The organism is Massilia sp. S19_KUP03_FR1, from assembly GCF_036688685.1.
Lineage (GTDB): Bacteria > Pseudomonadota > Gammaproteobacteria > Burkholderiales > Burkholderiaceae_D > JALYUM01.
On the sequence record NZ_JAQQPS010000003.1, the window covers coordinates 227,738 to 284,013 of the forward strand.

Here is a 56,276-nt window from a genome sequence, read left to right on the forward strand (position 1 = left end):
GCCAAGGTGGACGCCATCCGCATCGAGCTCGACGCACAGGTCGAGGTAATCGTTGACGACCAGCGGCACCCGATGGCGTCGGCACAGCGCCAGCAGCGCGCCGGCCTGCTCGCGGCGCAAGGCAGCATCGGCCGTTTTGTGGCGGTACTGCACCAGCGCCGCACCGCCGCGCAAGCCGGCCTCGGTGACGGCGAGCAGGCGTTGCGTGTCATCCCAGTTGGGCGTGACGAGATATAAACCGCGCATGTTTTACTCCTTTCAGGTCGATATCAGAAACCGGCGCGGGATGCGCTGGCCGGGAGCAAGGGCAAACGACTGCGCCAGCGCCGCGTGACAATAAGCTTGGGCGCGCTCGAGCGCGTCGGCGATGGCGTCGCCCTGCGCCAGGCGCGCCGCAATCGCCGCCGCCAGCGTGCAGCCGCTGCCGTGAAATTCACCGGGCAGGCGTGGCCAGCGCCACGCGCGCTCGCCGCCGTCGTGCAGCCAGCGGTTGACGATGACGTCGCCCTCGCCATGGCCGCCGGTGAGCAGCACGTGCGCACACGGCACCGGCCCCAGCGCCGCGGCTTCGGGCAGGTTCGGCACCAGCAGCGTGGCGACGTCCAGCAAGGCGGCGAGTGCCTCCTGCTGCCCGAGCGCGTCGCCGCGCCCGCTGGCCAGAACGGGGTCGAGTACCACCGGCAGCCTTGGCGCGCGCTCGCGCAGGCGCTTGACCAGCGCCGCAATCGCGACGGCATTCGCGCGGTTGCCGGGAATGCCGAGCTTGACCGCGTCAATCGCGAAGCGCGCGATCAAGGTCTCGGCCTGGCGCACGATGAGGCCAGTGTCGACCGGCGCCAATTCCAGCACGCGCTCGTTGTCCTGCACCGTGAGCGCGGTGGCAATCGGCAGCGCATGCGCACCCATCGCGCCGATGGCGGCAATATCGGCGGACAGGCCGGCGCCGCCGCCCGGGTCCAGGCCCGAGAACACGAGCACCGTGTTCATGCGCCCAGCCGTCCCTGCATCGGCGACGAGGGCGAGGCGCCAAAGCGACGCGGCATGCGGCCGGCAAGGTAGGCCGCGCGCCCGGCCCGCACCGCCAGCTTCATCGCGTGCGCCATGCCGACCGGGTCGCGCGCCAGCGCAATGGCGCTGTTCATCAGCACGCCGTCGCAGCCCAGCTCCATGGCGATGGCCGCATCCGACGCGGTGCCGACGCCGGCGTCGACCAGCACCGGCACCGTGGCCTGCTCGATAATCAACGATAAATTCCACGGATTGACGATGCCCATGCCGGAGCCGATCAGGGACGCCAGCGGCATCACGGCCACGCAGCCGATCTCCTGCAGCAGGCGCGTCTGGATCGGGTCGTCGCTGCAGTAGACCATGACGTCGAAGCCATCCTTGACCAGTTGTTCGGCCGCGATCAGGGTTTCCGGCATGTGCGGAAACAGCGTCTTCTCGTCGCCCAGCACTTCCAGCTTGACCAGCTTCTGGCCATTTAACAGTTCACGCGCCATCTGCAGCGTGTAGACCGCGTCCCTGGCATTGAAGCAGCCGGCGGTATTGGGCAGGATGGTGAACTGGCCTGGCGGCAGCACGTCGAGCAGGCTGGGGGCGTGCGGGTCCTGGCCGATGTTCACGCGCCGGATGGCGACTGTGACGATTTGCGCTTCGGCGGCATCGGTAGCCTCGCGCGTCTGCGCCAGGTCGCGGTATTTGCCGCTGCCGACCAGCAGGCGCGATTGGTAAGTGGTTCCTGCGATGGTAAGTAGATCGTGCATGTCAGCCTCCTCCGATGGCGCGCACAATGTCGACCCGGTCGCGCGCTAACAGTGTGTAAGTTGCCCATTGCGGGCGCGGAACGACCTGGCGGTTCACTGCCACAGCCAGCTTTTGTCCGGTCAGCGCCAACTGCGCGACCAGGTCTTCCAGCAGCGGCGGCGCCGCATACGGCGCGCCATTGAGTTCGATGTCGATCATCAGACCTCCTGATACAACTTGGCGCCGCCGCGCACGAATTCGATGGCCTTTTCCTGCATGCCCCTGGCGGCATACGCACGTACTTCCTGGGTGATCTTCATCGAGCAGAAATGGGGCCCGCACATCGAGCAGAAGTGGGCGACTTTGCTCGATTCCTTGGGCAGCGTCTCGTCGTGGAATTCGCGCGCCTTGTCGGGATCGAGGCCGAGGTTGAACTGGTCGTCCCAGCGAAATTCGAAGCGCGCCTTCGACAAGGCGTTGTCGCGCATCTGGGCGCCGGGATGGCCCTTGGCCAGGTCGGCCGCGTGGGCGGCAATTTTATAGGTGATGATGCCGGTCTTGACGTCATCCTTGCCCGGCAAACCCAGGTGTTCCTTGGGCGTCACGTAGCACAGCATGGCCGTGCCGTACCAGCCGATGGTGGCTGCGCCTATGCCGGACGTGATGTGGTCGTAGCCGGGCGCGATATCGGTCGTCAGTGGGCCCAGGGTGTAGAACGGCGCCTCGTGGCACTGGTCCAGCTGCAGGTCCATGTTCTCCTTGATGAGGTGCAACGGCACGTGGCCGGGGCCCTCGATCATCACCTGCACATCGTGGCGCCAGGCGATCTGCGTCAGCTCACCCAGCGTTTTCAGTTCGGCCAGCTGGGCTTCATCGTTGGCGTCGTAGATGGAGCCGGGGCGCAGGCCGTCGCCCAGGCTAAACGACACGTCGTACTGCTTCATGATGGCGCAGATGTCCTCGAAGTGCGTGTAGAGGAACGATTCTTCATGGTGCGCCAGGCACCACTTGGCCATGATCGAGCCGCCGCGCGAGACAATGCCAGTCAGGCGGTTCGCGGTCATCGGGACATACGCCAGGCGCACGCCGGCGTGGATGGTGAAATAGTCGACGCCCTGTTCGGCCTGTTCGATCAGCGTGTCGCGGTAGATTTCCCAGGTCAGGTCTTCGGCCTTGCCGTTGACCTTTTCCAGCGCCTGGTAGATCGGCACGGTGCCGATCGGGACCGGGCTATTCCGGATGATCCATTCGCGCGTTTCGTGGATATGCTTGCCGGTCGACAGATCCATCACATTGTCGGCGCCCCAGCGGATGGCCCAGGTCATCTTCTCGACTTCTTCGCCGATCGACGAGGTGACGGCCGAGTTGCCGATGTTGGCGTTAATCTTGACGAGGAAATTCCTGCCGATGATCATCGGTTCGATTTCCGGGTGGTTGATATTGGCCGGGATGATGGCGCGGCCACGGGCGATTTCATCGCGCACGAAGGCCGGCGTGATCTCGTCCGGTATCGCTGCGCCGAACGACTGGCCGGGATGCTGGCGGCCGATCAGCTGCGCCGTGCGCCGGCCCATCTCGCCGCTAGCCTCGAGTTCAGCCAGGTATTCGCGGCGGCGCAGGTTTTCGCGGATGGCGACGAATTCCATCTCCGGCGTGATGATGCCTTGCCGGGCGTAATGCATCTGGGTGACGTTCGCACCAGCGACGGCGCGGCGCGGCTGGCGCGTCAGCTTGAAACGCAGGCCGTCCAGGCTGGCGTCGTGCAAACGTTCGACGCCATACTGCGAGCTGGGGCCGGGCAGCTGTTCGGTATCGCCCCGTTCCACGATCCACGGCAGGCGCGGGGTCGGCAAGCCGGCGCGGATGTCGATGGTGAGCGCCGGATCGGTGTAGGCGCCGGAGGTGTCGTACACCGGCAGCGGGGGATTCGGCTCGCCGCCGAAGCTGGCCGAGGTGGCGGACTGGCTGACGGAGCGCATCGGCACGCGAATGTCGGGCCGGCTGCCCTGCACGTAGATCTTGGTCGAGCCGGGAAACGGATGGATGGCTGCCTGGTCCGCGGTGGCGGTGGCAGAGTCGAACGGTACGGTTTTCATGTGGCTCCTTTGGTGGCAGGAGCCAGCAAAGGAACGTGAAGCACGCAAGGTTAAAAAAACGGCGTGGTGGCTTCACAGGCTTCCCTTCGCTGGCATTATCCAGATCAGGTTCAGAGGGTATTTCTCACCCGTGCAATGCACAGGACCCCTAGCGTGTGCTGCCAAGTATGACCGGCAGCGAGCGAATTATACGACAGTTTATAATTGGTGTTTTCGCCAAATGCACACGCCACCATCATGGAATTAGCCAAGTCTTTCGAGCCAGCCGACATTGAACAGTTCTGGCGCAACGAGTGGGAACAGCGCGGCTACTTCGCCGCCTCCATGGACGCCGACAAGCCCTCGTTCAGCATCCAGCTGCCGCCGCCGAACGTGACCGGCACCCTGCACATGGGGCACGCCTTCAACCAGACCATCATGGATGGCCTGACCCGCTACTACCGCATGCGCGGCTACAACACCGCCTGGATTCCGGGCACCGACCACGCCGGCATCGCCACCCAGATCGTCGTGGAGCGCCAGCTCGACGCGCAGAAAATCTCGCGCCACGACCTGGGCCGCGACGCTTTCACGGCCAAGGTCTGGGAGTGGAAAGAAAAATCCGGTAACACCATCACCGGCCAGATGCGCCGCATGGGTTCGTCGGCCGACTGGGCGCGTGAATACTTCACGATGGATGAGCCGCGCTCGCAATCGGTCACCGAAGTGTTCGTGCGCCTGTTCGAACAAGGCCTGATCTACCGCGGCAAGCGCCTGGTCAACTGGGATCCGGTGCTGGGTACGGCCGTCTCCGAGCTCGAAGTGGAACAGACCGAAGAAGACGGTTTCATGTGGTACATCCGCTACCCGTTTGCGGACGGCAGCGGCCATGTGACGGTCGCCACCACGCGTCCTGAAACGCTGCTGGGCGACGTCGCCGTGGCAGTCGACCCGACTGACGAGCGCTACACCGCGCTGGTCGGCAAGATGATCAAGCTGCCGCTGACCGACCGCGAAATCCCGCTGATCGCCGACGACTACGCCGATAAAGAATTCGGCACCGGCTGCGTGAAAATCACGCCGGCGCACGACTTCAACGATTACCAGGTGGGCCAGCGCCACAAGCTGCCGCAGATTATCGTGCTCACGTTAGATGCGAAAATGACCGATGACATGCCGGCGGCCTACCGCGGCCTGGACCGGTTTGCCGCGCGCAAGCAGATTGTTGCCGACCTCGATGCGCTGGGTTTCCTGGTTGAGGTCAAGCCACACAAGCTGCAAGTGCCGCGCGGCGACCGCACCGGCGTCGTCATCGAGCCGATGCTGACAGACCAGTGGTTCGTCGCCATGAGCAAACCGGCGCCGGAGGGGACCTTCTACCCTGGCAAATCGATCGCCGAAGTGGCGCTCGAAAAAGTCGCCGACGGCGAAATCAAGTTCGTGCCGGAGAACTGGTCGACCACCTACAACCGTTGGCTCGGCAACATCCAGGACTGGTGCATTTCACGCCAGCTGTGGTGGGGCCACCGCATCCCGGCGTGGTACGACGAAGCCGGCCAGTATTTCGTCGCCCGCACCGAAGCAGAAGCGCAAGCGAAAGCCGCCGCGGCTGGATCGACGGGCGTTCTGCGCCGCGACGACGACGTGCTCGACACGTGGTTCTCGTCCGCACTGGTGCCCTTCTCCACCATGGGCTGGCCGGAACAAACGCCTGACATGAAAATGTTCCTGCCGTCGTCGGTGCTGGTCACCGGCTTCGACATCATCTTCTTCTGGGTCGCGCGCATGGTCATGATGACTTGCCACTTCACCGGCCAGGTGCCGTTTGAAACCGTGTACGTGCATGGTCTGGTGCGCGACTCAAACGGCCAGAAGATGTCTAAATCGAAGGGCAACACGCTCGACCCGATCGACCTGATCGATGGCATCGGACTCGAGGAACTGGTCGCCAAGCGCACCACCGGCCTGATGGACATGCGTCCTTCCTCGCTCGAAAAAATCGCCAAGGCCACGCGCAAGGAGTTCCCGGACGGGATTGCTGCTTACGGCACCGATGCCGTGCGCTTCACCATGGCCAGCTACGCTTCGCTGGGCCGCAACATCAATTTCGACCTGGGCCGCGCCGAGGGTTATCGCAACTTCTGCAACAAGATGTGGAATGCGACCAAGTTCGTCTTGATGAACACGGAAAACCAGGATTGCAGCGCGCCGGATGCGGCCGACCTGTCGCCGGCCGACCGCTGGATCATCTCGCTGATGCAGCGCGTGGAACTGGACGTGGCGCAGGGCTTTGCCGACTACCGCTTCGACCTGATTGCCGCCGCCATCTACAAATTCGTCTGGGACGAGTTCTGCGACTGGTACCTGGAGCTGTCCAAGGTGCAGGTTCAGCAGGGCACCGAGGCGCAGCAACGCGCCACGCGCCACACCTTGTTGCGTGTGCTGGAAGTGATCATGCGCCTGGCGCACCCGATCATTCCGTTCGTGACCGAAGCGCTGTGGCAAGTGGTGGCCCCATTGGCTGGCAAAGCCAAGGCCGACGGCAGCGATTCGATCATGGTGCAGCCGTACCCGATCGCCAATGAAGCGCTGATCGACGCCGACGCCGAAGCCTGGATGGTGCAGCTGAAAGCGCTGACCGACGCGACCCGCAACCTGCGCGGTGAAATGAAGCTGGCGCCCAAGCTGCCGGTGCCGCTGATTGTCGAACCGGGCGACGCCTTCGAAAAAGCCGCGCTGGCCGGCTTTGCGCCGTATATCAAGTCGCTGGGCAGGCTGTCCGAAGTGCAGATCGTCGATGCGCTGCCGGATTCGCCAGCGGCCGTGTCGATTGTCGGCAAAACCAAGCTGATGCTCAAAGTCGAGATCGACGTCGCTGCCGAGCGCGAGCGCCTGTCGAAGGAAATCGTCCGCATCGAAGGCGAAATTGCCAAGATCAATGGCAAGCTGGGGAACGAGAGTTTCGTGGCCCGTGCACCGGCCGCCGTGGTGGCGCAGGAACACGAACGCCTGGTCAATTTCTCGGCAACGATCGCGAAGTTGAACGAGCAGTTCGCGAAACTGGCAACTGCATAAGTTATGCGCCGTCCGCCGCCAGCCCGAGTTCGCTGACGACGGCGGCAATAAAACTTTTCAGCTTGGGCGTCTGGCGGCGGTCGCGGTGGTACAGCAGGTGCATGGGACGCTTCAACGTTTCATACTCGGGCAACACATTCACGAGCCGTCCGGCGCGCAAATCCTCGCGCGCCAGGTCTTCGGAAATGAACGCGATGCCGATGCCTTCCAGGGCTGCCACCAGCAAGCCCTTGGCATCGTTCAGGCGCAGGCGGTGTCGTATGTCGACCTTGTAGTGCTCGCCATCGCGCGTGAACTGCCAGTTGCCATGCACCGCCCCCGCGCCCCAGGCATACGCCAGGCAGGCATGCCGGTCGAGGTCGGCCGGCGTGGCGGGTACACCGCGTTCCTGCAAATAGGCCGGTGAGGCGCACGCCACAAGCCGGAACGGCGCCAGCGCGCGCGTCACGAAACTGGAATCGGCCAGCGGGCCGATGCGAAACACCGCCTCGAATTCTTCTTCCACCAGGTCGACAAAGCGGTCATTGAGGACCAGGTCGATTTCCACCTCGGGATAAGCGCGTAAATAGCGACCGATCACCGGCACCAGCGTATGGGTGCCGAACGACACCGGCGCATTCACGCGCAGGCGCCCGCGCGGCGCACCCTTCGCATCGTCGGCGATGGCGTCAGCCCAGTCGGCGTCGGCCAGTACCGTCCGGCAGCGCTCGCAATATTCCTTGCCGATTTCCGTCAGGCTCTGGCGGCGCGTGGTCCGATGGATCAGGCGCGCACCCAGGCGGCTCTCGAGCCAGCCCACATGCTTGGCCACCATCTGCGGCGAGATGCCGAGCGCGCCGGCAGCCGCGGCAAATGAGCCAACCTCCGCCGTTTTCACAAACGCGGCCATGCTGGCAAGACGATCCATTCGACACTCCTGGTTGTGACAGACAGCTTCAGATCAGCATTTATGCCTGATTCGAAACGCAATATTATCGTTCACTCAGGCGTTTAGCCACTACCAGGGAATAAAAAATCATGGCAAATATCGGCATTATCGGATCGGGCAATATCGGCGCAGCGTTAACGCGCCTGTTCACCAAGGCGGGCCACCAGGTCACCGTGGCCAATTCGCGCGGTCCTGCTTCGCTCGCCAGTCTGGCACAGGAAACCGGCGCGCGCGCCGCGACTGCCGCCGAGGTGGTCAAGGCCAGCGCCATCGTGGTGCTGGCCATCCCGCTGGTCAACGTCCCTGACCTGCCAGCCGACCTGTTCAGCCAGGGCCCGGCCGGTCAAATCGTGATCGACACCAGCAATTATTATCCGCAGCACCGGGATGGCCTGATCCCTGCCATCGAAGCGGGCCTGCCGGAAAGCGCCTGGGTGGAACAGCACCTGGGCCGTCCGGTCATCAAGGTATTCAATTCGATCCTGGCCGGCCACCTGCCGCTGGAAAACCGGCCCGGCCAGGTCGCCCTGGCCGTGGCCGGCGACGATGCCGGCGCCAAGGCGAGCGTGATGCAACTACTTGCCGATATCGGCTTGGAAGGTGTTGATGCCGGCCCGATCGCCGCGTCCTGGCGCCAGCAGCCCGGCACGCCCGGCTATCTGCAAGACTTCGATGCTGCCGGCGTACGCCGTGCGCTGGCCGAGGCGACGCCGGAACGCACGGCAGAATGGAAGGCCACGCAGCACAGCCCCGGCACCTTCGACGCGCCGGTGTAAGCCTTCGACCGGCCCGCTACGCGCTCAGCGCGGCGCGGCGTCGTCGATGCGCCCACCGCCGGCCAGCAAGGCGTTCAGTTCATCGGCAGCACCCAGCTGCATGGCCAGGTCAACCGGACTCGGGTTGCCGCCGCTGCGCAAATTCGGGTCATAGCCCAGCTCCAGCAGCTTCGGCAACAGGTCGGCGCGGCGCCATGCCACGGCCGTCAGCAGGATCTTGGCAGTCGGGGCCGAGCGCGCCTGCGCCGGGCCCATGCGCAGCATGCCGCGATCGAGCAGCTCGCTGGCCAGCCCCTTGTCGGGAATGGCCAGCGCGGCGGCAGCGGCCGCTTCGCTCAGGCTGCGGGCACTGAAACCGGCCGCCACCAGCAAGCGTACGCGCGCAACATTGTCTGCTTCCCCTTCCACATCGGCATCGTCATCCGATTCGGCCGCGTCCTGCAAGGCCAGTTCGAGCGGCTTCCAGCGGATCGACGCCAGCGCCACCTTCTGCACCTTGACGATGTGGTTGAGCAACAGCGGCACCATGACGCCAGACTGCGGCGGCAACCGGCTGCCGCGCTTGTAACTGGATCCGGATGCGGTGACGTAAAGCGCCCGTTCCAGTGCACTCGGCAGGCCGGCCAGCGGATTGGCGCCCTGGCTGAGCAGCAGCTTGACCTGTTCGGCGTTGCCTGTGGAAACAGCGATGCCGAGCGCCCGGGTTTCGGTCGCGTGCGCCTGCTGTGCCAGACCGGGCGCAGCAAAAGCGCCCTGCGCAGGAACGGCCAGCGCCAGTATGGCAAGCAATTGCATCATTTTTCTCATGGGACAGCCTTCAGCCCGGCACGCACACGCCGATGAATTGTGGGTATTTTATTGAATTTCGGCAATTATGGCGTACATTCGCGTCGTGACCAAGCTGTGTGCCATTGTCGCAACAGCTGGCTGGGCCGCATTACGGTCCGGCGTGGCGGGCCAGGTGGCGGTCGAGGGCATTGGCAAATTGCTGGCGGTCGGCCTGGCCGAACGGCGCCGGGCCACCGGTGTCGACACCGCCGCTGCGCAACTCTTCCATGAAAGCGCGCATCGTCAATTGCTGGGCAATATTGTCTTTGGTATAAAACTCACCGCGCGGGTTCAGTGCAAAACCGTGCATCTCCAGCACCAAGGCCGCCAACGGAATATCGCCGGTGACAACCAGGTCACCAGCGGCCATCTGACGCAAGATTTCGGCATCGGCCACGTCCGCGCCGGACGGCACCTGGACTGCCGTGATGAAACGCGAGCCGGGCACGCGCAGCAACTGGTTGGCGACCAGCGTCACCTGCAGGGCGCGTCGCTGCGCGACCCGAAACAAGATCTCCTTGATCACGCCGGGACAGGCATCCGCATCGACCCAAATCTTCATCGTCGTTCCAATTCAATATTATGCACACGGGAACTTAGTTGCATTTAAACAACGGTTCGTGCCGGGATTCCCACGCGGTCCAAGTAGTGTGCAATTTCAGCGTTTTTTCAGTTAATCTAGGATATTGTGCGCAAGCATTTTTTCGGCTGTCACATTCCTGGAGTACTCCATGTTTTTTTTACGCCTGTTGGCGATCCTCATTGGCGGCGTGATCCTGATCGCCGCGCCATTGTACTTGCGCACCCAGGGTACGCTGCGCGGCGAAGACATGGAGACGGTGGTCATGGGTTGCACACTGCTGGCCGTGATTGCGGCGAGCTTTTTCTTCGTTGGCCTGGCTGGCCACCGCATGCGCAAATCCACCATCCTGCGCACGATCGGCGGCCTGTTGCTGGCGGTGCCGCTCATCACTGGCGTGGCGATGGTCGCTGAAACCAGCTACGAGCAAGCCGTCTACCTGTGCGTGACCATGTTCTGCATGGCAGCCGTGCTGTTTGTCAGCTTCGTCTATCCCGGCAGCCAAGTCCGCAAGCACCGCCCGATGCGGCCGCGCGACACGATCGTCGACCCTTACCGCGACATACCCAGCCGCCTCTGAAGCTGGCGCTAACCTTGCAGGCTATCCCACAAATCGCCCGTCGGACTGAGCCGCGGCGCGGCGACCCCGAAGTGGGTATAGGCGGCCGGTGTGGCTACCCTGCCCCGCGGCGTGCGCTGTAAATATCCCTGTTGAATCAAGTACGGTTCCAGCACGTCTTCGATGGTGTCGGCTGCTTCGCCGATGGCGGCCGCCAGGTTGCCGATGCCCACCGGCCCACCGCCAAATTTGAACAGCACGGCTTCCAGCAGTTTGCGGTCCATCACGTCGAAGCCGACCGAATCCACGTCCAGCATGACCAACGCCGCGTCCGCAATCGGCTTGGTGATGTCGCCATTGCCTTTGACTTCGGCGTAATCGCGCACGCGCCGCAAGAGTCGGTTGGCAATGCGCGGTGTGCCGCGTGCGCGCATGGCCACTTCGCGCGCGCCGTCTTCCGTGATCGGCGCGTTGAGCAAGGCCGCACTGCGGGTGACGATGCGGGTGAGTTCTGCCGTATTGTAAAACTCCAGCCGGGCGACGATGCCGAAGCGGTCGCGCAGCGGGTTGGTCAGCATGCCGGCGCGGGTGGTGGCGCCGACCAGCGTAAACGGCTGCAAATCGAGTTTCACGGAACGCGCCGCCGGTCCCTCGCCGATCATGATGTCGATTTGATAATCTTCCAGCGCCGGATACAGTATCTCTTCGACAACTGGCGAGAGGCGGTGAATCTCGTCGATGAACAGGACGTCGTTCGCTTCCAGGTTGGTCAATATGGCCGCCAGATCGCCCGGGCGCTCCAGCACCGGACCGGAGGTCTGGCGCAAATTGACGCCCATCTCGCGCGCAATAATGTGCGCCAGCGTGGTTTTACCCAGGCCCGGCGGACCAAACAGCAAGGTGTGATCGAGCGCTTCGCGGCGCTTGCGCGCAGCCGTGATGAAAATTTCCAGCTGGTCGCGGATTTTTTCCTGGCCAACGTATTCGTCCAGGTGCTTGGGGCGCAAGGCGCGTTCGATCGCCTCCTCGTTGGGGGATGCCGGCGCCGCGTCGATCACGCGCGCTTCGCTGAAATTGTCGGTCTGGATGCTCATGTGCGTCGATTATCCACGAGACAGCCCTTTGAGCGCCAGCTTGATGCCGTCCGAGACGGTGCTGCCAGGCGGCAGTTTCTTCAGTGCGGCCACGGCTTCCTTGTCCGAGTAGCCCAGCGCCAGCAGCGCATTCAGGATATCGGACTCGGCATCGTGCATCGGGACAGCCCCCGGCACATGGCCCAGGTCGGCGCCCAGTTTGCCCTTCAGTTCCAGCAGCAGGCGCTCGGCCGTCTTTTTGCCGATGCCGGGCACTTTCATCAGGCGGCCGGATTCCTGCATCGTGACGGCCTGGGCCAGGTCGGGCACGGTCATGCCGGACAGGATCGACAGCGCGGTGCGGGCGCCCACGCCGGTAATTTTAATCAGCTGGCGAAACACGGCGCGCTCGGCGGCATTGTCGAAACCGAACAGCAGATGGGCATCTTCGCGAATCGCCTGGTGGGTGAACAGCGTGACCTTCTCGCCCAGCTGGGGCAAGTTGTAATAGGTGCTCATCGGCACATCGACTTCGTAGCCGACGCCCTGGCAATCCACCAGTATTTGCGGCGGGTTCTTTTCCAGCAAAACTCCCGAGATGCGACCGATCATATGTGTTCCCTCTAATAGTATGTGTCAGACCAGGCGGCCGCGCTTCATCGACAGGCCGACCATGCCCGGCGTCAAGGCTTTCAACAACGCCAGCGTGTCGACGCTGTGGGCATGGCAAATTGCCACGCCCAGCGCATCGGCGGCGTCGGTGCCGGGCAAGCCCGGCAGCACCAGCAGGCGCGCCACCATGTCCTGCACCTGCTCTTTGGCGGCGCGGCCGCTGCCGACCACGGCTTGCTTGACCTGCAGCGCGGTGTATTCGGCCACGTCGAGCTCGGAATGAACCAGCGCGCAGATGGCCGCACCGCGCGCCTGGCCCAGCAGCAGGGTCGATTGCGGATTGACGTTGACGAACACTTTTTCGATGGCGGCGCAATCGGGGCGATAGGTCGCCACGATTTCGCTGACGCCGCGCAGGATCACTTTCAGGCGCGGCGGCAAGGCGCCTTCGCTGCCGGTTTTGATGGTGCCCGACGCGATGTAGCGCAGCTTGCTGCCGAGCTTCTCGATTACGCCGAAACCGGTGGTGCGCAGGCCAGGGTCAATGCCAAGAATTATCATGGACGAATGATATAGCGGCTGGCGCTGGAGGTGGGGAAATACTGTGTAAAAACACAGTTATCGCAAGAGCGAGGGTCCATATCAGGCATGCATTTGTGGTGCTGCACGCATGGTATGGGCCCCGGCCTGCGCCGGGGTGACGGTTTTAAGGCCAACACATTGAAGACCGTCATACCGGCGCAAGCCGGTACCCATACCGAGATTGCCTTAGTGACGGAAGTGGCGCACACCCGTGTACAACATCACCACGCCGCGCTCGTCGGCGGCATCGATGACTTCCTGGTCGCGCATCGATCCACCCGGATGAATCACGCAGGTCGCGCCCGCATCGACGACAACATCGAGGCCGTCACGGAACGGGAAGAACGCATCCGACGCCACGGCCGAGCCGGCCAGCGACAGACCGGCATTGGCCGCTTTGATCGACGCGATGCGCGCCGAATCGATGCGGCTCATCTGGCCGGCCCCCACGCCGAGGGTCATGCCGCCCGCACAGAACACGATCGCGTTCGACTTGACGAACTTGGCCACGCGCCACGCAAACATCAGATCCTGCAATTGTTCCTGTGTAGGCTGCTTCTTCGATACCACGCGCAGTTCGCCGAGACCGACGTTTTTCGCGTCCGGCGACTGCACCAGCAGCCCGCCGCCGACGCGCTTGACGTCGTACGGGTTATGCGCGTCGCCCAAGGCGATTTCCAGCACGCGCACGTTTTGCTTGGCAGCCATCAACTGGCGCGCTTCCGGCGTGAACGACGGCGCAATCAGCACTTCCACGAAGAGTTTGGCAACTTGCTCGGCGGTACGCGCATCGACTTCCACATTGAAGGCGATGATGCCGCCGAACGCCGAGGTCGGATCGGTTTTGAGGGCACGCGTGTAGGCGTCGAGCGCATCGGTGCCGATTGCCACGCCGCACGGATTGGCGTGCTTGACGATCACGCAGCCGGCAGGTTGGCCCAGGCCGCCCAGCGACTTGACGCATTCCCACGCGGCATCGGCGTCGGCGATGTTGTTGTACGACAGTTCCTTGCCCTGCAATTGCTTGTAGTTCGCCAGCGCGCCCACGGCCGGGGCGATGTCGCGGTAGAACGCCGCCGACTGGTGCGGGTTCTCGCCGTAGCGCATGTCCTGGACTTTTTCGAACGCCATGTTCAAGGTCTGCGGATAGGCGGCGCGGGTGGCGTGGGCCTTGTCGTCGCCCAGGCTGGTCAGGTAATTCGTGATGGCGCCGTCGTATTGCGCGGTGTGTGCGAACACTTTTTTGGCCAGCATGAAGCGGGTGTCATACGGCACCGTACCGCCCGCCTTGATTTCGGCCAGTACGCCGGCGTAATCGGATGGATCGCACAGCACCACCACATCGCGGTGGTTCTTGGCAGCCGAGCGCAGCATGGTCGGGCCGCCGATGTCGATGTTTTCGATCGCGTCTTCCAGCGAGCAATCTTCTTTGGCAACGGTTTGCTGGAACGGGTACAGGTTCACCACCACCATGTCGATGGTTGGGATGTCATGTTCAGCCAGCTTGGCGACGTGCTCCGGAAAATCGCGGCGCGCCAGGATGCCGCCGTGCACTTTCGGGTGCAAGGTCTTGACGCGGCCGTCGAGCATTTCCGGAAAACCGGTGTAGTCGGCCACTTCGGTGACTGGAACGCCATTGTCCTGCAGCAGTTTGGCGGTGCCGCCGGTGGACAGCAGCTTGACGCCGAGGTTCGACAGTTCGCGCGCAAATTCGAGGACGCCGGTCTTGTCGGACACGGAAAGGAGGGCTTGTTTGATCATGACAGTGCTTTCGAGAGGGGTATTCGGTCGTTCATTTCCGGCGTGCGCAGCCGGTCCAAATACCCGGCGCTGCATCCAGCCGGTATTACAGCAGCCCGTGCTCCTGCAGCTTCTTGCGCAGGGTATTGCGGTTGATGCCCAGCATCTGGGCGGCATGCGACTGGTTGCCGTCAGCGCGCTGCATCACGACTTCCAGGATCGGCTTCTCGACGGTCAGGACCATCATGTCGTAGATGTTCGACGGTTGCTGCTCGCCCAGGTCATTGAAATAGTCCTCGAGACTTTTCTGGACGACTTCCTGGATACTTTCTTTGCTCATATACGTACTTCATCCTGATGTGGTGCCGCGGCGTGCGTAGCGGGGTGTCTCGGGGGCTGCTGTTTTTAATTCTTGTCACGCCGCCAGGACGGGGTCCTGAACAGAGGCGGGCCGGTATTGTAACCGGTCGCCGTGGCGTTGTTGCGAATCGAAGAACTGGTCGACGGCGGCCAGCTGGTCGACGGTCGACTCCAGCAAGTTCATGCGGCGGCGAAATTCTTCGCCGCCTTCCAGCTCGCGCACATACCAGCCGATATGCTTGCGCGCCGTGCGCACGCCCAGGTATTCGCCATAAAAGGCGTAGTGTGCTTCCAGGTGTTCGTGCATCAGCGCGCGTACTTCGGCCACGAACGGCGGCGACAGACACGTGCCGGTTTGCAGATAATGGTCGATCTCGCGGCAAATCCACGGCCGGCCCTGCGCCGCGCGCCCGATCATGACCGCATCGGCATTGGTATATTCCAGCACCAGGCGGGCTTTCTCGGGCGTCGTGATGTCGCCATTGGCAACCACGGGAATGCGCACAGCCCCTTTCACCGCAGCAATGGTGTCGTATTCTGCTTCGCCGCTGTAACCATCGGCGCGCGTGCGCCCGTGCAGGGTCAGCATCTGGATACCGGCCTGCTCTGCCAGCGCGGCAATGCGCAGCGCATTTTTGTTTTCACGGTCCCAGCCGGTACGAAATTTCAGCGTCACCGGCACGTCGACCGCCGCCACCACCGTATTTAATATGCGCTCGACCAGGGCTTCGTTCTGCAGCAAGGCCGAACCGCACCAGCTGTTGCAGACCTTTTTGACCGGGCAACCCATATTGATGTCGATGATCTGGGCGCCCCGCGCCACGTTGAACTTTGCACAATCGGCCAGGTCCTGCGGGTCGGCGCCGGCAATTTGCACGGCTTTCGGCTCCATCTCGCCCGCATGGTCGGTGCGCCGGGCACTCTTTTCGCTGGCCCACAGGCGCGGGTTCGACGCCGCCATTTCGGATACGGCGTAGCCTGCCCCCAGCTGCTTGCACAGCTGGCGGAATGGACGGTCGGTCACACCCGCCATGGGTGCGACGAAGACATTGTTACGCAGGAGATAAGGGCCGATTTGCACAGGAGCAGGATCAAAGTAACAACGGGAACCTGCTATTTTAACCGATGCGCTGCTCAAATTATCAGCACTATTTTGACGGGCGCGGCAATGGTGTAGCAAATGCGACAAGGTTGCCTGACGGGATCAGTTCAGCTCATCCATGGCGACCTGCTGCAAATGCTCGATCTCGCCCCAGCTGATCAGGGTCAGCTTGCCGTCTTGAAAGGTAAAGCGGTTGATGCTGGCGTTGGGAATGGTAAAGGTGCGTGGCGTTTCCAGCGCCATGCCGAGGGCGCAACGGTACGCGCACTCGAGTACGCCACCGTGGGCCACCAGCACGATGGTCTGGCCCGGGCAGCGCGTGGCCACGGCGATGATGGCATTCGTGCAGCGCGCATAAAACTGGCGGAAGCTTTCGCCCAGGTTGGCGCCGGCGGGCAACACGGCATCGACTTCGCGCGCCTGCCATTGGGCGAATTCGTGCGGGAAGCGTTGCTCGATCTCGCTGTACAGCAGCCCTTCGAAGCCGCCGTAGCAGCGCTCGCGCAGCGCCCGCTCCACTTGCACCGGCAATGCATGGCTGGCGGCAATGGCCTGCGCCGTCTGGCTGGCGCGCTGCAAGTCGCTGGAAACGATGGTGTCGATGTGCGTGCCGGCCAGCGCGCGGGCCACCGCCGCCGCCTGGCGCTCGCCTTCCGCATTCAGGGCAATGTCGAGGTGGCCCTGCAGGCGTCGCTCGGCATTCCAGGCGGTTTCGCCATGGCGTACTAACAAGATGGTGGTAACAGGCGTGGCAATCGGGTCCAGGGGAAATCCAGTTCAGGTAGGAACAACAGGTTCAGGCCAGCGTCGCCGCGACCTCGGGATTGAGCGAGTAGACACCAAACACACGCGCTTCGTCGAGGATGTGGCCGACGATGGCCAGCCGCGCTTCGGCGCCCGTAAACCGCCCTTCCAGGGGAAAGCGCGGGATATCGAGCGCATACAGGGTAAATATATAGGTGTGCACCCGCTCATCGTTCCACGGCGGGCATGGGCCATCATAGCCGTAATACTCGCCGGCCATGGCGGGGTCGCTGGCAAACCAGCCGGTGTAGTCGTTGACGCCCTGGCGCAACTGGTGCTCAGTGCCATTCTTAACCATGAACGGCAGCAGCGGGCCAGTTTTGCCTTGCGGCGTGACACCCTCCGACAAGCCACCTTCCGCCAGCGTTTTTAATGCCACCGGAATGTCGACCAGGGTCCAGTGATAAAAGTCCACACGCGGCAGGTGCAGCGGCACGACGCGGTCCGGCTGGTTGACATCGTTACCGACCGAAGGCACATCCGGGTCGTGGCACAGCAGCACCAGCGACTGGGTGCCATGCGGGACATCATCCCAGGCCAGGTGCGGATTGCGGTTGCGCGAAAAACGGACATGATTGCCGGGATCGATCACACACAAGGCGCACTCGGGCGGCACGACGCCGCCATCGATAAAACTGTCGCTCCAGATATTCATCGCCTTTCCCTCCCTACCCATATTGTATAGACCTCCATACAAGATGCAGGTTTCACGCGATAGGTTTGGGTGGATCAATGCGCAGCCAGAAAGTGACCGGTCCGTCGTTGGTCAGCGCCACTTGCATGTCGGCGCCAAACTGGCCAGTGGCAACGTCAGGGTGGCGCAGGTGGGCCTGCGCCACCACGTGGTCGAACAGGCGCCGTGCATCCGCCGGCGCCGCGGCCGGGGTGAACGAGGGCCGCGTGCCGGAGCGCGTATCGGCCGCGAGCGTGAATTGCGGCACCAGCAGCAAGCCGCCGGCCACATCCACGACGCTGCGGTTCATCTTGCCGGCTTCGTCGGCGAACACGCGGTAGCCGAGCAGCTTGGCCAGCAGTGCATCGCCTTCGCGCGCCGTGTCGCCCTTCTCCGCGCACAGAAACACCAGCAAGCCGGCGTCGATGGCGCCGATGCGGGCGCCATCGACCGTCACGCTGGCGTGGCGCACGCGTTGTAACAGCGCAATCATGCCGTCAGCGTGACCCTGGCGAACTTGCGCTTGCCAACTTGCAGCACAACTGTGCCGGCCTCGACCTTGATGGCCTTGTCGGTGACCACGGCGCCATCAATGCGCACGCCGCCCTGGTCGACCATGCGCATCGCTTCCGAGGTCGACGCGCACAGGCCGGCTGCCTTGAGCAAGTGCGAAACGCCCATTGGTGCGCCAGCCAGGGTGATTTCCGGCACGTCGTCCGGAATGCCGCCTTTCGAGCGATTCACGAAATCGGCCAGCGCCTCGGTGGCTGCCTGGGCCGAGTGAAAGCGCGTGACGATTTCCTGGGCCAGTGCGACTTTCGCGTCGCGCGGGTTGGCGCCGCCGGCAACTGTTACCTTCAACGCGGCGATGTCTTCCAGCGAGCGGAACGACAGCAATTCGAAATAGCGCCACATCATGGTGTCGGAAATGCTCATCAGCTTGCCGAACATCATGGCCGGCGCTTCCGTGATCCCGATGTAATTGTTTTTCGACTTGGACATCTTGTCGACGCCGTCCAGGCCTTCGAGCAGCGGCATGGTCAGGATGCACTGGGGCTCCTGGCCGTAATCTTTTTGCAGTTCGCGTCCGACCAGCAAGTTAAATTTCTGGTCTGTTCCACCCAGCTCAAGGTCCGATTTCAAAGCCACTGAATCGTAGCCCTGCATCAAGGGATAAAGGAACTCATGGACAGAGATGGGAGTCCCACTCTTGTAGCGCTTGGTGAAATCGTCGCGTTCCATCATCCGCGCCACGGTGTAACGCGACGCCAGCTCGATCATGCCGCGCGCCCCCAGCGGATCGGACCATTCCGAGTTGTACCGGATTTCCGTACGGGCAGCGTCGAGCACCAGCGAGGCCTGGCCAAAATAGGTCATGGCGTTGGCTTCGATTTGTTCTTTGGTCAGCGGCGGGCGCGTGATGTTGCGGCCCGACGGGTCGCCAATCATGGAGGTGAAGTCGCCGATGAGAAAAATCACCTGGTGGCCCAGGTTTTGCAACTGGCGCAGCTTGTTCAGTACAACCGTGTGGCCAAGGTGCAGGTCAGGTGCGGTAGGATCCAGTCCCAGCTTGATGCGCAGCGGTGTGCCCGTTTTTTCGGCACGCGCCAGCTTCTGCGCAAACTCGCTCTCGATCAGCAGTTCGTCGACGCCACGCTTCGTAATCGCCAGCGATTCGAGGACGAGATCGGTCAGCGGCAGAGGCTGGGTTGCGGTAGATAAAGCATTTTTACCGATAGTACTAACAGATACGGCGGGTGCGGTCATATAAAATTCTTGTAGGAAAATGGCTAAAACAGTTGTAGGACGCAAGAGTGCGCTATAATTCCCGATCCCATCAATCTTGCCCCGCGAAAACTTTTAAGAACGATAACAAGAATAAAAAGTGCGTCTGACAGGCGTTCAAGCGGCAAATTTTAACTGATTGCATGAATCTCATACATAAAATCACTAGCAAGCTGGCAGGAACGTCTCGCAAAACCCGCATCGTCGGTGCGGGTGCCGTTGCCCTGACCGTCGTTGCGTTTGGTGCAGTCGCGACCGCCCCCGTCAGTTCAAACGACGATGCGAACAGCAAATCGATCGCCCAGGATCTGGCCCTGCCCAACCTGAGCGAACAAATCGCTTCCATGCAGCAAGACCAGCAATTCGTCCACGAAGAACGTGTTCGTGCCGGCGACTCGCTTGGCGCCATGCTCAACCGCCTCGGCGTCGAAGACCAGCAAGCGCTGGCCTTCATCCGCTCCGACAAGGTCGCCCGCGCTGTCATGCAGCTCAAAACGGGCAAGCGCATCCAGGCAGAAACCGACGAAAACGGTGAACTGATTTCGCTGCAAGCCACCCTGGCCGACAAGTCCGACCTGCCAACCAACACCATCACGATCACCCGCAAGGATGGCAAGCTGGTGGCGGCGCAAGCCCCGGTCAAGCTGGAACGCCGCGTCGAAATGCGTGCGCGCACCATCAATAACTCCCTGTATTCGGCCACCGACTCGGCCACCGACGGCAGCAAGATGCCGGACGGCGTGGTCAGCCAGATCATCCAGATGTTCTCGACCAACATCGATTTCCGTTCCGACCTGAAGCGCGGCGACCATTTCAATGTGGTCTACGAAACCTTCTGGCTGGACGGCGAAATGGTCAAAGTCGGCAAAGTACTGGCCGGCGAGTTCACCAACCGCGGCGCCACCTACCAGTCGGTCTGGTTCGAAGATCCAATCACGAAACAGGGCGGTTATTACACCCTGGACGGCAAGGCGCTCAAAAAAGCCTTCCTCAAGTCGCCAATCGAATTTTCCCGTATTTCGTCGGGCTTCGCCATGCGCAGCCACCCGGTCACGGGCAACTGGAAACAGCACAAGGGCGTCGATTTCGCGGCACCGAACGGCACCCCGATCCGCGCATCAGGCGACGGCGTTGTCGATTACGCCGGCAACGGCGTGACCGGCTACGGCAATCTGGTGATCCTGAAGCACTGGGCCAACTACACCACCGCCTACGCCCACATGAGCCGTTTTGCGTCCAACCTGCGCAAGGGTGCCCGCGTCAACCAGGGCGACGTGATCGGTTATGTCGGCTCGACGGGCTGGTCGACCGGCAACCACCTGCACTATGAATTCCGCGTCGCCAACCAGGCGCGTGACCCTATGTCGCTCGGCAACCTGGCCCAGCAGCCACTGAACAGCGGCGAACTGGCGCGCTTCAAAACCGCCGCGCTGGACATGCGCCACCGCTTCACGCTGCTGTCGAACACCAGCGCAGCGCTGACGACACGCCTGGCTGCACGCTAAGTTTCAGCTGGTCCGAAAGCGCCTGGATTCGCAGTAAGATGCGCATCCAGGCGCTTTTTCTTTTGCCGAATGCTTTTTGAGGAACCACCATGGCAAATTCCACCTTCTATATCGGCATGATGTCCGGAACCAGCCTAGACGGCGTGGATGGCGTGCTGGCCGATTTCGGCCACGGCGCCATCCGCACCGTCGCCGCCGCCTTCATCCCCTTCCCGCCCGCCTTGCGGTCTCAACTGATGGCACTGCAGGTCAGCGGGCCCGACGAGATCGAACGGGAAGCGCTGGTGGCGAACAGGCTGGCCGCCCTCTACGCGGAATGCGTGGCGCAACTGCTGCCGGCGGCCAGCGGGCCGGTCGCCGCCATCGCGGTGCACGGGCAAACCATCCGCCACCGCCCCGAACTGGGTTTTACGCGCCAGACCAATAACCCGTCCCTGCTGGCCGAACTGTGCGGGATCGACGTGATTGCCGACCTGCGCAGCCGCGACGTCGCCGCCGGCGGCCAGGGCGCGCCGCTGGTACCGGCCTTTCACGCGGCCCAGTTCGGCCAGCCGGGCACGGCGCGCGCAGTGGTCAACATCGGTGGCATCGGCAATATCAGCGTGCTGCATGCGGACGGGCGCGTTAGCGGCTTCGATACCGGCCCCGGCAATGTGTTGATGGATTTGTGGATTGCGCGCCACCAGGGCCGCGCCTACGACGCCGACGGCGCCTGGGCGGCGACCGGTCTGCTCGATCCGGCCCTGCTCGGCATCCTGCTCGACGAACCGTATTTCACGCTGGCGGCGCCAAAAAGCACCGGGCGCGACCTGTTCCACGCCGACTGGCTCGACGTCCGCCTGGCGCAGTTGCCGCACGCGCTCAAGCCGGAAGATGTGCAGGCGACCCTGACGTCATTGACGGCGACCACGATCGCGCGCGCGATCCACGACGAGAATGCCGACGTGTCGGCAGTGTATGTGTGCGGGGGTGGCGCGGAAAATGGCGAACTGATGCGACAACTGGGCGCGGCCATGCCGCAGGCGACCGTGCAATCGACCGAGGTGTTGGGTGTGGCGCCGAACCGGGTCGAAGCGCTGGCGTTTGCTTGGCTGGGGTATCGTTTCACCCAGAGATTGCCGGGCAATTTACCCGCCGTTACGGGTGCAAAAGGCGAGCGGATTCTCGGCGCGCTGTATCCGGCCTGACAATCTGTGCGGGAAAATATGCCCCGGCGAGCGCCGGGGCATCGAGGTAAAACTTAGACCGAGAACGACGAACCGCAGCCGCAGGTCGACGTGGCGGTTGGATTCTTGATGACGAACTGGGCGCCTTCGAGGTCATCCTTGTAGTCGATTTCGGCGCCCACCAGGTACTGGTAGCTCATCGAATCGATCAACAGTTGGACGCCGTTCTTGACCATGGTGGTGTCGTCGTCGTTGACGATTTCGTCAAAGGTAAAGCCATACTGGAAGCCCGAACAGCCGCCGCCCTGCACGAACACGCGCAATTTCAGGTCGGGATTGCCTTCTTCCTCGATCAGCTGTGCCACTTTTTCGGCGGCGCTATCGGTAAAAATGATTGGCGACGGAATCGTCGTGTCGAGCACTTCGGCAACTGCATTCATGGGGAACTCCTACCAGGGAAAATTTATTGGTCATTATAGACCGTTGACTCAAGTCACGCTGCGGGCCGCTCCAAGCTTGCCAGTACGGCAAGCCGGAAAAGCGACAGTACAGCATCATTCCCGCTATATGCGGCCAAGCGGCCACAACACAAGTTATGGCAGCAGCGCAATATGCTGCAAGCCCATCGTTTCCGGGAAACCGAACATCAGGTTCATGCACTGCACCGCCTGGCCGGAGGCGCCCTTGACCAGGTTGTCCTGCACCACCAGCACCACCACCGTGTTGCCGCCGTCAGGACGATGCAGCGCCAGGCGCAGCATGTTCGAGCCGCGCGTCGAACGCGTTTCCGGATGCGAGCCGAATGGCATCACGTCGACGAACGGCGCCTCTTTATATGCGTCTTCAAACAGCGCCTGCAGGGCGGCATCGTCGATGTCTTTGGTCAAACGCGCGTACAAGGTGGCATGCATGCCGCGGATCATCGGCACCAGGTGCGGCGTGAACAGCAGGCCGACTTTCTGGTCGGTATAGCGCGCCAGCTGGGCCGAGGTTTCCGGCGTGTGGCGGTGACCGGAGACACCGTAGGCCTTGAAATTGTCGCTCGACTCGGAGAACAGCGTAGCGATCTCGGCTTTGCGGCCGGCGCCGGACACGCCCGACTTGGCGTCGGCAATCAGGCTGCCGGCGTCAATGATGCCGGCTTTGAGCAGCGGATAAAAGCCCAGCTGCATCGTGGTTGGGTAGCAACCCGGGTTGGCGATCAGGCGCGCTTTGGTGATGGCGTCGCGGTTCAGCTCTGGCAAGCCATATACGGCCTCGTCCAGCAATTCAGGGGCCGTGTGCGGAATCTTGTACCACTTCTCGAATGTCGCCTGGTCCTTCAGGCGGAAGTCCGCTGCCAGGTCGATGACTTTCACGCCATTGGCCAGCAATGCCGGCGCCTGGGCCATGGCCACGCCGTGCGGGGTGGCGAAGAAGACCACATCGCAGCTGTTCAGGTCAGCCTTGTCCGGCGCCGAAAACGCCAGGTCGACGCTGCCGCGCAATGATGGAAACATGTCGGAGACAGGTAAACCGTCTTCCTTGCGCGAGGTGATCGCGGTCAGTTCGGCTTCCGGGTGGGACGCCAGCAAGCGCAACAGTTCAACGCCGGTGTAGCCGGTCCCGCCAACAATGCCTACTTTGATCATCGCTTATCCTTGAATAAAAATGGGGTCCTCGCGGACGACGTGCAATTTTAACAGTCACACTAATAAAAAAGCCGCCCGGCTTGCGCGGGGCGGCTCTTCCAACAGCGCCGGGGCGCCGCATGAAGCAAATTAACGCTTCGAGAATTGCTTTGCGCGACGTGCTTTGCGCAGGCCGACTTTTTTACGCTCGACTTCACGTGCATCGCGGGTAACGAAACCGGCACGTGCCAGGTCGCCCTTGAGTGCTGCGTCGTAGTCGATCAGTGCGCGGGTGATGCCGTGGCGAACTGCGCCAGCCTGGCCGGACTCGCCGCCGCCGTGCACGTTGACTTTGATGTCAAAACGCTCGACGTTGCCGGTCAGTTCCAGCGGTTGACGGATGACCATCAGGCCGGTTTCGCGCGAAAAGTATTCCGACGCTGGCTTGCCGTTGACGATGATCAAGCCGGTACCGACCTTGATGAACACGCGTGCGACGGCGCTCTTGCGACGGCCGGTGCCGTAATTGTAGTTGCCGATCATGTCAGCTCCTTAGAGAACGAGTGCTTGCGGTTGCTGGGCAGCATGCGGGTGGGAACCTTCCGCATACACTTTCAACTTCTTGATCATGGCGTAGCCAAGCGGGCCCTTAGGCAGCATGCCCTTGACCGCTTTTTCAAGCGCGCGACCAGGAAAACGCTCTTGCATTTTCTTGAAGTTGGTTTCGTAGATGCCGCCTGGGTAGCCGGAGTGACGGTAGTACGTCTTCTCGGTGGCCTTGGTGCCCGTAACGCGCAATTTGCCTGCGTTGATGACGACGATGAAATCGCCGGTGTCGACGTGAGGGGTGAATTCCGGTTTGTGTTTGCCGCGCAGTCGGAGTGCCACTTCGCTGGCAACACGTCCGAGGATCAGATCCGTCGCGTCAATCACCAACCAGTCGCGCTGGACTTCATGTCCTTTAGCGGAAAAAGTTTTCATGATGACTTCCTAATGTATTAAATCGCTCAAATGGTGGTTCCGCTTCTACTATCTTGCGGACTCTGCCTTATGTCTTTTCCTGAGCAAACGGAAAGCCGACGATGATAGCCGATCTTGCCTGCGCGGGTCAAGGGGCCATTACGCCGCTGTGGTAGTTGACCAGAAGAAGGTCGTGAACTTAGACTGTGGTGATAATCAATGGAGACGCCGCTTGAAATACCGCTTGCCAGTCTGCCTCTCCCTCGCTGCTGCCGTCCTGTTCGCTGGCGCAGCCCAGGCCGCCGCACCCGTCAAGGCACGCAGCTGCCACCTGCCCGGCGTCGAAGAAGCCCTGCGCTGCCTGACCGTGCCGGTCGACCTGGCCGCGCCCGGCGGCCCGACGCTGGCGCTGCACGTGACCGTGGCGCCGGCGTTCCGCGAATCGGCGCGCAGCGACCCCTTGTTTGTGTTGGCCGGCGGCCCCGGCGAAGCGGGCAGCGACGTGCTGCCACTGCTGTCGACCGCGTTCCGGCGCGTGCGCGCCACGCGCGACATCGTGCTCATCGACCAGCGCGGCACCGGCCTGAGCGGCCGGCTCGACTGCCCCACCCGGCCCGAGCAGGAAACCATGATCGAGGCCCAGCTCGACCAGGAGATGTTCGACTGCATCGCCGCCGCCAGGAAGCGTCCGGATCGACCGCTGGCGGCCTACACCACCGCCAACGCCGCGCGCGATATCGAGCAAGTGCGCCAGGCGCTCGGCTACGGCAAGATCAATGTTTGGGGCGGCTCCTACGGCACCCGCCTGGGCCAGGTGTATGCACGCGCGTACCCGGATAGCGTGCGCACGCTGGTGCTCGACGGCGTGGCCGCGCCCGAACAGGTCATTCCCGCCGGCGGACGCGACAGCCAGACCGCGCTCGACAAGCTGTTCAAAACCTGCGCCAGGGATGTTGCCTGCCATGCCGCATTCCCGAACCTGCGCGCCGAATTCGATGCCGTCAGCGCACGCGTCGACAAGGGCGACCTCGTCATCGCGATGGCCGACCCGCGCACCGCACTGCCAGGCAAGGTGGCGATGAGCAGCGCGCGCTATCAGGGCACCATCCACAGCATCCTGTATTCGGCGATCGATACGCGCAGGTTACCGTTTTTGATCCACAACGCTTACCAGGGCCACTGGGAACCGTTCGTGGCGCGGCGCAATCTGGCCAACGACTTTTCCGCCGACGGCTCGAACGCCATCCTGCTGCACCTGGCGGTGGTGTGCGCCGAGGACATGCCGCGCCTGACCCCGCAACTGCTGGCCAGCGACACCGGCGTGCTGACCCGCACGATGATCGGACGCATGCCGGCCATGTGCAAGGCCATCGACGTGCCGGCTGTGCCATGGCGCGCGCCGACCATGATCACGGCGCCGGCGCTGCTGTTTTCCGGCGCACTCGACCCGGTCACGCCGCCGCACCGAGCGGCCTCGGCCGCGCAGTCGATGCGCAATGCGCGCCATATCGTGGTCGCCAATGCCGGCCACGGCGTGTCGCAACTGGGTTGCACGCCACGCCTGCTGCGCACCTTCCTCGACAATCCCGAAAAACCGCTCGACGCTACCTGCCTCGACGAGATTCCGGCGCCCTCTTTCCAGCTCGGCAATGCCGGGCCGCAACCGTAAAGTACCCATGATTGAAGTTAATGAAGTCCGCAAGCAATTCGGCGCCGTGCAGGCGCTCGGCGGCGTCAGCTTTACGGCCCGGGACGGCCAGATCACGGCTTTACTTGGCCCAAACGGCGCCGGCAAAACCACGCTGCTGCGCTTGCTGGTCGGCCTGCTGAAACGCGACCACGGCACCATCGCCGTCGACGGCGTCGATCCGGCCGTCAATCCGCTGGCGGTGCGCGCCAACATCGGCTTTCTTACCGACCAGTTCGGCCTGTACGAGCGCCTGTCGACGCGCGAATACCTGGCCTACTTTGGCGAACTGCACGGCATGGGCGGCAAATCGCTCACGGCGCGCATCGATGAAGTGTCGAACCTGCTCCAGATGGACGATATCCTGGAGCGCCGCAGCAAGGGCTTTTCGCAGGGCCAGCGCATCAAGGTGGCGATGGCGCGCACGCTGCTGCACCGCCCGCGCCACCTGCTGCTCGACGAACCGAGCCGCGGCCTGGACGTGATGAGTACGCGGGCGCTGCGCGTGGCCCTATCGGCCTTGCGCAGCGAAGGTTGCTGCGTGATCATGGCCACCCACGTGATGCAGGAAGTGTCGCACCTGTGCGACGACGTGATCGTGATCGCGAAAGGCATGACAGTGGCGCAGGGTTCGCCCCAGCAATTGTGCGAGCGCACCGGCATCGCCAGCCTGGAAGACGCCTTCGTCAGCCTGGTTGGCACCGATGAAGGCTTGCTCGCATGATATTCAATAAAAAACCCCGTTTCCTGATCGTCTTCCTCAAGGAATTCCGCGAAACCCTGCGCGACAAGCGCTCGCTGGGTTTATTGGCATTGTTCACGCTGATGTATCCGGTGATGCTCGGCTATATCCTGAACCAGCAGATCGAGCGCGCCACGCGGCCCGAGCGCGAAGGCATTGCGCTGTCCGTGATCGGGGCCGACAAGGCGCCGACCTTGATGGCGCGGCTGAAACACAAGAACGTCACCGTGACAAGCCTGCCGCCGCAGAGCGACGAGCAGATCGAAGCGCTGCTGCGCGGTCGCAAGGTCGCCGCGGTATTGCGCCTGGCCGACGATTTCACGGTCGATTATGCGGCCATGCGTCCCGCCAAAATGGAACTCTGGTACAACTCGGCGTCCGACCTGGACGCGCGCCGGCGCGATATCGACGAGGTTTTGCAGGCCTACAGTACGAATATCGCCGGTGCGCGCCTGCTGGCGCATGGCGTGTCGCCGGCCACCATGACACCGATCAAATTGCAGCGCTACGATACGGGCTCGAATGCCGCACGCTCCGCCGGCCTGATCGGCAGCATCCTTGGCTTCCTGTTCTTCCCCGCGTTTATTTGCTGCCTGTCGGCCGCGGTCGACAGCACCGCCGGCGAACGCGAACGGCGCTCGCTCGAAGTGCTGATGTCGCAGCCCGCCCACGCATGGGAACTGATCGTCGGCAAGTGGCTGGCGGCCGGCAGCCTGTCCGTGATCGGCATCACGGTCGAACTGGCGCTGGCGCACGCGATCCTGTCCTGGCTGCCGCTGGAAGAAATCGGCATGTCGTGGCGCGTCACCTCAAGCGATCTGGCGCTGGTGTGCCTGGTGTCGGTGCCGCTCTCCCTGTTTGCGGCAGGTTTACAGATCGCCATCGCGATGAACGCGAAATCGTTCAAGGAAGCGCAGAGCATGCTCAGTTTCATCATGCTGGTGCCGATGATTCCGGGTATCGCCGTGTCGATGCTGGAACTGAAAACGGCGACCTGGATGTATTTGGTGCCGATGCTGTCGAACCAGACCTTGTTGCGCGAAATTGCCAAGGGCGAATCCATGGGCGCACTCCCCTTCGTGCTGACCTTTGCCAGCAGCGCCATCGCGGCGCTGGCGGCGGTGGCATTCGCCGCCTGGCGGATGAAGAGCGAGCGCTACGTGCTGGCCGTGTAGCCGCTACAATCATGGGCATCATTTAACCAGAGAGCATTTTATGGAAGTCAAAGTCAGCTGGAACGGCCCGTCGGGCATGAGTTTCAGGGCCGAAACCGGATCCGGCCACATGGTGAACATGGACGGCGCGCCGGAAGGCGGCGGCCACAACCTGGCGCCGCGGCCGATGGAGATGGTGTTACTGGGTACCGGCGGCTGCACGGCCTACGACGTCGTGCTGATCCTCAAGCGCGGGCGCGAAGACGTGCGCGGCTGCGAGGCGACCTTGAAAGCCGAGCGCGCAGATACCGATCCGAAGGTGTTCACGAAGATTCATTTTCACTTCGTCGTCACCGGCCGCAACCTGAAAACCACGGCAGTGGAGCGGGCCGTGTCGCTATCGCACGAAAAATATTGCTCGGCGTCGATCATGCTGGCCAAGATGGCCGAGATCACGCACTCGTTCGAAATTGTGGAAGGTTGACGACTAAATATAGTAGGCCGTCGTTGTCATCACTTTCGCCATGCCCGTCATCGCGAGCTTGACCGGCGCCGGCACTTCGCTCGCGCCCATCGCCTCGGCGGTCGCACCGTGTTCAATTTCATCGAGGCGCATCTGCTCGACGATCGCGCGCGACTTGGCGTCCAGTTGCGGCAACTGGTCCAGGTGATCGTTCAGATGCGCTTCCACCTGGCGCTCGGTTTCCACCACGAAGCCCAGGCTGCGCGCATCGCCCAGTTTTGCGGCCACCGCACCCATCGCATACGAGCCCACATACCAGAGCGGATTGAAAAAACTCGGCTGCGAGCCGAGCTCGGCGAGCCGCTGCGCGGTCCAGGCCAGGTGGTCTTCTTCCTCGCGCCCGGCCTGCTCGAACTGAGCCTTGAGTGCTGGCGATGTGGCGAAGCGCGCCTGGGCGTTGTACAGCGCCTGGGCACACACTTCGCCGACATGGTTGATGCGCATCAGGCCGGCGCTGTGGCGCTGCTGCTGCGCGTCCAGGTTGCCGTCATCGGCGCGCGCGCCGGGCGTGGGGCGGGTCTGCGCCGTCACGCCGCTCATGACACGCAGGGCTTTGTCGATGCCGACGATGAATTGGTCGAGGGGAGAATGAAAACGGTGAATGGTCATGGGCGCAGGTGATCGGGCGGGAAAGACCTATTATATTCCCGCGCTGTTGAGCGGCGTGTCCGCAAGCTTCTGCTTGTCTTTTTCCTTTTCCACCCAGTCATACACCGGGCCCGCAATATCGATCCCCGAGATATTTTTGGCGACGCCCAGGTTCAGCGATAACAGAAACGGAATACTGGCCACTGGCACCTCGGTGCACAGTTCGCTAAACGCTGCCATGAAGCGGGCCGATTCCAGAATCGGCACCACTTTGGCGCCGCTCATGAACTGCAGCGCGCTGGTGATGCTGTGGCCCGGCCCCAGCGCCTGATAGATCACCTTGTTATAGACACGGTCGACCTTTTTGAAATCGATCGCCTCTTCCTTGATCAGCCCGGCCAGGTAATACAAGCCGAGCGTCACGCGCAGCCAGTCGGTCGCTTCTACCCGCGTACGGCCCTGGCGCATGATGGCGAGGGCCTTGTCTTTGATCACAGTGTCCATGCCCTCATTATCCACAAAAAACCACGCGCAGGCCGCCCTGGGGCAGGCTTTTTGCACTCTGGGAACATGTTTTCACGCTGCGTCGCAAGTTACCGCCTCCGCTGCGACAAATTTAATACAATGCAATGAATGATAAGGGAGTAACACGATGGAATTACGCATCCGAGATTTGTCCAAGACCTACGCCAACGGCGTCGTGGCGCTGGACAAAGTGACGCTGACTATTCCAACCGGGATGTTCGGCCTGCTCGGTCCGAATGGCGCCGGCAAGTCGACCCTGATGCGCATCCTGGCCACCTTGCAGGAATGCGATACTGGCTCGGTGTTCCTCGACGATATCGACGTGCTCGATGAAAAAACCGCCGTGCGGCGCCTGCTCGGCTACCTGCCCCAGGATTTCGGCGTCTACCCAAAAGTCAGCGCCTACGAATTGCTGGACCATTTCGCCATGCTCAAGGGCCTGTCGCAGCGCAACCGGCGCCGCGAAGTGGTCGACGGCCTGCTCCAGCAAACCAATCTGTTCGAGGTGCGCCACCAGAAACTGGGCGGCTTTTCGGGCGGCATGCGCCAGCGCTTCGGCATTGCCCAGGCCCTGCTGGGCGACCCGAAACTGATCATCGTCGATGAACCGACTGCCGGACTCGACCCGCAGGAAAGGGTGCGCTTCCACAATTTATTGTCGGACATCGGCGCCGACAAAACCGTGCTGCTGTCGACCCATATCGTCTCCGACGTGGCCGACCTGTGCGCGAATATGGCCATCATCAACAAGGGCCGCGTGCTGCTGTGCGGCGAACCGACCCGGCTGGTCGACGATATTTCTGACCGCATCTGGGGCCGCTTCGTGCCGAAGTCGGACCTGGCCCACTACCAGCGCCGCCACGCCGTCATTTCCACGCGCCTGCTCGCCGGGCGCACGCTGGTGCACGTCTACGCCGACGGCGACCCGGGCGACGATTTCGAACCGGCCCTGGCCACCCTGGACGACGTCTACTTCGCCACCATCGCCGGCCATCCGGTCGGCGCCGCGGGAATCTGCTGAGTATGCAAGCCGCTTTACGTCCATTGTTCACCATCGCCGGCTTCGAAGCGCGCCAGCGCCTGAAACTGTTGTCCACCTGGGTCTACTTCGCCATGTTCCTGGCGCTGGCGATGCTGTGGATGGCCGCCGCCGGCGGGGTGTTCCGGGAAGCGTCGATCAATTTCGGCGGCAAGGTCTTCATCAACGCGCCCCGCTCGGTGGAACTGACGGTGGCGTTCCTGGGCTGCCTCGGTGTGATCGTCGTGGCCGCCATGATGGGGCGCGCGGTGCAGCAGGATTTCGAATACCAGATGCACCATTTCTTTTTCAGCGCGCCGATCGGCAAGCACGCCTATGTCTTCGGCCGCTTCCTCGGTGCGCTGGCGGTGCTGGCCCTGGTGTTTTCGAGCATCGTGCTGGGCGCCTGGCTGGGCACGTTCTGGCCCGGGATCGAGCCGGACCGGCTAGGGCCGGCCCTGCTGGGCACCTACCTGCGCCCGTATATCTTTACCCTGCTGCCGAACCTGTTCATTTTCGGCGCCATCTTTTTTGTCCTGGCGGCGCTGACGCGGCGCATGCTGCCGGTCTACGTCGGCAGTGTCGTCATGATGCTGGGCTATATCGTGGCGCCCTCGCTGGCGCGCGATCTCGACTATAAAACGCTGGCCGCGCTGATCGATCCGTTCGGCACCACGGCGCTGATCCGCCTGACCGAATACTGGACCACGGCCGAGCGCAACACGCTGGCGGTGCCATTCGAAGGCGTGTACCTGCTCAACCGCGTCATCTGGCTGGGCTTTGGCGCCATCGTACTGCTGCTGGGTGCCTGGCGCTTCGACTTCATCGCTGCCGACGACAGCCGCGGCCCACGCGCCGAAGCGGCCGCCACGGCCCTGTCGCAGACCGCCCTGCAGACGGCAGAAACGCCCGATTTCGCCGCGCGCAGCCTGGGGCTGCTACTGATCAAGTCGATCTGGTTCAACCTGCGCGAATCGGTCAAGAACATCTATTTTGCCGTCATCGTGCTGGCCGGCGCGCTGGCCCTGTTTGCGTCCTCGCTGGACATGGGGTCCATCTTCGGCACCGCCACCTACCCGGTCACATACCAGATCCTCGAACTGATCGGCGGCGTGTACAGCCTGTTCATGCTGATCGTCACCACGTTTTATGCGGGTGAACTGGTCTGGCGCGAACGGGAAGCACGCATCGCTTCCATGGTCGACGCCTTGCCGCTGCCGAGCTGGTTGCCGCTGCTGGGCAAGCTGTTCGGGCTGATCGGCCTGCAAGCGCTCATGCTGGTGTTCGCCATGCTGTGCGGAATGCTGATCCAGCTGGCCAAAGGGTATTGGGCGCTCGAGCCGGGCCTGTATCTGCAGCGCCTGTTCCTGATCGACCTGCCGCAGTACGCCTTACTGGCGGTGCTGGCCATTGCTTTGCAAGCCATCATCAACCAGAAATACCTGGCCTATTTCGCCATGGTGCTCTATTACATCGTCACGCTGGCGCTGCACGGCTTTGGCTTCGAGCACCCGCTGCTGATGCCCGGCGGCTCGCCACCGCTGGTGTACTCGGCCATGAACGGCTTCGGCCACTTCCTGGCCGTCGAGCGCGCCTTCGACGTGTACTGGGGCGGCTTTGCCCTGATGCTGCTGGCGCTCACCCTGGTGCTGTGGCCACGCGGCGCCAGCGAACGATTTACCCTGCGCCTGCAACAGGCCCGCCGCGACCTCACACGGCCGGTGCTGGCCGTATTTGGCACCGGACTGGTCCTGTTTGCCGGCGCCGGCGCGCTGCTGTATTACAACCTGAACGTGGTGGGAAATTTCCGCACCACCTATGCAAGCGACAAATTGCGCGCCGAATACGAACAGCGCTATCAGCGCTTCGCCGCCCTGCCCCAGCCACGCATCACCGACGTCACGCTGGCGGTTGACATCGTGCCGGAACAGCGCAGCCTGCGCGTGAAGGGCACCTACCAGCTGGAAAATCGCAGCGGCGTGCCGGTCGGCGATATCCTGCTGTACCAGGCCGAGGGCGCGCAGTTCAAGGCGGCGTTTTCGCAAACCGCCACACTGGTCACGCGCGACGTAGTGCGTGGCTTTTACCGCTATCGCCTGGCCAGTCCTTTGGCGCCGGGGGCGCGCTTGGCGCTGGAAATAGACCTGGCGTTCAGTCCGGGCGGGGTGCTCGGCATGGGACGCGAGACGCCGGTGGTCGCCAACGGCACCTTCTTCCACAACGATGTCTTGCCGCGCATCGGCTATGTCGAGGCCGTACAACTGAACGACGAACGCGACCGCCGCCGCCACGGCTTGCCGCCGCGCGAGCGCATGCTGGCGCGCGACGACCCGGCCGGTCTTGCCAACAATTACATCGGCGCCGACGCCGACCGCATCAACTTCGACGCCATCGTCAGCACCAGCGCCGACCAGATTGCGGTCGCGCCCGGCACGCTGGAGCGCGAATGGAACGCCAACGGCCGGCGCTATTTCCACTACCGCATGGAAAAACCGATGCTCAATTTCTATGCCTTCCTGTCGGCGCGCTACGAAGTGCGCCACGAGCGCTGGCAAGACGTGGCCATCGACCTGTTCTATCACCCCGGCCACGAATACAACCTGGAGCGCATGGCCAAAGGCGCAAAGGCCACCCTGGCCTACGCCAGCGCCCAGTTCGGGCCGTATGGCCTGCATGAACTGCGCATCGCCGAATTCCCGCGCTACAACACCTACGCCCAGGCGTTCGCCGGCACCGTGGCCTTCTCGGAAGGGCTGGGATTCATCGCCAGGGTCGACGACAGCAAGCCGAAGGATATCGATTACCCGTTCTATGTAACAGCGCATGAAACGGCGCACCAGTGGTGGGCGCACCAGCTCATTGCCGCCAACACGCGCGGCGGGACGGTGCTGTCGGAAACGCTGGCCGAATACACGGCGCTGATGGTGATGAAGCAAACCATGGGCGCGGCGAAGATGCAGCGCTTCCTGCGCTACGACCTCGATCTGTATTTGATGGGCCGCGCCCGAGAACCAAAGAAAGAGTTGCCGCTGGCGCAAAACGAAAACCAGGACTACATCCATTACCGCAAGGGCAGTCTGGCCATGTATTTGCTGGCCGACCTCGTGGGTGAAGGCAAGGTCAACGGGGTGCTGCGCAGCATGCTGGCGCAATACGGCAACCAGGGCGCCCCCTACCCGACCGTGACGCCGCTGATCGCCGCACTGCGCGCCGTGACGCCGCCCGACAAGGCGTATCTGATCGACGACCTGTTCGAGGCGATCGTGCTATACGAAAACCGCGCGGTCAGCGCCAGCGCCGTGAAACAGGCCGATGGCAAGTATCTCGTCACGCTGGTGGCGCAGGCCGCCAAGCGCCGTGCCGGTGAACTGGGGCAAGAGACCGATGTGCCTCTGAACGACTACATCGAATTCGGCGTCGACGATGCCGACGGCAAGCCGCTGCTGCGCGAATGGCGCAAGATCGGCACCCGCGATATTACCTTGAAATTAACTGTCGACCGGCGGCCGGCGCGGGCCGGCATCGATCCGGATAACAAGCTGATCGACCGGAAACCGTCCGACAATGTGGTAGCAGTCGACATACGATGAACTTCGCGTTATTATTTCTCACAAATATTACACTGGAGTTACATCATGACGAACCTGGTCGCCGAAATTACGGAACAAATTCAGCTACTTAGCGCCAGTGAGAAGAATGAGTTGTTACGTATGTTACTCAAGGACCTGGACGGTGCCGAGGACCAGGATGCCGACGAAGCATGGCGCAATGAAGTCGTGCGCCGGGTCAAGGCGATCCACAATGGCGAAGCGGCCATCAAGGCCTTGCAGGAAGAGTGGTCCGTACGGTTTTAAGCGCCCTGCGCTGAACGTACGCGCGTAAAAAAACCGCGGCCTGTGAAGGTCCGCGGTTTTTTATTGGGCCTCGACTACATCAGACCGGTTTTGCTGCTGCCTTTTTGGCAGCAGGCTTTTTGGCCGCCGTTTTGGCCGGCGCCTTTTTCGCGACCGCCTTCTTCGCCGCCACGGTTTTCGTTGCCGCCTTCTTCACCGCGACTTTTTTGACCGCGACCTTCTTGGCCGGCGCCGCTTCATCGCCCTCTTCCGCATCCTTCACAGGCGCCGCTTTCGGCTTGGCGCCCGGTTTCACTTTGCGCTCTTCGAACTCGAAGCTGATCTTGCCATCCTTGCCTTTGACCAGGAAGGCCTTGAACGGCCGGCGCGTGCGTTGCGAGACAAACCCCGGCATCAAATCGGTCTTGCCTTCGTTGAGCAATTTCGCCATCTGCTCCGGCAAAATTTCCTGTTGCAAGATGATGCGCCCGCTGCGGAAATCGCAAATCTTCGGCTTCGCCACGCTGTGCTGGCAAACGTAGGCCAGGCCCAGTTCAAACACGCCGCCATTGCATTTCGGGCAAGGCCCGAGTGGCGTCTGGCCGGTGAAGTCGACGCCTTCGCCGTTTTCGCCTTCTTCGTCGTTCTGGCCGAAGTCGAATTCGAGTTTGACGTTGTTGATGTCTTCATCGCGCACGATGCGCAAAATGGCGGCGAATGGCCGGCCCATTTTCGAGCGGAAGCCTTGCAGCGGACCGATCGTGCGGTTCTTCAGCAATTCCTCGACTTCGGGAATTTCGAACTGGCGGCTCCCCGGCGTTTTGCTCATATTGAATTCGCACTTGGTGCAGGCAAAACGGCGGTAATTCTCTTTCACCACGCCGCCGCAATTCGGGCATGGCGTGGCCAGCGTCGAATAGTCGCCGGGGATGGTGGCGTTATCGTATTCCTTGGCGCGCTTGACGATAATCTGCGTCATCTGGGCGATTTCGCGCATGAATTCTTCACGCGAGATTTTGCCCTTTTCCATCTGCGACAGCTTGTATTCCCACTCGCCGGTCAATTCCGGTGCAGTCAGCTCGTTCACGCCCAGTCCACGCAGCAAGGTCATCAGCTGCGATGCTTTCGCCGTTGGAATCAGCTCACGCCCTTCCCGGATCAGGTAGCGCTCGCCCAGCAAGCCCTCGATGATGGCGGCGCGAGTGGCTGGCGTGCCGAGTCCCTTGCCGGCCATGGCGTCGCGCAATTCGTCTTCTTCGATCAGCTTGCCGGCGCCTTCCATGGCGGACAGCAAGGTTGCTTCGCTGTAGCGCGCCGGCGGCTTGGTCACGAGGCCGTTGGCGGACAATTTATCGGCCAACACTTTTTCGCCCTTGGCGACCGGGACCAGCATGCCGCCGCCCTCCTTGTCGTCGCCGATGGCTTCCTTGCCGTAGATGGCCAGCCAGCCCGGATTGGTCATGACCTTGCCTTCGGTCTTGAACTGGTGGCCGGACACTTCGGTGAAGCGGGTGGTGACCTGGAACTCGGCTGGCGGGAAGAACACGGCCAGGAAGCGGCGCGTGACCAGGTCGTACAGCTTTTGTTCCGGCTCCGACAAATTCTTCGGCGCGACACCGGTCGGGATGATCGCGAAGTGATCCGAGATCTTGGTGTTGTCGAAGATGCGCTTGTTCGGCTTGACCCAGCCGGCCTTCAGAATCTGGCCGGCGAACTGGTTGTAGTTATTGCTTTCCTTCAGGTGACTCAGCGTCTCCTTGACGGTGTCAATATAGTCTTCCGGCAAGTGGCGCGAATCGGTACGCGGGTAGGTCAAGACCTTGTGCTTTTCGTACAGCGCCTGGGCCAAACCGAGGGTGTTCTTGGCCGAGAAGCCGAAGCGGCCGTTGGCTTCGCGCTGCAGGCTGGTCAGATCAAACAGGCCCGGCGCCATCGAGGTGGTCGGCTTCGACTCTTCCGTGACAGTGCCTTGCTTGCCCTTGCAGGCAATCGCGATCGATTCGGCGGCCAGTTTGCTCCACAGGCGCTCGGCGCGTTTTTCCGGGTCGAGTTCGTCTTTTTTGAACTTGGTGTCGAGCCAGCGGCCTTCGTACATGCCGGCGGCGCAAACGAACTCGGCGCGCACTTCCCAGTAATCGCGCGAAACGAATTTTTTGATTTTTTCTTCGCGCTCGACAACGATCGACAAGGTCGGCGTTTGCACGCGGCCGACGGTGGTCAGATAAAAGCCGCCCTCTTTCGAGTTGAAGGCCGTCATGGCGCGGGTGCCGTTAATGCCGATCAGCCAGTCCGCTTCCGAGCGGCAACGGGCCGCATCGGCCAGCGGCAACATTTCTTCGTCGCTGCGCAGCTTCTGAAAACCCTCGCGGATGGCGTTCGCCGTCATCGATTGCAGCCACAGGCGCTGGATCGGTTGCTTGGCCTTGGCGTTTTGCGCGATCAGGCGGAAAATCAGTTCGCCTTCACGCCCGGCATCGCAGGCGTTGATCAGGCCGGTGACGTCCTTGCGCTTGATGAGGCGGTTCAGCACTTTCAAGCGCGCTTCGGTCTTGGCGATCGGGTTCAGCGCGAAGTACGGCGGGATCATCGGCAAATGCGCGAAGCTCCACTTGCCGCGCTTGACGTCGTGCTCTTCCGGCACCGCAATTTCCAGCAGGTGACCAACCGCCGACGACAGCACATACTCGTCGGATTCGAAATACTCATCGTGCTTGGTGAAGCCGCCCAGCGTCTTGGCGATGTCGTTCGCGACGGAGGGCTTCTCGGCGATGATGAGGGTTTTTGTCATATGGTTTCTCGTCGTACAGATAGTTGTTTGGCAGGCGCATCATACATGCTCTGCACGGGACGGGCCAAAAAGGCGCAGTCCGCGGATGGGTCGATGGAATTTGCGGCCAATGATAAGCGCGTTGCGCCGCCGCGGGCAAGCGCCAATGCGCGCGGGCAGGTACTTAGTGCAGCTGGCGCGGGGTTTGTTCGTCGTCAGAACCAAACAGATCGTCGAACATCAAGGCGTCGGGCTCTTTGCCCATGCTCCACAGCAGCATCAGGACGATGACTTTCAGGTCACCCAGCGCCACCGGGCTTTCGTCCAGCGCCAGCGCGCGTTCGATGACGATTTCGCGCTGCACGGGACCGAGCACGCCAGCCACTTCGAGAAACTGGATGAAGCCGACTGCGGCCGTGCCGAGCGTATCGATTTCTTGCTCAATATAAAAGCGCGTGCCGGTCGACGTTGCCGCCAGGCCCTGCTCGGCAAGCGTCATATTGGTCAGGCCGTTGAGCCAGTCGAGTGCTTCGGAAATTTCCACGTCGTCGAAACCGACTGCTGACAATTTGCGCGCCAGCGCTTCCGGCTCGGGACAAGCGTCCGGCCGATAATAGGTTTCGTACAGGTAAACGAGGATATCAAACATGCTGACACTTTAGCAGTTCCGCCGGTTTCGGCCAAGCACCACGCGTGCCGCATACGCCGGTTACCGGTGCACGCGTTGCAGCATGCCCCCAGGCAAACGCGCGACGATTCCCGCCAGCTCCAGCTCGAGCAGTTCGGCGCTGAGTGCACTGGCGCTCAGGGCGCCCTGGGACAGGATGGTATCGATGTGAATGGCCTCATGGCCCAGCAGGGCGAGCAAGGGACTGACCGGCGCCGGCGTCGGCTGCATGGTCCGCACCAGCGGCGCCATCGACAAGGCCAGCAGCACCTCGTCGCTCGTTTCGACCAGTTGCGCGCCGTCGCGGATGAGCTGGTGGCAACCTTTCGACAGCGTCGCGTGGATCGAGCCCGGCAGCGCGAACACGTCGCGCCCCTGCTCGTTTGCCATGCGCGCCGTGATCAGCGAACCGGAGCCGGCCGCCGCCTCGATGACCAGCACGCCGGCGGTCAGGCCGCTGATGATGCGATTTCGCTGTGGAAAATGTTCCGGCCTGGGGGGCGTAGCGAGCGGGTACTCGCTGACCATGCAGCCTTCCTCGGCAATGCGCCGGGCCAGGGCAGCGTTGCGAGCCGGATAAATGCGGTCGGCGCCGGTGCCGATGATGGCTGCGGTACTGCCGCAGCCGCGCAAGGCGCCTTCATGCGCGGCCGTGTCGATGCCCAGCGCCAGCCCCGACACGATGGTGATGCCCGCCGCTGACAGGGCCGCGGCGAAGGCCCTGGCATTGGCCTGGCCCTGCACGCTGGCGTTGCGGCTGCCGACAATGGCCAGCGCCGCACCCTGCAACAGCGCATGGCGCCCTCTTATATAGAGCAGCAGCGGTGGATCGGGGATTTCGGCCAGCAACGGCGGATAAGCAGGATCGAGCAGGGAGAGAATGCGGTTGCCGGGCTGCTCCAGCCAGGCCAGCGTGGTGTCGAGCAGACGGGCCGTTTCGCTGGAAGCCGGGGCGCACAGGGCGCTGGCCTGCGCCGGGGTGACATGCTGGAGAAGCTGGTCGATAGCGGCGCTGAAAATGGCCGCCGGTGACCCAAAATGGCGCAGCAGCTGCGCTGCCGTGATCCGCCCCACCCCCGGTACTGCCGCCAGGCGCAGCCAGGAACCGAGGTCGAGGGAGGGGGCCGGGCTGGGGGTGGGGTCCGTGTCACGCACGGTGGATTTACTCCGGTGATTTCGCCACGTCGCCAGCTTCCACCGGCACCGTCGCTTCCATGATCAAGCCATACGACACGTTTTTGAACGTGCGGAATATGAACAGATCGCCAATTTGTTCATCTGGCAAACGGATCTTCTGCTTGTTGCCGAGCATGCCTTTGCTGCCCGGGTCGTCGACCATCTTCCCGAAATGATAAAGCTGCAGGACGCTGCCGATATCGAGTCCGTCAAGTGCGCCCTTGTTGACGCTGACGATCTGGCTTCGGCCAGCAAAGGTCACGCCGGAATAAATCGACATCACGCGTGCATCGATGGTGCGCTCGGGTGAATGCGGCACATAATTGCGAATTGCCGTCGGCGGCGCCGGCACCAGCAAATCGCCGATGCCCATTTCCTGGACCGTGTTGGAAACGACAAACGTGCTGACATCGACGCCAGGCGTGGCCGCGCGCGACAACACCATGGTGCCCAGATACACGGCCTCGTATGCAATGACCTTGCCGCTGGCCGGGTCTGTCAACGGTGCGCCCGGACGGAACACCTGGAAGTTCTTGCCATCCTTCAAATCGCCGCGCACATAGGCTTTCTCGCCCTTGGCCAGATAAACGCGGCCCTCTTCCTGTGCTGCGACGATGCGCGGCGCGCCGGCCAGCTCATCGGCTTCGACGATCAGCGGCTGGCTCAGGAACGGCTCGATGGCCCCGGACGGAATCGACTGGATCGCGTCGCGCCCGGTCGCTTCGGTGCGGATCTGGGGCGACAGGCGCGTGATACCGTCACCGCCATTGCCAGAACCTGGCTTGTTCAGCGACAGGCGGCCATTCTTGCGATCGAAATAGACAATCTGGCCCGGATAGATCCAGTGCGGATTCTTGATCTGGTCCTTGTTGATGCCCCAGACCTGCGGCCAACACCACGCGTGCTCGAGGAATTTGCCGGAGATATCCCACAGCGTATCGCCTTTGACGACCAGGTGCTGGTCGGGGGCGTTCGGTTTGAATGCGCAGTTGGCGGCAGCCTGGACGGGGCCGGCGACAACAAACGCAACCAGGGCCGCGGCAGCAAAGCGGGTCGCGATTGTGCTAAAATTTTTCATTGACGATGTCCATAATGTGCGACGTTAAAACAAATACACGGAATCACTGGCTGCGCGACAACAGCGCCCGGGACAGCACCAGAACCAGGACAACACGGCCCCCCAGTTATGGTTAACATGGGAAAATATTGCCGAACTGAATCAAATTCTGCACACAATTCCACGAACTAGCAAGACAAACCGCGCTCCACACCCTGTGCAGGCGGGTACCGGTGTTGCTTCTCGTACGGTTTCTGGTAAGCGTGTCAAGACCTCTTATTGAAGTACCATCGATTACATCGAATTGAAAAATTATGGCAATCCTGAACATCCTGCGTTATCCCGATCCGCGCCTGCATAAAGTCGCCAGGCCGGTCACCCAATTCGACAACCGCCTGGCCAAGCTGGTCCAGGACATGGCCGAGACCATGTACGAGGCACCGGGCGTCGGCCTGGCCGCCAGCCAGGTCGACGTGCACGAACAACTCGTGGTCATCGATATCACCGAGACCAAGGATGCGTTGCAGGTATTCATCAACCCGGAAATTACCTGGTCCAGCGAAGACAAACAGGTCTACGACGAAGGCTGCCTGTCGGTGCCGGGCATTTACGATGGCGTCGAACGCCCGTCCAAGGTGCGCGTCAAGGCACTCGATCTCGAAGGCAAGCCTTTTGAACTGGAAGCAGAGGGTTTGCTGGCCGTGTGCATCCAGCACGAAATGGACCATTTACTGGGCAAGGTCTTCGTCGAATACCTTTCGCCCCTGAAGCGCAACCGCATCAAGAGCAAAATGCTCAAAGAAAAAGCCGGCATCGAGCGCGAAGCGGCGCTGCGTGCAGCCGGCCGGCGTTATTAAGCCGATGAAGGTCGTCTTTGCCGGCACGCCCGAGTTTGCTGCGGTTGCACTGCGCGCTATTTACGAAGCAGGGTTCACGATTCCCCTTGTGTTGACCCAGCCCGACCGCCCGGCCGGGCGCGGCATGCAATTGCAGGCGTCCGCCGTCAAGCAGTTCGCGTTGGCGCATGGCATTGAAGTATTGCAGCCGGTGTCACTGCGCATGGATGCCAAGGATCCGGCCCGTGCCGCGGAAGCGGCGGCCGCCCATGCGCGCCTGCAGGGCATCGACTATGACGTGATGGTGGTGGCGGCGTACGGCCTGATCCTGCCGCGCAGCACCCTCGACATCAAGCCCTGCATCAATATCCACGGTTCGCTGTTACCACGCTGGCGCGGCGCCGCGCCGATTCACCGCGCCATCGAAATGGGCGATGCGGCCACCGGCGTGACCATCATGCTGATGGAAGAAGGACTCGATACGGGGCCGATGCTGATGATCGAAAGCGTGAACATCGGCGCGCATGACACTACCGGCAGCCTGCACGACAAGCTGGCCGCGCTGGGCGGCGCGATGATCGTCGACGCCTTGCGCCGGATGAAAGTGGGCGACTTGCCAGCCACTGTCCAGCCGGAACAAGGTGTGAACTACGCGGCCAAGATCAGCAAGGAAGAAGCGGCGCTGGATTTCAGCCTGCCGGCCGAGGTGCTGGCACGCAAGGTGCGCGCATTCAATCCCTTCCCCGGCGCGCATGCGAAGACGGGTGACGTGGTCCTCAAGATCTGGGCGGCCACGGTCGGCGATGACAACTGCGGAATGCCGCCTGGCACGGTGCTGGTGGCGGATGCAGAGCACGGCATTCACATCGCTTGCGGCGAAGGCAGTCTCAAGTTACTGCAGTTGCAAAAGGCGGGCGGCAAGCGCCTGGAAGCGGCGGCCTTCCTCGCGGGGTTTGCGCTCGAGGGCGCCAGCTTCACCTGATACCGTCATCCTCGCTTCGGCGAGGATGAGGCATTCATGCTCAGTGGCTCTTCGCCGCGTCCATATGATCGCGCAGGATCTGGTTAATACGCGTCTGGTAACCAGGACCGGCCGATTTGTACCAGTCCAGCATATCCACATCGAGGCGGATCGTGACGATCTGCTTGACGCCAGCAGCGGCCGATTTTGCCGATTTCACGGATGGCGCAACCGATTCATCGGCGCGGTAAGCAGTGGCTTGTTCCCACGATGGTTCGTATTCTTTGTTCATGATATTTCCTCTCGATTGCCTCAGCCAGCACCACGCACATCGCAGCGTCTTGACGATTGTGACCTCAGTATGTAACGAGGAGATTGCTGAGACGACTCGAATTGTATCTCGGTGTAACAATTCCGACGCCTGATACATAACGATACAAAGCAAACGGGTATTTACAAATTTGCGGCCAGATCGCGTCCAGGCGGTCCTCAATTAGCTGCCTTAAAACAATGCAGCGTCGATGACGTATAATTTCTGCCCTGCCCCGCCGCGCAACGCCGCACCCTGAAAGCTGAACGATGACCACCGCCTCCGCCGCCCTGTCCCCGATTGACGCCCAGTTACGCGCTATCCTGTCGCGTCGCATCATGATCCTGGACGGCGCGATGGGCACCATCATCCAGCAATACAAACTGGATGAAGCGGCCTACCGCGGCGCGCGCTTTGCCGATTTTGCGGCACCCGCCGGCATCGGCGCGCGCGAGCTGTTCGTCAAGGGCAACAACGAACTGCTCACGCTCACCCAGCCGCAGATCATCCAGGAAATCCACGAGCGCTACCTGGCCGCCGGCGCCGACCTGATCGAAACGAACACCTTCGGCGCCACCAGCATCGCCCAGGACGATTACCACATGGGCCACCTGGCCTATGAAATGAACGTCGCCGCGGCCCGCCTGGCGCGCGCCGCCTGCGCCAAATACAGCAGCGTCGACAAGCCGCGCTTCGCCGCCGGTGCCCTTGGACCAACGCCGAAGACCGCCTCCATTTCGCCCGAGGTGAACGACCCCGCTGCGCGCAATGTCACGTTCGATCAATTGGTCGACGCTTACTATGAACAGGTACGCGGCCTGGTCGATGGCGGGTCCGACCTGCTGCTGGTCGAAACCATTTTCGACACCCTCAATTGCAAGGCGGCCCTGTTCGCCATCGACAAATACTTCGATGCGCACCCGGCCAGCGCGCGCCTGCCGCTGATGATTTCCGGGACCGTCACCGACGCGTCGGGTCGCATCCTGTCCGGCCAGACCGTGCCTGCCTTCTGGAACTCGGTGCGCCATGCCAAGCCACTGACCATTGGCCTCAATTGCGCCCTGGGTGCAGCACTGATGCGCCCCTACGCCGAAGAGCTCTCGAAGATCGCCGACACCTTTGTCTGCATCTACCCGAACGCCGGCCTGCCCAACCCGATGAGCGACACCGGCTTCGACGAGCTGCCGGCCGACACCTCGGCGCTGCTGCGCGAATTCGCCGACGCGGGTTTTATTAATATCGCCGGCGGTTGCTGCGGCACCACGCCGGAACACATCGGCGCCATCGCCGACCTGCTGGCCAACAATGCGCCACGCGTGGTGCCCGAGGTGCCGGTCGCGCTGCGCCTGTCGGGCCTGGAGCCGTTCACGGTCGACGACGACTCGCTGTTCGTCAACGTGGGCGAGCGCACCAACGTCACCGGCTCGAAAGCCTTCGCCCGGATGATCCTCAATGAACAGTACGATGAAGCATTGTCGGTGGCGCGCCAGCAGGTGGAAAACGGCGCCCAGGTCATCGACATCAATATGGACGAAGCGATGCTCGATTCGCTGGCCGCCATGACACGCTTTCTGAACCTGATCGCGTCCGAGCCGGACATCTCGCGCGTGCCGATCATGATCGACTCGTCGAAATGGTCGGTCATCGAAGCGGGCCTGAAATGCGTGCAGGGCAAGGCCATCGTCAACTCCATCTCGATGAAGGAAGGCGAAGAAGAATTCATCCGCCAGGCGCGCTTGTGCCGCAGCTACGGCGCGGCCGTCATCGTCATGGCCTTCGACGAGAAGGGCCAGGCCGATACCTTCGCGCGCAAGACCGAAATCTGCGCACGCGCCTATAAAGTGCTGACCGAACAGGTGGGCTTCCCGCCGGAAGACATCATTTTTGACCCGAACATCTTCGCCATTGCCACCGGCATCGAAGAGCACAACAATTATGCTGTAGATTTTATTGACGCAACCCGCTGGATCCGCGAAAACCTGCCCCATGCGAAGGTGTCGGGCGGCGTGTCGAACGTGTCATTCAGCTTCCGCGGCAACGACCCGGCGCGCGAAGCGATTCACACCGTGTTCCTGTACCACGCCATCAAGGCCGGCATGACCATGGGGATCGTCAACGCCGGCATGGTGGGCGTGTATGACAACCTGCCGGCCGAATTGCGCGAACGGGTCGAGGACGTGGTCCTGAATCGGCGCGACGATTCAACCGAGCGCATGATCGAGATCGCCGGCACCCTGAAATCTGGCGGCAAGGCGCAGGAACAGAACCTGGCGTGGCGCGAGAACAGCGTCAGCGCGCGCCTGTCGCACGCGCTGGTGCATGGCATCACGCAGTGGATCGTCGAAGACACCGAGGAAGCGCGGGTCGACCAGTTGAACAATGGCGGGCGTCCGATCCACGTGATCGAAGGCGCGCTGATGGACGGCATGAACGTGGTCGGCGACCTGTTCGGGCAAGGCAAGATGTTCCTGCCGCAGGTGGTGAAATCGGCACGCGTGATGAAGCAGGCCGTGGCCCATCTGGTGCCGTACATCGAAGAAGAAAAAGCCAGCGAAGAACTGCGCACCGGCGTGGTCGCCAAGCCGAAGGGCAAGATGGTCATCGCGACCGTCAAGGGCGACGTGCACGACATCGGCAAGAACATCGTCTCGGTTGTCATGCAGTGTAATAACTTCGAAGTGGTGAACATGGGCGTGATGGTGCCGGCCTCCGAAATCCTGGCGCGCGCGAAAGCGGAGAACGCGGATCTGGTCGGTCTGTCAGGCCTGATCACGCCGTCGCTGGAGGAAATGGCGCACGTGGCGCGCGAGATGCAGCGCGACCCATGGTTCCGCGAGCGCAAGACGCCGCTCCTGATCGGCGGCGCCACCACCAGCCGCGCCCACACGGCGGTGAAAATCGCGCCGCATACCGAGGGGCCGGTGGTGTACGTGCCGGATGCGTCGCGCTCCGTGTCGGTGGCGCAGTCGCTGATGACGCCGGAGTCGCGCGACGCCTACATCGCCGACATCGCCACCGACTATGCCCGTATCCGCGAGCAGCACGCCAACAAGAAGGCGCTGCCGACCTTGTCACTGGCCGCGTCACGGTTGAACAAAGCGAAGCTGGCGTACGCGCCAGTGAAACCGAAATTCATCGGCCGCCGCGTGTTCAAGAATGTCGACCTGGCGACGCTGGCGCGCTACATCGACTGGGGCCCGTTCTTCCAGACCTGGGACCTGGCCGGTCCCTTCCCCGCTATCCTGCTTGACCACGTGGTGGGCGAGTCGGCCTCGAAGGTGTTCGAGGAAGGACAGGCGCTGCTCAAGAAAGTCATCGACGGCCGCTGGCTCACCGCCAATGGCGTCGTGGCGCTGCTGCCGGCGAACAGCATCAATGACGACGATATCGAGGTCTACACCGACGACACGCGCACGAAAGTCGCGTTCACGTGGTACGGCCTGCGTCAGCAGGGCGTAAAACCCGTCGTCGACGGCGTGGCGCGCCCGAACCAGTGCCTGGCCGACTTCATCGCACCGAAATCGTCCGGCATTGCCGACTACATCGGCCTGTTTGCGGTCACCGCGGGCCTGGGCATCGAAAAGTACGAGAAGCGCTTCGAAGACGCGCACGACGATTATTCATCGATCATGCTCAAGTCGCTTGCCGACCGCCTGGCCGAGGCATTTGCCGAGTACCTGCACGAACGCGTGCGCACAGATTTGTGGGGCTATGCGCCGGCCGAGAAGCTGAGCAGCGAGCAGATGATCGCCGAGCAGTACGACGGCATCCGCCCGGCGCCGGGTTATCCGGCATGTCCCGAGCACACGGTCAAAAAAGCCATGTTCGATGTGCTGCAGGCGGGAGAAATCGGGATGGAGCTGACCGAGTCGTTTGCGATGTATCCGGGGGCGGCCGTCTCGGGCTTCTACCTGGCGCACCCGCAATCGAAGTATTTTGTCGTCGGAAAGATAGCCAATGACCAGGTCGAGGACATGGTCAAACGGCGCGGGGAGTCGAAGCAGGATGTGGAGCGGTGGCTGGCGCCGAATTTGTCGTAGCAACTTAGGTGGTAAGGGCTCCCGCCTGCGCGGGAATGACGGTTTTAAAGCCAGTATCTTCAAAACCGTCACCCGGGCGCAGGCCGGGGCCGATACCACTTACGCACTAGCCAGTAACAAACGCCGCCCCGCGCACAGAAACAGGCACCCGCGGCACAGCCACCGGCGCCGCCTTATCTGCAAACAAGGCACGAATAAACAACCTGGTCCCCGCCGGTTCCCCCAGCGCGCTGACCAGATGCCGATCGGCTTCCTGCACCAGGAACGCCAGCTGCCGCTGGGCTTCTTCCGCACCCAGCGTCAGCACGATGGTCGACTTGCCGGCATCGTTGCCGGCATCCTTGCCCGTGACAGCGCTGTCATGCGAGTCGAGCAAATCGTCGCGGATCTGGAACGCCTGCCCCGCTGCCTTGGCAAATCGCGTCAAAGGCAGCACCACGCTGTCGCCCGCTTCAGCAATCACGGTGGCCATGTTCACCGCCACATCGAACAGCATCCCGGTTTTCAGTTCATTGGTCACGGCGATATCGTCGCAGGAGCGCTTGCCGCGCCCCGAGCGCAGATCCTGTAACTGCCCCATGGCCAGGCCCTTGGTGCCGATCGCGTTGGCCAGCGTGGAACTCATGCGCGTGCGCGCATCGGCCGGAATGCCCGGGGCGGTGGCAACCAGGCCGAAAGCACGGGAGAGCAGCGAGATGGCGGCCAGGATCGCCACGTCTTCGCCGAAGCGCACGTGGATGGTGGGCCGACCGCGGCGCAGCGTGGCGTCGTCCATGCACGGCATGTCGTCGAGGATCAGGGACGCAGCGTGCACCAGTTCCACCGCACAGGCGGCGTCGAGCATGCCGGCCGGTGGACAGCCGAGGTCGCGCGCGAGCAGCATCATCAGCAAGGGCCGCATGCGCTTGCCGGCGCCGAGCGCCGCTTCGCGCATCGCCGACTGCAGCAAATCGAGCGGATCGGGCTCGCCCAACACCTGGTGTAACCTGTCCTCGAAAGTGGTTTTCAGCAAACCTAGTTCATGATGCAGCCCGGTCCCGGCGCCGCTTTGTATGACTTGTGCACCCATGACACGCGATCCTCACCGTGATGTAGCAGAAAAATAACATGTGTATAATCATAATGGAAAATACACAAGCCGACTTTTCTGCATGATACAGCAGGGGTTCGTCGTCTTCGAAGCGCCGCCGTAACTCCCGGTTATCGCGTAAAATTTCCGGCCAATCGAGGCGCACGGCATTCTGCAAGCGCCGTCAAAAAAAGGTCGAGTTCATGGCGCATTTTGGTGTGGTAGGTCCGGCATATTTCAGCCACTTCAATGCCCTTGAAGCAATCGCGGTCGAACTGATCGAACGCGGCCACCGCGTCACCTTTCTGCACCGCGTCGACGCCAAAGCATTTCTGCGCGACCCGCGCCTCGGCTTCCACGTCCTGGGCGCCGCATCGCACCCCACCGGCTCGCTGGCCGAATCGCTGCGCCGCGCCGCCAATCCGGGTGGACCGCTCGGCATCCGCGCCGTCATTGCCGACATGGCCCTTACCACCGACATGCTGTGCCGCGAATTGCCGGCAGCCATGCAACTGCTTGGCATCGACGCCGTGCTGGCCGACCAGATGGAAGCGGCCGGCGCGCTCGCGGCAGACGCCGCCGGCATACCGTTTATATCGATTGCCTGCGCCCTGCCCGTCAACCGCGAACCAGGCATTCCGCTGCCGGTGATGCCGTTCAAATTCGACACGACCGAACGCGCGCTGCAGATGTACCAGGGCAGCGCACGCGTCTACGACTGGATGATGGGCGCGCACAGCCGTGTGGTGGCGCAGTGGGCCGCCACGTTCAAACTATCGCCGCGCAGCATGCTGCACGAATGCCTGTCACCGCTGGCGCAAATCAGCCAGACCGTGTCCGGCTTCGATTTTCCGCGCAGCGCGCTGCCGGCCACGTTTCATCACGTCGGCCCGCTGCGCACCGCCAGCACCAGCCAGATCACCAGCGCCATGCCGCCGGTCGCCGCCGGCCGCCCCTTCATTTTCGCCTCGCTCGGCACACTGCAAGGCCAGCGCTTCTCGCTGTTCAAGCGGATCGCGCAGGCCGCCCGCAAGCTCAACGCGCAGTTGTTGATCGCCCATTGCGGTGGCCTCGATGCGGCGCAGGAACGCGCGCTGGTGCGCGCCGGGGCGACCTGGGTGACCGACTTCGCGCCTCAGGCTGCGGTGCTGGCGCGCGCCGATGCCGTGGTGTCGCATGCGGGCCTGAACACAGTCATGGATGCGATCGTCGCGCGCACGCCGATCCTGGCGTTGCCGATCGCCTTCGACCAGCCCGGCGTCGCGTCCCGCGTTTGTCACGCCGACATCGGCTTGTCCGGGTCGGCACGATTGGGCAGTACCGCTACACTGGCTCGCATGCTGGAGCAACTACTGAAGCAATCCCATTTCGCCACCGCCCTCGATGCCCTGGCCATCGAGGTCGAGCAGGCCGGCGGCGCCGCGCGCGCGGCCGGCATCATCGAACACGTGCTGCGATGACTGCGCGTGTGTGGGATGTCATCCTGGTCGGCGCGGGTCTCGCCAATGGCCTGATCGCCTGGCGTTTGACGAGCGAGCGGCCCGACCTGCGCATCCTGGTCCTGGAACAGGCAGCGACGATGGGCGGCAACCACACCTGGTCGTTTCATGACAGCGATCTCAGCAGCGCACAGCGAGCCTGGATCGCGCCGCTGGTGACGCACCATTGGCCGGGCTACGAAGTGCGCTTCCCGGCACTTACCCGCGCGCTCGCCGGCGGCTACAGCAGCATCGCCTCGACCGATTTCGCGCGCGTTATCAATGCGGCGCTGGGCGACCAGCTGCGCCTGGGCTGCGCGGTCGCCGCCGTCACGCCCACCTCGGTCACACTGGCCAGCGGTGACGTGTTACATGCCGGCGCCGTCATCGATGGCCGCGGCGTACGCGCCAGCGCCAGCGTGGCGCTCGGCTACCAGACCTTCCTCGGCCAGGAAGTGCGGCTGGCCGCGCCGCATGGCCTGACAGCTCCCATCATCATGGATGCCACCGTCGCGCAGGGCGGTGGCTACCGCTTCGTCTACGTGCTACCGTTTGGGCCCGACACGCTGCTGATCGAAGACACGCACTACGTCGACCAGGGCCACATCGACCCCGACCACCTGCGCGCGAATATCGCGGCGTATGCGCAGGCGCATCGGTGGGACGTGGTTGAACTGCTGCGCGAAGAGCGCGGCTCGCTGCCCATTACGCTGGCCGGCGACTTCGACGCCTACTGGCAGGAACTCGCTGGACAACCCTGCTCCGGTCTGCGCGCCGGCCTGTTTCATCCGACCACCGGCTACTCGTTGCCCCACGCGTTGCGCCTTGCCGAGCGCATCGCGGCCTTGCCGGACCTGGCGGCGCCGGCACTGTTTGCCGCCATCCGCGCCGAAGCGCAGCGCGAATGGCGCAGCCAGGGATTTTTTCGTCTGCTCAACCGCATGCTGTTCCTGGCCGGCCGTGCCGACCAGCGCTGGAGCGTGATGCAGCGCTTTTATCATTTGCGTGCGCCGCTGATCGCGCGCTTCTATGCCGGCGCCTTGAACCCGCTCGACAAGTTGCGCCTGGTTTCCGGCAAGCCGCCGGTACCCGTCATGGAAGCCATGGCAGCCGCACGCAAAACCCACCCAAAACACCTACACCTGTCTGGACATGCGCATGAACAACCATAACAAAGCCGTCGTCATTGGCGCCGGCTTCGGCGGCCTGGCGCTGGCCATCCGCCTGCAGGCCAGCGGCATCCCGACCACCCTGCTCGAACAACGCGACAAACCGGGTGGCCGCGCCTACGTCTACGAGGACCAGGGTTTCACCTTCGACGCCGGCCCCACCGTCATTACCGATCCGTCCGCGCTGGAAGAGCTGTTCGCAGTCGCCGGCAAAAAAATGAGCGACTATGTCGAGATGCTGCCGGTCTCGCCGTTCTACCGCCTGTGCTGGGAAGACGGCACGCAATTCGATTACGTCAACGACCAGGAAGCGCTCGACCGCCAGATCCACGCGATGAACCCGGACGACGTCGCGGGCTACCGCCGCTTCCTGAAGTATTCGGAAGCCGTGTTCGCGGAAGGCTATCTGAAACTGGGCGCCGTGCCCTTCCTGTCGTTCCGCGACATGATCGCCGCCGGCCCGGAGCTGGCCAAGCTGGAAGCATGGAAAAGCGTGTACAGCATGGTGTCGCGCTTCGTTAAAAACGAAAAACTGCGCCAGGTGTTCTCGTTCCACTCGCTGCTGGTGGGCGGCAATCCATTTGTCACCTCGTCGATCTACACGCTGATCCATGCGCTCGAGCGCAAGTGGGGCGTCTGGTTTCCGCGCGGCGGCACCGGTGCGCTCATCAATGGCATGGTCAAGCTGTTCCAGGACATCGGCGGCACCATTGAACTGAATGCCGCAGTCGAACAAATCGAGATGTCCGGCAATGCAGCGACCGGCGTGCGCCTGAAGGATGGCCGCCATTTCCCGGCCACCGCGGTGGCCTCGAATGCCGACGTGGTGCACACCTATGCGAAACTGCTGGGCGACCATCCGCGCGGCGTCGACAAGGGCAAGTCGCTGACCAAAAAACGCTTCAGCAATTCGCTGTTCGTGCTGTACTTCGGCCTCGACAAGCACCACGAGCAGCTGCAGCACCACACCGTGTGCTTCGGACCGCGCTACCGCGGCCTGATCCAGGACATCTTCAACGCCAAGGCGCTGCCGACCGATTTTTCGCTGTACCTGCACGCGCCGTGCGTTACCGATCCGTCGCTCGCGCCCCCGGGCTGCGGCAGCCATTACGTGCTCGCGCCGGTGCCGCACCTGGGCACTGCCGACATCGACTGGGAAGAAGAAGGTCCGCGCTACCGCGACCGTATCTTCGATTATCTCGAAGAGCGCTACATGCCGGGCCTGCGCAGCCAGCTGGTCACCAGCCGCTTCTTCACGCCGTTCGATTTCCGCGACCAGCTCGGTGCCCACCTCGGCTCGGCGTTTTCGCTGGAACCGATCCTGACGCAGAGCGCCTGGTTCCGCCCGCACAACCGCGACAGCCAGATCCAGAATCTGTACCTGGTTGGCGCCGGCACCCACCCGGGCGCGGGCGTCCCGGGCGTGGTTGGATCGGCCAAGGCCACGGCTGGCCTGATGATCGAGGATATGAAGGCATGAGCCAGGTCGGGGCTGAGCAACTGCTCGCGCACGCCACCGAAACCATCGCGGTCGGCTCAAAAAGCTTTGCCGCCGCCGCGCGCCTGTTCGATCCGAGCACGCGGCGCGGCGTGCTGATGCTGTACGCGTGGTGTCGCCATTGCGACGACGTCATCGACGACCAGGAACTCGGCTTCAACAACGCCGGCACGGTGGAACACGATGCGTCCGCGGCCCTGGCCGAACTGCAGCGCGACACCGCGCGCGCCTACGCAGGCGAACCGATGACGGTGCCGGCGTTCGCCGCTTTCCAGGAAGTCGCACGCAACCACCACATCGCGCAGCGCTACGCCCTCGACCACCTGGCCGGCTTCGCGATGGACGTCGATGACGCCCGCTACGAGACGCTGGACGACACCCTGCGCTACTGCTATCACGTGGCCGGCGTGGTGGGGCTGATGATGGCCCAGATCATGGGCGCGCAGGACGATGCGGTGCTGGACCGGGCCTGCGATCTGGGCATGGCGTTTCAGTTGACGAATATCGCGCGCGACATCGTGGAAGACGCCCGCGTCGGGCGCTGCTACGTGCCGGCGCAGTGGCTGCGCGAAGCGGGCGTGCCGGCTGGCGTCGCGCTGGCGCAGTTGCCGGACTACCTGCCCGCCCTGGCGCAAGTCGCCGCGCGCCTGGTGGCTGAGGCAGAACCGTACTACCGATCGGCGAACGGCGGCATCCACGCGCTGCCGCTGCGCTCGGCCTGGGCGATTGCCACAGCCCATGGGGTGTATCGCCAGATTGGCATCGACGTGCGCGCGCGCGGCACGCACGCGTGGGATCAGCGCGTGAGCACATCGAAGGCAGCCAAGCTGCGTTTATTGGCGCTGGGTGGTTTGCAGGCGCTGGCGTCGCGGATTATGAAGGCGCCTGCTCGTCCGCCTGGGCTTTGGCAGCGCCCCGGCCCCGGCCCTGTAGCGGGCCCTGGTGCAGCTGGCGCAACTGCGCTTTGACGACTGCCACAGGGGGCGAGTAAAGGAAGCCGAACGACACGGCGCCCTCTTTGCCCTCGACCGCGTGGTGCATCAGGTGGGCCTGATACAGGCGTTTCAGATAACCGCTCTTCGGCACGTACTTGAACGGCCAGCGGCGGTGCACCAGGCCGTCGTGGGCGACGAAGTAGAGAAAGCCGTAGGCCGTCATGCCGGCGCCGATCCATTCGAGCGGATGGCGCCCTTCGGTGCCGAGCCAGATCAGCAGGATCGACACACCTGCAAAGAACACCGCGTATAAATCGTTTTTTTCGAACCAGCCGGTGCGCGGCTCGTGGTGCGACTTGTGCCAGTTCCAGCCGAAGCCATGCATGATGTGCTTGTGCGCCAGGACGGAAAACACCTCCATGGCGGCGACGGTGAACAGCACAATAAGCGAGTTGACTAGCATGAGGGTCGATTCAGGAAAGCGGCAAGTGCCAAAAGTCTAGCACAGCGGGCGCCGCCATCCGGCAGCTTGCACACGATTGACCCGAACCTGACAGCTTGGTACCTAGATCGCGTAACGCACCACGTTGTCCGACCACTCAAACGCCGCCACTTCAAGGTCGAGCAAATCGTCGCTGGAAATGGCCAGCGTCTTCAGGGTCGGTGCGACTTCGACGGCGACGTCGTCCATGCGCTCGATCGATTCGGCCAGTTTCAGCAGCTCGCCGAAAAAACCGCTGCGGTACAGCAGCGCTTCCGAGACGTCGTCGATCATCGGGATCTGCTCCATCAGGTCGTCCATACGCACTTCGAACAGCACGTCCATCAGCGACATCATGCCCACCGTGAAGGCGATTTCCGACAGGTTGCGCTGCCCCGGGCGCAGGCGCTGGGCCAGCAGTTCCATCAGGCGCCCGCGCGTGGTGGCCAGCATCAGCAAGGGACTGAGCGTATGGCCGCGCGCACCCGGCTCGGCGTAGAGCAGGATTTGCAGCCAGCGCTGCAACTGGCGCCGGCCCAGCAGCATCAGCGCCTGGCCCAGCGAGTCGATGCGCTGGCGCGCGCCCACGGCCGGCGTGTTCACCAGGCGCAGCAGGTTCAGCGCCAGCGCAGCATCCTTTTTCACGGCCTTTTCGATGACCTTGTTTTCCGCGTCCGAGGTGACCATGTTCATCAGCTCCACCACCGCCAGCTGCGATGGCGACAGCTTGCGCCCGCCAAGGACGGCCGGCTTGGCGAAATGGTAACCCTGGAAGTAGTCGAAGCCGAGCTCCATGCACAGCTTGTATTCTTCGCGCGTTTCGACTTTTTCCGCGACCAGCTTCTTGCCGGCGCGGCGCCACAGCGGCACCAGCCGCGCCAGCGTCGCTTGCGGCATGTCGTGCAGATCCAGCTTGACGAAGTCGACCAGCGGCAGCAGGCGCTGCACGTTGGGCGTGTCGGAGGCAATGCCGGCGGCGCAGAAGCGGAAACCGTGGCCAGCCAGCTCCGCGATGCGCGCCAGCAGCGCGTCGGTGGCCTGCACGGTACCGACCAGTTCGAGGATGACCCGGTCGCGCGGCAGGAAGGCGAAGATATCGCTGGCCAGCACCTCGGCGTCGACATTGATGAAGCCGACCGCTGCGCCGATCACCTTCTCGAGGCCGAGCTGGGCCGTGTGGGCGATGACGGCGGCGGTGGCAGCCAGGCCCGAGCCGAACTCGGCCGAGCCGCGGGCCGCACTGCGAAACAGTAATTCGTAGCCGAACAAGGCTTGCTGGCGGTCGATCACCGGCTGGCGTCCCAGGTAAAAATCACGGGGGCGGACAGGCTGGGACGCGTTCTCCAAGGCGGAATTGGTCATTGCAGGATTTATCGAGACGGGAAGCGCCTACTTTATCCGATTCGCCGCCAGAAGTATTGCACTTCGGCTATACGTCGACTAACAGTGGTGCGCCGTCCACAAACACTTTCAGTTCTCCGGTGCCGAAGTCGACCCAGACTTCGTTCGTCGTCAATGCTTCTGTAACAATCACTGCAACCCTGTCCTGCGGCGTGGTGACCTGGGAAAAATCGATGGTCAGGTCTTCGTCGGACAGGCAGGCCGTCACGAACGGGAACTGGCGCACCACATAACACAGCTTGGTCGAGCAGTGGACGTACAGCGCAAGGCCGTCGGACAGCGTCATGTTGAACGTGCCGAAGGCGGCAATGTGCGCGCACAGTTCAGCGAGGACAGGTCGCAAGGCGGCAATGCCCGGGGCCGTGTCGCCGAAGCGGCGCCGCAACTCCTGCATCACATAGCAAAAGGCCAGCTCGCTGTCGGTGCTGCCGACCGGGCGGAAGGCGCCGTCGAGCTCGGGCGCGAAGGCCTTCAGGTCACCGTTGTGGGCGAACACCCAGTACTTGCCCCACAGTTCGCGCACGAACGGGTGGCAGTTTTCCAGGGCGATCTGGCCTTGCGTGGCTTTGCGAATATGGGCGATGACGTTGGTCGACTTGATCGGATACTGCTTGATCAGTTCGGCGATAGGGGAAGCGATCGCGGCCTGGTGGTCGACGAAGTGACGCACACCGGTACCTTCAAAAAACGCGATACCCCAGCCGTCATGGTGGGTATCGGTGCGGCCGCCGCGGTGGACGAAGCCGGTAAAGCTGAAGATGATGTCCGTGGGGACGTTGCAATTCATTGCGAGGAGCTGGCACATGCCAATAGCTTAACATGTGCCGACGTAGTGCGACGGTCTGGCTAGTGCAGCAGCACCGGCTGACTCATCAACACGTCGTAGGACCCCAGGAAATCGTCGATCTCCTCCATGGTCGGCTCGCTGGCAATGAGATTGTTCACATCGCGCCGGAAGCTCTGGGCGAGTTTGCCCGCGATGAACGCTTCCCGGCGCCCCGATTTGTCGACGATTTCGTAGCCGCCGAAACGCAGTGCTTCGAGTTCCTTGTCCACGCCAAACTCGACGACGCTGTATTGCTCGCTGTTGTAGATCACATTCATGCCGGGCTCCGATCAGTCAGTGTGGCAGCCGGTAACAAGCTGCCTGTCCATGAAGAGATGGGGCCGGCGGGGGCGCATTTCAAGGCGATGCATGAACATCGTCCGCCAGCTCCAGCAGCTGATCGTATGGCGCACTTGCCAGCCATGATCGCAACTGATCGAGATGGTCGCTGCTTCCGACACCGATGTAGACCCGGTCGGGGTGATTGCGCAGGAGACGATTCAATGTTACACGCAAAACGAGATTACCAGCGCAGCATAAACAGCCGCCTGCGATGCGCGCCACGGAAAGATGGGAATCGGGCAGCAATGGCGAGGCCGCGTCCGCCAGTCCTTCGAGGATGACGGCGCAACTGGCGCCCGGCGCGACGGCGCCAAGCAGGGCCGAAATACAACGTTCACGTGCAGCCGGCGACGCCCCCGTGACGAGGGTGAGCGCCGTCGGCACTGGCATCAACCGCCTTTTTTGGCCAGCTTGCCGGGCTCGACGCCCAGCTGCTTGAGCTTGCGGTACAGGTGTGTACGCTCGAGGCCGGTTTTCTCGGCAACGCGCGTCATGCTGCCGCCTTCGCGGCCCAGGTGGTGCTCGAAGTACATGCGCTCAAAGGCGTCACGCGCCTCGCGCAGCGGCAGGTCGAAGCTGAGCGTGTAACCCTGCTGCGGTTCGCCGTTGGCAATGGCGCCAACGCGCGCGCCCATTTGCAACGCCGTCGACGGC

General features: G+C 62.8%; 55 protein-coding genes and 1 riboswitch (2 of these 56 running past the window's edge). Of the genes, 19 read left to right on the forward strand and 36 right to left on the reverse strand.

Annotated features, from left to right (window positions below; genetic code table 11):
- The 5 genes in view from thiE to thiC are tightly spaced (at most 12 nt apart) and all read right to left on the reverse strand, a layout consistent with a single transcriptional unit that may run on beyond the window.
- A protein-coding gene (thiE, locus tag V6M87_RS04390) for a thiamine phosphate synthase (RefSeq protein ID WP_332848521.1) crosses the window boundary here: on the reverse strand, positions 1-246 show its 5' end (the start). Its footprint begins 372 nt before the window's first position; the window shows 246 of its 618 coding nt (coding positions 1-246); it begins with the start codon at positions 244-246; its stop codon lies off the left edge, out of view.
- Positions 247-258: 12 nt separating this feature from the next.
- Complete coding sequence (thiD, locus tag V6M87_RS04395; RefSeq protein WP_332848522.1) at positions 259-987, reverse strand: bifunctional hydroxymethylpyrimidine kinase/phosphomethylpyrimidine kinase; 729 nt, start codon at positions 985-987, stop codon at positions 259-261.
- Positions 984-1,766 (reverse strand): thiazole synthase, encoded by a 783-nt coding sequence (locus tag V6M87_RS04400; protein ID WP_332848523.1) that lies wholly within the window; start codon positions 1,764-1,766, stop codon positions 984-986. Before V6M87_RS04400 ends, thiD begins: the two co-directional genes overlap by 4 nt.
- A 1-nt stretch (position 1,767) precedes the next feature.
- Entirely contained in the window at positions 1,768-1,965 is a 198-nt protein-coding gene (gene thiS / locus V6M87_RS04405) for a sulfur carrier protein ThiS (protein WP_332848524.1), read from the reverse strand.
- A complete protein-coding gene (gene thiC, locus V6M87_RS04410) occupies positions 1,965-3,842 on the reverse strand; it encodes a phosphomethylpyrimidine synthase ThiC (protein WP_332848525.1) in 1,878 nt (625 codons plus the stop codon). The genes thiS and thiC overlap by 1 nt, the downstream gene beginning before the upstream one ends.
- Before the next feature lie 64 nt (positions 3,843-3,906).
- Positions 3,907-4,002: riboswitch (TPP riboswitch) on the reverse strand.
- 77 nt (positions 4,003-4,079) lie between these two features.
- On the opposite strand from thiC, the gene V6M87_RS04415 reads away from it, so the two are divergent.
- The gene (locus V6M87_RS04415; RefSeq protein ID WP_332848526.1) at positions 4,080-6,896 is read left to right on the forward strand and encodes a valine--tRNA ligase; all 2,817 of its coding nucleotides are present in this window, start codon (positions 4,080-4,082) and stop codon (positions 6,894-6,896) included.
- A gap of 1 nt (position 6,897) precedes the next feature.
- On the opposite strand, the gene V6M87_RS04420 is transcribed toward V6M87_RS04415, so the two are convergent.
- Positions 6,898-7,803: a LysR family transcriptional regulator gene (locus V6M87_RS04420; RefSeq protein ID WP_332848527.1), complete on the reverse strand. Its 906-nt coding sequence runs from the start codon at positions 7,801-7,803 to the stop codon at positions 6,898-6,900.
- A 110-nt stretch (positions 7,804-7,913) separates the two neighbouring features.
- Between V6M87_RS04420 and V6M87_RS04425 the strand changes: the two genes are divergently transcribed.
- Entirely contained in the window at positions 7,914-8,600 is a 687-nt protein-coding gene (locus tag V6M87_RS04425; RefSeq protein WP_332848528.1) for an NADPH-dependent F420 reductase, read from the forward strand.
- Positions 8,601-8,624: 24 nt separating this feature from the next.
- Here the strand turns inward: V6M87_RS04425 and V6M87_RS04430 are convergent, their stop codons facing one another.
- Together V6M87_RS04430 and V6M87_RS04435 are read right to left on the reverse strand one after the other, a co-directional pair.
- Positions 8,625-9,398 (reverse strand): hypothetical protein, encoded by a 774-nt coding sequence (locus V6M87_RS04430; RefSeq protein ID WP_332848529.1) that lies wholly within the window; start codon positions 9,396-9,398, stop codon positions 8,625-8,627.
- A gap of 139 nt (positions 9,399-9,537) precedes the next feature.
- A complete protein-coding gene (locus V6M87_RS04435) occupies positions 9,538-9,990 on the reverse strand; it encodes a YaiI/YqxD family protein (protein ID WP_332848530.1) in 453 nt (150 codons plus the stop codon).
- A gap of 169 nt (positions 9,991-10,159) precedes the next feature.
- Here V6M87_RS04435 and V6M87_RS04440 point away from each other — a divergent pair, with 169 nt between their 5' ends.
- The gene (locus V6M87_RS04440; RefSeq protein ID WP_332848531.1) at positions 10,160-10,588 is read left to right on the forward strand and encodes a hypothetical protein; all 429 of its coding nucleotides are present in this window, start codon (positions 10,160-10,162) and stop codon (positions 10,586-10,588) included.
- Between the two features lie 8 nt (positions 10,589-10,596).
- Here the strand turns inward: V6M87_RS04440 and ruvB are convergent, their stop codons facing one another.
- The 10 genes from ruvB to tyrS form a co-directional block, all read right to left on the reverse strand.
- Positions 10,597-11,661 carry a Holliday junction branch migration DNA helicase RuvB gene (ruvB, locus tag V6M87_RS04445; RefSeq protein WP_332848532.1) on the reverse strand — a complete coding sequence of 355 codons (1,065 nt, stop codon included), beginning with the start codon at positions 11,659-11,661 and terminating at the stop codon, positions 10,597-10,599.
- Positions 11,662-11,670: 9 nt separating this feature from the next.
- Entirely contained in the window at positions 11,671-12,252 is a 582-nt protein-coding gene (gene ruvA, locus V6M87_RS04450) for a Holliday junction branch migration protein RuvA (RefSeq protein ID WP_332848533.1), read from the reverse strand.
- A gap of 24 nt (positions 12,253-12,276) precedes the next feature.
- Complete coding sequence (ruvC, locus tag V6M87_RS04455) at positions 12,277-12,813, reverse strand: crossover junction endodeoxyribonuclease RuvC (protein WP_332848534.1); 537 nt, start codon at positions 12,811-12,813, stop codon at positions 12,277-12,279.
- Between the two features lie 207 nt (positions 12,814-13,020).
- Positions 13,021-14,595 carry a bifunctional phosphoribosylaminoimidazolecarboxamide formyltransferase/IMP cyclohydrolase gene (gene purH, locus V6M87_RS04460; protein ID WP_332848535.1) on the reverse strand — a complete coding sequence of 525 codons (1,575 nt, stop codon included), beginning with the start codon at positions 14,593-14,595 and terminating at the stop codon, positions 13,021-13,023.
- A gap of 85 nt (positions 14,596-14,680) precedes the next feature.
- Entirely contained in the window at positions 14,681-14,914 is a 234-nt protein-coding gene (locus V6M87_RS04465; RefSeq protein ID WP_332848536.1) for a helix-turn-helix domain-containing protein, read from the reverse strand.
- Positions 14,915-14,989: 75 nt separating this feature from the next.
- Positions 14,990-16,015 carry a tRNA dihydrouridine synthase DusB gene (gene dusB / locus V6M87_RS04470; protein WP_332848537.1) on the reverse strand — a complete coding sequence of 342 codons (1,026 nt, stop codon included), beginning with the start codon at positions 16,013-16,015 and terminating at the stop codon, positions 14,990-14,992.
- Between the two features lie 123 nt (positions 16,016-16,138).
- On the reverse strand, positions 16,139-16,768 hold the full coding sequence (locus V6M87_RS04475) for a histidine phosphatase family protein (protein ID WP_332848538.1): 630 nt from the start codon (positions 16,766-16,768) through the stop codon (positions 16,139-16,141).
- A 64-nt stretch (positions 16,769-16,832) separates the two neighbouring features.
- Complete coding sequence (locus tag V6M87_RS04480; protein ID WP_332848539.1) at positions 16,833-17,495, reverse strand: YbhB/YbcL family Raf kinase inhibitor-like protein; 663 nt, start codon at positions 17,493-17,495, stop codon at positions 16,833-16,835.
- Positions 17,496-17,547: 52 nt separating this feature from the next.
- The gene (dtd, locus tag V6M87_RS04485; RefSeq protein WP_332848540.1) at positions 17,548-18,006 is read right to left on the reverse strand and encodes a D-aminoacyl-tRNA deacylase; all 459 of its coding nucleotides are present in this window, start codon (positions 18,004-18,006) and stop codon (positions 17,548-17,550) included.
- The gene (tyrS, locus tag V6M87_RS04490) at positions 18,003-19,280 is read right to left on the reverse strand and encodes a tyrosine--tRNA ligase (protein ID WP_332848541.1); all 1,278 of its coding nucleotides are present in this window, start codon (positions 19,278-19,280) and stop codon (positions 18,003-18,005) included. Before tyrS ends, dtd begins: the two co-directional genes overlap by 4 nt.
- A gap of 161 nt (positions 19,281-19,441) precedes the next feature.
- On the opposite strand from tyrS, the gene V6M87_RS04495 reads away from it, so the two are divergent.
- On the forward strand, positions 19,442-20,803 hold the full coding sequence (locus tag V6M87_RS04495) for a M23 family metallopeptidase (RefSeq protein ID WP_332848542.1): 1,362 nt from the start codon (positions 19,442-19,444) through the stop codon (positions 20,801-20,803).
- 89 nt (positions 20,804-20,892) lie between these two features.
- Entirely contained in the window at positions 20,893-21,990 is a 1,098-nt protein-coding gene (locus V6M87_RS04500; protein WP_332848543.1) for an anhydro-N-acetylmuramic acid kinase, read from the forward strand.
- Between the two features lie 53 nt (positions 21,991-22,043).
- On the opposite strand, the gene erpA is transcribed toward V6M87_RS04500, so the two are convergent.
- The 4 genes from erpA to rplM form a co-directional block, all read right to left on the reverse strand.
- Complete coding sequence (erpA, locus tag V6M87_RS04505; RefSeq protein WP_332848544.1) at positions 22,044-22,409, reverse strand: iron-sulfur cluster insertion protein ErpA; 366 nt, start codon at positions 22,407-22,409, stop codon at positions 22,044-22,046.
- A gap of 153 nt (positions 22,410-22,562) precedes the next feature.
- On the reverse strand, positions 22,563-23,600 hold the full coding sequence (gene argC / locus V6M87_RS04510) for an N-acetyl-gamma-glutamyl-phosphate reductase (RefSeq protein ID WP_332848545.1): 1,038 nt from the start codon (positions 23,598-23,600) through the stop codon (positions 22,563-22,565).
- A 129-nt stretch (positions 23,601-23,729) separates the two neighbouring features.
- Entirely contained in the window at positions 23,730-24,122 is a 393-nt protein-coding gene (gene rpsI, locus V6M87_RS04515; RefSeq protein ID WP_332848546.1) for a 30S ribosomal protein S9, read from the reverse strand.
- Positions 24,123-24,131: 9 nt separating this feature from the next.
- The gene (gene rplM, locus V6M87_RS04520) at positions 24,132-24,560 is read right to left on the reverse strand and encodes a 50S ribosomal protein L13 (protein WP_332848547.1); all 429 of its coding nucleotides are present in this window, start codon (positions 24,558-24,560) and stop codon (positions 24,132-24,134) included.
- A 211-nt stretch (positions 24,561-24,771) separates the two neighbouring features.
- On the opposite strand from rplM, the gene V6M87_RS04525 reads away from it, so the two are divergent.
- From V6M87_RS04525 to V6M87_RS04540, 4 genes are read left to right on the forward strand one after another with little or no spacing between them, the layout of a single operon-like run.
- Positions 24,772-26,208, forward strand: coding sequence for an alpha/beta fold hydrolase (locus V6M87_RS04525; RefSeq protein ID WP_332848548.1), 1,437 nt, complete (start codon positions 24,772-24,774; stop codon positions 26,206-26,208).
- Positions 26,209-26,215: 7 nt separating this feature from the next.
- Complete coding sequence (locus V6M87_RS04530; protein ID WP_332848549.1) at positions 26,216-26,950, forward strand: ABC transporter ATP-binding protein; 735 nt, start codon at positions 26,216-26,218, stop codon at positions 26,948-26,950.
- A complete protein-coding gene (locus tag V6M87_RS04535; RefSeq protein WP_332848550.1) occupies positions 26,947-28,143 on the forward strand; it encodes an ABC transporter permease in 1,197 nt (398 codons plus the stop codon). The genes V6M87_RS04530 and V6M87_RS04535 overlap by 4 nt, the downstream gene beginning before the upstream one ends.
- Positions 28,144-28,183: 40 nt before the next feature.
- A complete protein-coding gene (locus tag V6M87_RS04540; protein WP_332848551.1) occupies positions 28,184-28,606 on the forward strand; it encodes an OsmC family protein in 423 nt (140 codons plus the stop codon).
- Positions 28,607-28,609: 3 nt separating this feature from the next.
- Here the strand turns inward: V6M87_RS04540 and coq7 are convergent, their stop codons facing one another.
- Entirely contained in the window at positions 28,610-29,254 is a 645-nt protein-coding gene (gene coq7, locus V6M87_RS04545; protein WP_332848552.1) for a 2-polyprenyl-3-methyl-6-methoxy-1,4-benzoquinone monooxygenase, read from the reverse strand.
- A 30-nt stretch (positions 29,255-29,284) separates the two neighbouring features.
- The gene (locus V6M87_RS04550) at positions 29,285-29,737 is read right to left on the reverse strand and encodes a hypothetical protein (RefSeq protein ID WP_332848553.1); all 453 of its coding nucleotides are present in this window, start codon (positions 29,735-29,737) and stop codon (positions 29,285-29,287) included.
- Positions 29,738-29,885: 148 nt separating this feature from the next.
- Here V6M87_RS04550 and V6M87_RS04555 point away from each other — a divergent pair, with 148 nt between their 5' ends.
- Genes V6M87_RS04555 through V6M87_RS04565 form a run of 3 tightly spaced genes read left to right on the forward strand, consistent with a single transcriptional unit; the run spans position 29,886 to position 34,630 of the window.
- Positions 29,886-30,779: an ABC transporter ATP-binding protein gene (locus V6M87_RS04555; protein ID WP_332848554.1), complete on the forward strand. Its 894-nt coding sequence runs from the start codon at positions 29,886-29,888 to the stop codon at positions 30,777-30,779.
- A gap of 2 nt (positions 30,780-30,781) precedes the next feature.
- On the forward strand, positions 30,782-34,366 hold the full coding sequence (locus V6M87_RS04560; RefSeq protein ID WP_332848555.1) for an ABC transporter permease/M1 family aminopeptidase: 3,585 nt from the start codon (positions 30,782-30,784) through the stop codon (positions 34,364-34,366).
- Positions 34,367-34,411: 45 nt separating this feature from the next.
- Complete coding sequence (locus V6M87_RS04565; protein ID WP_332848556.1) at positions 34,412-34,630, forward strand: addiction module protein; 219 nt, start codon at positions 34,412-34,414, stop codon at positions 34,628-34,630.
- Between the two features lie 79 nt (positions 34,631-34,709).
- On the opposite strand, the gene V6M87_RS04570 is transcribed toward V6M87_RS04565, so the two are convergent.
- From V6M87_RS04570 to V6M87_RS04585, 4 genes are all read right to left on the reverse strand, one after another.
- Positions 34,710-37,397 (reverse strand): DNA topoisomerase III, encoded by a 2,688-nt coding sequence (locus V6M87_RS04570; RefSeq protein WP_332848557.1) that lies wholly within the window; start codon positions 37,395-37,397, stop codon positions 34,710-34,712.
- 163 nt (positions 37,398-37,560) lie between these two features.
- Positions 37,561-38,025 (reverse strand): DUF494 family protein, encoded by a 465-nt coding sequence (locus tag V6M87_RS04575; RefSeq protein WP_332848558.1) that lies wholly within the window; start codon positions 38,023-38,025, stop codon positions 37,561-37,563.
- Positions 38,026-38,085: 60 nt separating this feature from the next.
- Positions 38,086-39,198 (reverse strand): DNA-processing protein DprA, encoded by a 1,113-nt coding sequence (gene dprA, locus V6M87_RS04580; protein ID WP_332848559.1) that lies wholly within the window; start codon positions 39,196-39,198, stop codon positions 38,086-38,088.
- 7 nt (positions 39,199-39,205) lie between these two features.
- Entirely contained in the window at positions 39,206-40,297 is a 1,092-nt protein-coding gene (locus V6M87_RS04585; RefSeq protein WP_332848560.1) for a LysM peptidoglycan-binding domain-containing protein, read from the reverse strand.
- 293 nt (positions 40,298-40,590) lie between these two features.
- On the opposite strand from V6M87_RS04585, the gene def reads away from it, so the two are divergent.
- A complete protein-coding gene (gene def / locus V6M87_RS04590; RefSeq protein WP_332848561.1) occupies positions 40,591-41,133 on the forward strand; it encodes a peptide deformylase in 543 nt (180 codons plus the stop codon).
- 4 nt (positions 41,134-41,137) lie between these two features.
- Positions 41,138-42,094, forward strand: a complete 957-nt coding sequence (gene fmt, locus V6M87_RS04595; protein ID WP_332848562.1) for a methionyl-tRNA formyltransferase — start codon at positions 41,138-41,140, stop codon at positions 42,092-42,094.
- A 40-nt stretch (positions 42,095-42,134) separates the two neighbouring features.
- On the opposite strand, the gene V6M87_RS04600 is transcribed toward fmt, so the two are convergent.
- Positions 42,135-42,365, reverse strand: a complete 231-nt coding sequence (locus tag V6M87_RS04600; protein WP_332848563.1) for a BrnA antitoxin family protein — start codon at positions 42,363-42,365, stop codon at positions 42,135-42,137.
- A gap of 287 nt (positions 42,366-42,652) precedes the next feature.
- On the opposite strand from V6M87_RS04600, the gene metH reads away from it, so the two are divergent.
- A complete protein-coding gene (metH, locus tag V6M87_RS04605; protein WP_332848564.1) occupies positions 42,653-46,423 on the forward strand; it encodes a methionine synthase in 3,771 nt (1,256 codons plus the stop codon).
- 106 nt (positions 46,424-46,529) lie between these two features.
- On the opposite strand, the gene V6M87_RS04610 is transcribed toward metH, so the two are convergent.
- The gene (locus tag V6M87_RS04610; RefSeq protein WP_332848565.1) at positions 46,530-47,435 is read right to left on the reverse strand and encodes a polyprenyl synthetase family protein; all 906 of its coding nucleotides are present in this window, start codon (positions 47,433-47,435) and stop codon (positions 46,530-46,532) included.
- A gap of 260 nt (positions 47,436-47,695) precedes the next feature.
- On the opposite strand from V6M87_RS04610, the gene V6M87_RS04615 reads away from it, so the two are divergent.
- Genes V6M87_RS04615 through crtB form a run of 4 tightly spaced genes read left to right on the forward strand, consistent with a single transcriptional unit; the run spans position 47,696 to position 52,605 of the window.
- On the forward strand, positions 47,696-48,952 hold the full coding sequence (locus V6M87_RS04615) for a glycosyltransferase (RefSeq protein ID WP_332848566.1): 1,257 nt from the start codon (positions 47,696-47,698) through the stop codon (positions 48,950-48,952).
- Positions 48,949-50,142: a lycopene beta-cyclase CrtY gene (gene crtY / locus V6M87_RS04620; protein WP_332848567.1), complete on the forward strand. Its 1,194-nt coding sequence runs from the start codon at positions 48,949-48,951 to the stop codon at positions 50,140-50,142. Before V6M87_RS04615 ends, crtY begins: the two co-directional genes overlap by 4 nt.
- Positions 50,129-51,619, forward strand: a complete 1,491-nt coding sequence (locus V6M87_RS04625; RefSeq protein WP_332848568.1) for a phytoene desaturase — start codon at positions 50,129-50,131, stop codon at positions 51,617-51,619. The genes crtY and V6M87_RS04625 overlap by 14 nt, the downstream gene beginning before the upstream one ends.
- A complete protein-coding gene (gene crtB, locus V6M87_RS04630) occupies positions 51,616-52,605 on the forward strand; it encodes a 15-cis-phytoene synthase CrtB (RefSeq protein ID WP_332848569.1) in 990 nt (329 codons plus the stop codon). The genes V6M87_RS04625 and crtB overlap by 4 nt, the downstream gene beginning before the upstream one ends.
- Here the strand turns inward: crtB and V6M87_RS04635 are convergent.
- The 6 genes from V6M87_RS04635 to V6M87_RS04660 form a co-directional block, all read right to left on the reverse strand.
- A complete protein-coding gene (locus V6M87_RS04635) occupies positions 52,511-53,035 on the reverse strand; it encodes a sterol desaturase family protein (protein ID WP_332848570.1) in 525 nt (174 codons plus the stop codon). The genes crtB and V6M87_RS04635 overlap by 95 nt on opposite strands.
- A gap of 102 nt (positions 53,036-53,137) precedes the next feature.
- Positions 53,138-54,415: an EAL and HDOD domain-containing protein gene (locus tag V6M87_RS04640; RefSeq protein WP_332848571.1), complete on the reverse strand. Its 1,278-nt coding sequence runs from the start codon at positions 54,413-54,415 to the stop codon at positions 53,138-53,140.
- A gap of 67 nt (positions 54,416-54,482) precedes the next feature.
- A complete protein-coding gene (locus tag V6M87_RS04645; protein ID WP_332848572.1) occupies positions 54,483-55,259 on the reverse strand; it encodes a class II glutamine amidotransferase in 777 nt (258 codons plus the stop codon).
- 41 nt (positions 55,260-55,300) lie between these two features.
- On the reverse strand, positions 55,301-55,558 hold the full coding sequence (locus V6M87_RS04650; protein WP_332848573.1) for a BTH_I0359 family protein: 258 nt from the start codon (positions 55,556-55,558) through the stop codon (positions 55,301-55,303).
- A 79-nt stretch (positions 55,559-55,637) separates the two neighbouring features.
- A complete protein-coding gene (locus tag V6M87_RS04655) occupies positions 55,638-56,012 on the reverse strand; it encodes a GTPase (RefSeq protein ID WP_332848574.1) in 375 nt (124 codons plus the stop codon).
- A protein-coding gene (locus V6M87_RS04660; protein WP_332848575.1) for a response regulator crosses the window boundary here: on the reverse strand, positions 56,012-56,276 show its 3' portion. The gene runs 470 nt beyond the window's last position; only the last 265 of its 735 coding nucleotides appear in the window; the start codon falls outside the window, past its right edge; its stop codon occupies positions 56,012-56,014. The genes V6M87_RS04655 and V6M87_RS04660 overlap by 1 nt, the downstream gene beginning before the upstream one ends.

What these genes read in the sequence shown, in the direction of transcription:
- thiD (WP_332848522.1), bottom strand. Translation starts at nt 987, where the DNA reads ATGAACACGGTGCTCGTGTTCTCGGGCCTGGACCCGGGCGGCGGCGCC.
- V6M87_RS04400 (WP_332848523.1), bottom strand. Translation starts at nt 1,766, where the DNA reads ATGCACGATCTACTTACCATCGCAGGAACCACTTACCAATCGCGCCTG.
- thiS (WP_332848524.1), bottom strand. Translation starts at nt 1,965, where the DNA reads ATGATCGACATCGAACTCAATGGCGCGCCGTATGCGGCGCCGCCGCTG.
- thiC (WP_332848525.1), bottom strand. Translation starts at nt 3,842, where the DNA reads ATGAAAACCGTACCGTTCGACTCTGCCACCGCCACCGCGGACCAGGCA.
- V6M87_RS04415 (WP_332848526.1), top strand. Translation starts at nt 4,080, where the DNA reads ATGGAATTAGCCAAGTCTTTCGAGCCAGCCGACATTGAACAGTTCTGG.
- V6M87_RS04420 (WP_332848527.1), bottom strand. Translation starts at nt 7,803, where the DNA reads ATGGATCGTCTTGCCAGCATGGCCGCGTTTGTGAAAACGGCGGAGGTT.
- V6M87_RS04425 (WP_332848528.1), top strand. Translation starts at nt 7,914, where the DNA reads ATGGCAAATATCGGCATTATCGGATCGGGCAATATCGGCGCAGCGTTA.
- V6M87_RS04430 (WP_332848529.1), bottom strand. Translation starts at nt 9,398, where the DNA reads ATGATGCAATTGCTTGCCATACTGGCGCTGGCCGTTCCTGCGCAGGGC.
- V6M87_RS04435 (WP_332848530.1), bottom strand. Translation starts at nt 9,990, where the DNA reads ATGAAGATTTGGGTCGATGCGGATGCCTGTCCCGGCGTGATCAAGGAG.
- V6M87_RS04440 (WP_332848531.1), top strand. Translation starts at nt 10,160, where the DNA reads ATGTTTTTTTTACGCCTGTTGGCGATCCTCATTGGCGGCGTGATCCTG.
- ruvB (WP_332848532.1), bottom strand. Translation starts at nt 11,661, where the DNA reads ATGAGCATCCAGACCGACAATTTCAGCGAAGCGCGCGTGATCGACGCG.
- ruvA (WP_332848533.1), bottom strand. Translation starts at nt 12,252, where the DNA reads ATGATCGGTCGCATCTCGGGAGTTTTGCTGGAAAAGAACCCGCCGCAA.
- ruvC (WP_332848534.1), bottom strand. Translation starts at nt 12,813, where the DNA reads ATGATAATTCTTGGCATTGACCCTGGCCTGCGCACCACCGGTTTCGGC.
- purH (WP_332848535.1), bottom strand. Translation starts at nt 14,595, where the DNA reads ATGATCAAACAAGCCCTCCTTTCCGTGTCCGACAAGACCGGCGTCCTC.
- V6M87_RS04465 (WP_332848536.1), bottom strand. Translation starts at nt 14,914, where the DNA reads ATGAGCAAAGAAAGTATCCAGGAAGTCGTCCAGAAAAGTCTCGAGGAC.
- V6M87_RS04480 (WP_332848539.1), bottom strand. Translation starts at nt 17,495, where the DNA reads ATGAATATCTGGAGCGACAGTTTTATCGATGGCGGCGTCGTGCCGCCC.
- dtd (WP_332848540.1), bottom strand. Translation starts at nt 18,006, where the DNA reads ATGATTGCGCTGTTACAACGCGTGCGCCACGCCAGCGTGACGGTCGAT.
- tyrS (WP_332848541.1), bottom strand. Translation starts at nt 19,280, where the DNA reads ATGACCGCACCCGCCGTATCTGTTAGTACTATCGGTAAAAATGCTTTA.
- V6M87_RS04495 (WP_332848542.1), top strand. Translation starts at nt 19,442, where the DNA reads ATGAATCTCATACATAAAATCACTAGCAAGCTGGCAGGAACGTCTCGC.
- V6M87_RS04500 (WP_332848543.1), top strand. Translation starts at nt 20,893, where the DNA reads ATGGCAAATTCCACCTTCTATATCGGCATGATGTCCGGAACCAGCCTA.
- erpA (WP_332848544.1), bottom strand. Translation starts at nt 22,409, where the DNA reads ATGAATGCAGTTGCCGAAGTGCTCGACACGACGATTCCGTCGCCAATC.
- argC (WP_332848545.1), bottom strand. Translation starts at nt 23,600, where the DNA reads ATGATCAAAGTAGGCATTGTTGGCGGGACCGGCTACACCGGCGTTGAA.
- rpsI (WP_332848546.1), bottom strand. Translation starts at nt 24,122, where the DNA reads ATGATCGGCAACTACAATTACGGCACCGGCCGTCGCAAGAGCGCCGTC.
- rplM (WP_332848547.1), bottom strand. Translation starts at nt 24,560, where the DNA reads ATGAAAACTTTTTCCGCTAAAGGACATGAAGTCCAGCGCGACTGGTTG.
- V6M87_RS04530 (WP_332848549.1), top strand. Translation starts at nt 26,216, where the DNA reads ATGATTGAAGTTAATGAAGTCCGCAAGCAATTCGGCGCCGTGCAGGCG.
- V6M87_RS04535 (WP_332848550.1), top strand. Translation starts at nt 26,947, where the DNA reads ATGATATTCAATAAAAAACCCCGTTTCCTGATCGTCTTCCTCAAGGAA.
- V6M87_RS04540 (WP_332848551.1), top strand. Translation starts at nt 28,184, where the DNA reads ATGGAAGTCAAAGTCAGCTGGAACGGCCCGTCGGGCATGAGTTTCAGG.
- coq7 (WP_332848552.1), bottom strand. Translation starts at nt 29,254, where the DNA reads ATGACCATTCACCGTTTTCATTCTCCCCTCGACCAATTCATCGTCGGC.
- V6M87_RS04550 (WP_332848553.1), bottom strand. Translation starts at nt 29,737, where the DNA reads ATGGACACTGTGATCAAAGACAAGGCCCTCGCCATCATGCGCCAGGGC.
- V6M87_RS04555 (WP_332848554.1), top strand. Translation starts at nt 29,886, where the DNA reads ATGGAATTACGCATCCGAGATTTGTCCAAGACCTACGCCAACGGCGTC.
- V6M87_RS04560 (WP_332848555.1), top strand. Translation starts at nt 30,782, where the DNA reads ATGCAAGCCGCTTTACGTCCATTGTTCACCATCGCCGGCTTCGAAGCG.
- V6M87_RS04565 (WP_332848556.1), top strand. Translation starts at nt 34,412, where the DNA reads ATGACGAACCTGGTCGCCGAAATTACGGAACAAATTCAGCTACTTAGC.
- V6M87_RS04570 (WP_332848557.1), bottom strand. Translation starts at nt 37,397, where the DNA reads ATGACAAAAACCCTCATCATCGCCGAGAAGCCCTCCGTCGCGAACGAC.
- V6M87_RS04575 (WP_332848558.1), bottom strand. Translation starts at nt 38,025, where the DNA reads ATGTTTGATATCCTCGTTTACCTGTACGAAACCTATTATCGGCCGGAC.
- V6M87_RS04585 (WP_332848560.1), bottom strand. Translation starts at nt 40,297, where the DNA reads ATGAAAAATTTTAGCACAATCGCGACCCGCTTTGCTGCCGCGGCCCTG.
- def (WP_332848561.1), top strand. Translation starts at nt 40,591, where the DNA reads ATGGCAATCCTGAACATCCTGCGTTATCCCGATCCGCGCCTGCATAAA.
- fmt (WP_332848562.1), top strand. Translation starts at nt 41,138, where the DNA reads ATGAAGGTCGTCTTTGCCGGCACGCCCGAGTTTGCTGCGGTTGCACTG.
- V6M87_RS04600 (WP_332848563.1), bottom strand. Translation starts at nt 42,365, where the DNA reads ATGAACAAAGAATACGAACCATCGTGGGAACAAGCCACTGCTTACCGC.
- metH (WP_332848564.1), top strand. Translation starts at nt 42,653, where the DNA reads ATGACCACCGCCTCCGCCGCCCTGTCCCCGATTGACGCCCAGTTACGC.
- V6M87_RS04615 (WP_332848566.1), top strand. Translation starts at nt 47,696, where the DNA reads ATGGCGCATTTTGGTGTGGTAGGTCCGGCATATTTCAGCCACTTCAAT.
- crtY (WP_332848567.1), top strand. Translation starts at nt 48,949, where the DNA reads ATGACTGCGCGTGTGTGGGATGTCATCCTGGTCGGCGCGGGTCTCGCC.
- V6M87_RS04625 (WP_332848568.1), top strand. Translation starts at nt 50,129, where the DNA reads ATGAACAACCATAACAAAGCCGTCGTCATTGGCGCCGGCTTCGGCGGC.
- crtB (WP_332848569.1), top strand. Translation starts at nt 51,616, where the DNA reads ATGAGCCAGGTCGGGGCTGAGCAACTGCTCGCGCACGCCACCGAAACC.
- V6M87_RS04635 (WP_332848570.1), bottom strand. Translation starts at nt 53,035, where the DNA reads ATGCTAGTCAACTCGCTTATTGTGCTGTTCACCGTCGCCGCCATGGAG.
- V6M87_RS04640 (WP_332848571.1), bottom strand. Translation starts at nt 54,415, where the DNA reads ATGACCAATTCCGCCTTGGAGAACGCGTCCCAGCCTGTCCGCCCCCGT.
- V6M87_RS04645 (WP_332848572.1), bottom strand. Translation starts at nt 55,259, where the DNA reads ATGTGCCAGCTCCTCGCAATGAATTGCAACGTCCCCACGGACATCATC.
- V6M87_RS04650 (WP_332848573.1), bottom strand. Translation starts at nt 55,558, where the DNA reads ATGAATGTGATCTACAACAGCGAGCAATACAGCGTCGTCGAGTTTGGC.
- V6M87_RS04655 (WP_332848574.1), bottom strand. Translation starts at nt 56,012, where the DNA reads ATGCCAGTGCCGACGGCGCTCACCCTCGTCACGGGGGCGTCGCCGGCT.